The following is a 57,671-nucleotide window of genomic DNA, read 5'->3' on the forward strand; positions in this document are numbered from 1 at the left end:
GTTCAGCTCTCGCCTACCCGACAGCTTGACACCTGCAACGGGTGCCAGGACCACACGGTTTTGCCGTACGCTTATCCACGCCGTCGTCGAGGCGCAAACCAGCGTCCACCGCAACCCGTCCAACGTCCGTGACGACGGCCGACGCCCTCTGAGTGGGACGGGATGGGCAAAGATATGCACCTGATTTGTCTTCTGGTAAAAAGAAATATTTTTTATTCCGGGGCTTGACACGATTTCCGCAAATCGGAAGTGATTTGCCCGTCGGGTTGATTTGCCGCACGCGTCGCATCCAGTTTGCTATTGCGCGGGGGAATCTGGTCGAGCGATCGGTCTCACTTGCGTAATGGCGACGCCCGAGATGGCGAGTAGTGCCCCGATGGCCAATGTCGGGGTCACGCGGTCGCCAAGGAACAACACGCTCGAAAGCAGGGCGAAGACCGGAAGCAGCAGCGCGAATGGTGCCACGCGGGCCATGGTGCAACGGGCGATCAGCCAGAACCAAAGGCCAAACCCGACAATTCCTCCGATGAAAATAGTGTAGGCGAGCGCCATCCAGCCACGTTCGTCCGCCGTGACGAGGGTGGTCAGTTGCCCGTGTTCAAGGAACAGCGACATCAACATGACCTGCGGTACCGTGAAAAGTGACGACCACCCCGTCAACATCAAGGGATCGAACGGGCCGTGGCGCTTGGTCAGGACGTTGGCGACCGCGAACGCGAAGGCTGCCCCGACCACCAGCAGGATCGGTAACGCATTTGCGGACAGGCCCGGCCCGGCGGCCAGCACGACCACGCCGACGAAGGCAACCAACACACCAGCGGATGTCATCAGCGACGGCCGCTCCGCAAGCAGTGGCCAGGCCAACAGGACGGTGAAGGGCGTCGTGAGTTGATAGGCGACGGCAGACATGCTGCCGGAACCGAGCCCCAGGCCCACATAGAACAACCCGAAATTCAGTCCACCAAGGAAGACCGAGATGACGGCGATTGAGCCGAACTCTTGACGTGTCGGCCTTGCAACGAAGGGGATGAGCAGCAGCGCTATGGCAAGGAAGCGCAGTCCAAGGAAGAAAAGTGGCGGAAACTGCAGCACGCCTACTTTGATGGCGACGAACTGATAGCCCCAGATGAGAGGCACCAGCACCGCGCAGGCGATCTGAATGGCAGACATGGCATCCTCATTTTTAGACCAATCGGTTCAGATATAGGCACGCGTAGTACGGCGTGCGTCCATGGCTGAGCTAGCTGATGAAGCGGTCGAGAAGGGCGTCGGCAGTGGCTTGCGACGTGGTGCGCGTTGGTCCCGTTTTGCCGACTACCCGAAGTCCCTCGACGAAGCAGACCAGTATCCGCGCGGCACTTGCAGGCTCAACACCGGCGGCCAGTTCGCCCGCTGCCTTTGCGCGCGCGAGTGCGCTGGCGAGCCTGGCCTCCATGGCTTTGAAAAAACCGCCGATGCGACCTTCGACATCCCCGTCGTGGCCGGCCAATTCCATGGCTGTGGCCACCAGCAGGCATCCGCGCCGACCGCTGGCGCCGCTCGTGCGCTCGACGTAACCAGCAAGGAAGGTCCGCAGGCCATCAACCGGCGCGTGACGCGGACCGAGTTCGACGTCCATGCGCGCCAGAGCGTCGGCGATATAGCGATCGAGCGCACGCAGGAAGAGCGCGTGCTTATCCCCGAAGGCGGCATAAAGGCTGCCGCGCGAAAGCTTGGTCGCTCGCAGCAGGTCTGGAAGCGCCGTGCCGTGATAGCCGCGTGACCAGAACACTCCCATGGCGCGCTCGACAGCGGCTTCCGTGTCGAAACCACGCGGCCGGCCACGCGGCAACTGCATTGCGGATTGGCGTGTCATAGCCGTATATATAGACTGATCGGTCTTGAATTGCAAATGGCAGCTATGAGCCAATCGCGTCGGCCTGCGTCGCAGCCAGCCTGCGCGTTCCAGCGGCAATCGGAAATCACTTGCCGGCATTCTCGGCCGTGCCGTAGCTGCGGGCGATGATGCCGGCAGCAACCTGCAACGAAGAACCGGTCATCCAGCTGCCTCCGATCAAGGCCAGCGATCCGTCAGACACGGTCTCATCGAGGATGATGATGCCGACAGACGCAAACGTCGCAATCGCGGCAAGAAATATTCCGACCGCGCTCAGGATCTCAACCACAGTATCCGGGCTCCATCGTCGTTGGATCGAGGCTGATCTTCGGGCCGAACGGCGAGGCAGATCGATGCCGACATAGAAGCTGAAAGCCCCAAAGAGCATCATGAACAGGACGATCCCGACACTTAAGGGCAGTTCGTTTAGCCGGCGCAATAATGCTGCGGCGACGTACAAGCCGCAGGAGCCTCCAATCGCGGCGAGTCCTACTCGTTCAATGAGATGCGCCGATTTGATGAGAGCCGCAGGAGCGAACCCGGCCGTCTTGGTGCCGGATGACCTGTCGAAATTTGCATTGGCCATTTTCATGGGGCTGCCTTTCCTAAAAGTTGCCTGCCGGAACGACGCGATATGTTGGCCGCGCCTCATGCAGCCATCGTCCGGCGTGAGGAAATCTCGATCGGCCGCATCAACGCGTTTGACGGCGTCATGCGCCTATATCCCCGAACACACCGTATGCCCTGCAGTTTTGTTGAATGGGTTTGGCCTGGGCTCGCGCAGGTTGCCGCCACATTGCCGGGCGCGTATTTGCGCCGCTTCCACGCTGGCGCCATTGAGCGCCCTCGGGTCCCCGGAAAAATCTGGTGTCGCTCATGACAGCAGCCGTTGGGACCGATCGAGCTTCTAGCACTGCCTAACGCGCGTCGGTGTGAACCCCTTCACATCGCCACGGCATGCTCCCTTCGTCATGTTCCGGGAGACAAGGTTCAAACAAACGTGTTCGGAGTAACGTAGTACCTGACTATTCGTTGGCCGACGGTTGATGCAGCGCAGGTTTCGGCGGGTCAGATATCGCCGACTCATCGATCGGCTCAATCTGGCGCAGAGTGCATATCAGTTCGAATTCTTTCAACGTTGCGAGTGGGTTCGGTCTTGCCGTCGAGCGGGGCGTCCAGCAATCCTGCCGTTTTGCATCCAGCCATTGCTCTCTTGAGTAGCGGACATTTCGACCGCGCGGCCTCCGGAAAAATCGAAAGCCGGGCACTGCAGATATGCGGCAAACAGGGCGTGCGACGACCGGGAAAAATATGCAATAATTTTTTCGTTACCGTGGTTCCAATATTAGGCAGGCCGCCAACCAGAGCGTGGGTGGTGCCAATGCAGCAAATTGCGGACTGGCTCGAGAAGCTGGGGCTTGGGCAATACGCGCTGCGTTTTGCCGAGAACGGCATTGATCTCGGTGTGCTTCCCGACCTGACGGATCAGGACTACGACAGATTGGGAGTCCTGATCGGTCATCGTCGCAAAATGCTGCGCGCGATTGCCGAACTCAATCAAGCCGAACTGGTCGCCGAGCCGGCGATCCGGCGCAATGCCGAACGACGCCATCTCACCGTCATGTTCTGCGACCTGGTCGGTTCGACGGCGCTCTCCGCGCGCCTCGATCCCGAGGACATGTGGGAGGTGATCCGCACCTATCGGGCCGCCTGCGCGAGGGTCATTGCCACTTACGACGGCATTATCGCCAGGTTCGTCGGCGATGGAATACTTGCTTATTTTGGCTATCCCGTTGCACACGAGGATGACGCGGAGCGCGCCGTGCGGGCGGGGCTCGACATCACCGCCGCAATAGGGCCGCTGGAGACGCGCGCGATACAGCGGGTGGAGGTACGGATCGCGATCGCGACCGGACTTGTTGTGGTCGGCGACCTCATCAGCGGAGGCACGTCAGAGCAGCAAGCGATGGTCGGCGATACACCGAACGTCGCCGCCCGGCTGCAGGGCCTGGCGGAGCCGGGGGCCGTTGTCGTTGCGGATTCGACGCGCCAACTGCTTGGCGACCTGTTCACGTTTCGCAGCCTCGGCCGCCGCGAGGTCAAGGGCATCGACGAGCCCATCGCGGTCTGGGCGGTCGAAGGCGGAGCCGCATCGGAGAGTCGCTTCGAGGCGGTGCGAACCGTGCGCTCGATCGGCTTTGTCGGCCGCAAGGCAGAGATCGAATTCGCGCTCTCGCGCCAGCAGCTGGCGTGGCAGGGCCAGGGCCAGGTGGTCCTGATTTCCGGCGAGGCCGGGATCGGCAAGTCGCGCATTGTCGCGACGCTGTTGGAGAATCCTGCGTTGGGGGCGCACCGCCGGGTGCGCTATCAGTGCTCGCCCTACCATACCAACAGCGCGCTGCATCCCTTTGTCGCTCAACTCGAGCGCGCTGCCGGCATCAGGTCGCAGGACACGCAGGAGCAAAAGCTCGACAAGCTCGAGGCAATGCTCGCGCTCGGAACGCAGCAGGTGGCCAAGGCGACGCCGCTCATCGCCGCTCTGCTTTCGATCGCCACCGGCGAGCGCTATCCGCCGCTCGGCCTGAATCCAGTGCAGCAGCGGCGACAGACATTCGTCGCCTTGCTCGATCAGCTCGAGGGTTTGGCACGGCAGCAGCCTGTGCTGGTTGTCTGCGAGGACATGCACTGGGCCGACGCCACCACGCTTGAGCTGATCGATCTCACGGTCGACCGGATCAGGGCATTGCCGATACTCGTGCTGATGACCTTTCGGCCCGAGTTCGAGCCGCCCTGGGTGGGGCTTCCCAACGTCAGCCTGTCGCGGCTCGATCGGCTCGACCGGCGGGAAACGCGCGCGCTGGTCGAGCAGGTGACCGTCGGCCGGCAGCTGCCAGGCGAAATGATGACGCAGATCATCGAGAGGACGGATGGTATCCCGCTGTTCGTCGAGGAACTGACCAAGATGGTGCTGGAGTCCGGACTGCTGGTGGAAGATGCCGGGCGCTATCGGCTCGATAGTCCGCTCCCGCCGCTCGCCATTCCCGCGACGCTGCAGGACTCGCTGATGGCCCGGCTCGACCGGCTGGCGCCGGTCAAGGAGGTGGCGCAGATCGGCGCTGCCATTGGCCGCGACTTCTCGTATACGCTGCTGCGATGTGTGGCGGGGCGCGATGATCTGACATTGAGCGCCGCGCTGGCGCAGCTCGAGCAGGCCGAGCTGCTGATGCGGCGTGGCTCGCCGCCGGAAGCACGCTACAGCTTCAAGCATGCGCTGGTTCAGGAAGCGGCTTACGAGAGCCTGCTCAAGAGCCGGCGGCTGCAGCTCCACAAGCATATTGGCGATGTCCTGCGCGACAGCTTTCCGGTGATCGCCGAAACCGAGCCGGAAGTCTTGGCTTATCACTTCACTGAAGCGGGGCTCGGCGAGGTGGCCCTCGGGTGGTGGCGCAAGGCCGGCCAGCAGGCGCTGAAACGCTCGGCGTATTCCGAGGCGGTCGCCCATCTCGGCAAGGCCGTCGCGATCGCCGATGGGGTGCCCGACGCGCCGGGCCGCATCATGAGCCGGCTCGATCTCCAGATTGCCTATAGCCGCGCGCTGCGCGGAAGCCTTGGGCACAGCGCGCCCGAAACGGTGGCGGCATGGACGCGCGCCCGGCAGTTCGCAGCTGACATCAATGATCCGGTCGAACTGGCGCCGATCCATTCGGGCCTGTTCAATGCCTGCCTCACTCACGGCGAGATCGCGCCGATGCGGGAGTTGGTGGATGCAATCGTCAGCGCCGCCGACCGGCGACCGGAATCGCCGGTGGCGGCAGTCCTCGCCCATTGCACCAGCGGGGTGACTTGCTGGTTCGGCGGCGATTACCTCAATGCGAAAGTGCATCTTGAGCGGGCCCTGGCGATCTACGGCGCCGAGCCGAATCCCGAGACCTTCAGGGCGTCGACGCTGGACCTGCCGTTCGTCATCATGAGGTTTCTCGCCCTGGTGCTCTGGCCGATCGGAAAGATTGATCGAGCGCGCCGGCTCGCCGCGGCAGCGGTGAGTGTCCCGGGCGAAAAGCGGGCGCTGTCGCAGGCCAATGCGCTGGTTCACAAGGCCGTCTTCGACGGACTATGCCGGGGCATGTTGCAGCAGACGGAGACCATCCTTGCCCTCGCTCTCGCCCGCGAACATACGATGCCGTTGTATGTGGCCGCCGGGACCTACCTGAACGGCCTTGCAAAGTGGCGCGCCGGCGAGCAGGTGGAGGGACTGAGCGAAATGCGCCGCGGCTGGACCTTGCTGCATGAAAATGATTGCTACCTTTGTGAGCCGTTCTGGGGGATGCATGTTGCCCTGGCGAACGCAGAAGCCGGGCAGCTCGAAACCGGGCTGGAAATTGTGCGCGCGTTGATCGGCTGGACGGAACAATCCGGCCAGCATTGGCTCGATGCCGAACTGCATCGTGCCCGGGGAGAGCTGCTGCTCCGTTGCGACCCGCCGAACGCTTCCATGGTCGAAGATGCCTTCAACAGGGCCCTTGAAATCGCCCGCCGCCAGCAGACCAAGACTTTCGAATTGCGCAGCGCGCTTGGCCTGGCGCGCTTCTACATCAGGAATGGTCGAGCGGCGCCCGTATCCGAACTGCTCGGGCCACTCCTTGTTGACTTCGACACCGCGCAGGATCTCCCCGAAATCGAAGAGGCGGAGAAGCTGCTCCGGCGCAGCCGTTAGCCGGTGCAACTACATTCTTTCGAGGGCCGGAAGGGCGAACCGCGCCGAGCGAAGCGTCTTCACTTCTCCGTCAGGCAGGCTTCGCGATCGGTACGCCACCAGCTACAATCCGCAACGCAACCTTGCCGCGTGGTGCAGCCTGATCCGGGATATGCGCTAGCTGCTGTTCGAGCCGAGAAGCTGCATGTCCCACGCATCCGCGGAGGCGCCAACCGCGCCGGTTTCCTCGTTCGTCTCCGATCTCGATCGTCTCGCCGCCGAAGTGATGGCCGACTGGAAGGTGCCGGGGGTCGCGCTTGCCGTGGTGCAGGACGGCAAGGTGGCGCTGACGCGGGCCTATGGTCAGCGCGATGTCGAGGCAAATCTGCCCGTAACGCCGGCGACGCAGTTCGTGATCTGCTCGATCACCAAATCATTCACCGCGACCGCGATGGCGCTGTTGCACCATGAGGGGCGGCTCGACTGGACCAAGCCGGTGCGCGACTACATGCCCGAGTTTCGCCTGAGCGATCCGGTCGCGACCGAGCGGGTCACGGTGCGCGACCTGCTGAGCCATCAGTCGGGGCTGCCGCGCCATGACTGGGTGCACATGGCGGGCGACCGGGCGCCCGCCGAAATGCTAGGCTTGATGCGGCATCTCGAATTGAGCCGCGATATCCGCACCACCTGGCAATACAACAACCTCTGCTACAACGTTGCGGGTCTCTTGATCGAGCGTCTCAGCGGACAGAGTTTCGAGGCGTTCATCCGGACCCGGCTGACCGACCGGCTCGGCATGACCGTCAGCTTCAACCTCGACGACCTTGACGCCGCAGGTGAAGCGGCGCGGCCGTACATGATGCACGAGGATACACGGCTGCCGGCGATGCGCCTGCCGATCCGCACCATTGCGGCCGGTGCGATCAACACGTCGGTCACCGGTCTTGCGAACTGGATGCGGCTGCATCTGGAGAAAGGTGAATTCGACGGCGAACGGCTGCTGCCGGCAGCGCTGATCGGTGAACTGCATGCGTCGCGTGCCTTCATCTCGGCGCCCAACCTCGCCGAGTTCGGTCAGGCGCTCTATGGCCTTGGCTTCCAGACCAACTACTATCGCGGCGACCGGATGGTGTTTCACGGCGGCGGCTGGGTCGGCTGGGGATCGCTGATGACGCTGATGCCGGACCTGGGCATCGGAATTGCCGTCCTGACCAACCGCAGCCCGAGCGAAGTGCCGTCAACGCTGACCTGGTACATCCTCGACCGGCTGCGTGGCCGCGCGCCGGTCGAATGGCGTGCACGCTTCCTCAAGCAGCGCGATGAATTCATCGCCCACATGCAGGTCGACAAGGACGCGCGGGAAAAGGCGCGTCACAAGGATACGCAGCCAGCGCACGAGCTGGCGGCGTATGCCGGCGAGTACGCGCATCCGGCCTATGGCGTGATGTCGATGACTGCAAAGGACGGCGCACTGCATTGGGCGTGGCGCGGGATGTCCGCACCCCTGACGCACCGTCATTACGAGACGTTCGAATTGCCCGAGGAGCCGCACCGCCTGCAGCCGGACCGGCTTGCCATTACCTTCCTGACCGACCGCGACGGCAACATCGTCAGCCTGTCGGCGCCGCTGGAACCTGTCGTGAAGGATATCGTCTTTGCACGCCTTGCGGCCGGCGACTGCACCGATCCTGCGTTCCGCGCCCGATGCGTCGGCCACTTCAAGAGCGGTTCGATAACGCATCGCGTCACGCTGGATAGCGAAAATCGGCTCGTGCTGAAGCCCGACTACCAGCCGGCCTATCGCCTCGCGCCCGAGCAGGGCAGAAGGTTTCGCATCGTCGAACTGGAGGGTTTTGTCGTCGAATTCCGCGGCGAGGCTGTTATCGACGAGGTGGTCTTTCACCAGCCGAATGGCGTCTTCGTTGCGCAGCGGGTGGAGGAGTAAGGAAGTAACTTTCTACGTCATTGCCCGCGACAAACGCGAAGCGTTGCGCATGAAGCAATCCATCCATCCGCTATGCCGCGAGATGGATTGCTTCGCTTCGCTCGCAATGACGGGGCGAGAGCGGCGTGCTCACTTCCCCGTCAGATAGACCTCACCGAGCAGCGACGAGTTCGACCACGGCACCTGCCTGGATTTGGTCGCGGCGACGACTTCGGCGCGCACCCGCGTCAGCATCTGCTGCACCTCGAGCCCGGGCGTGCCGATGTGGCGCGACAGGGCTGCCGAGAACGGGCTGTTGACGCCTTCGCCGTCGAGCGCCACCTGTCCGGGCGCGGTCGCATAGGCGATCAGCGTTCCCGCGCCCAGCGTCGAGCCGGCGCCAAGGCTGGCCGGCGCGGCGAGACCGGGTCCGGCCTGGATGCCGCGATTGGCGCCCGCGGAAGCCACTTGCGTCGTCGCCACGGGGGGAGTCATGGGGTTGTTGCGGCAGGCGTCCATGATCAGGATGTTGGTGCGCACCTGATCGTCAAGACCGGCCATGATCGTATCCATTTCCACCATCGTATCAGTCATGCGGCCGCCGGCTTGCAGCGCCACGTCGATCGGCACCAGGTAGTTGCGGCCCTCGACCTGCACGCCATGACCGGCGTAGTAGACCACCGCGACCTGCGCCCGCGCCGCATCGCGCAGGAAGTCGCGGATCGTCGACTGCATCGCGACGCGATCGAGGTCGATGCCTTCGTTCACGACGAAACCGATGTCGCGCAGGCTTTTCGCGATCGAGCGGGCGTCGTTGACCGGGTTGGGCAGCGGCGTGACGTGGGCGTAGGCGCCGTTGCCGATCACGAGCGCGACACGCCGCGTGATGCTCTGGACCGCGGTGGGAAGCGGGGCAGGGCTTGCCGCGCCGGCCGGCGCCGATGTCGTGTTTGATGTCGCATCTCTCGGCGCCGGCGCCGTTGGGTCCGTGAGCAGCGAGAGCCGAACCTTCGCGGTGGCCTGATTGGATTTGCTGCCGGCGTCCGACGCCTTGCCTTCGAGGGTGGCGGCGTAGTCCTGCTTCGCGCTGGTGAAATCGCCCTTTGCTTCATAGGCGAGGCCGCGCTGGCTGTAGGCCGAAATCAGCACGCTGCCGGGCGGCGTCATGATGTTGACCGGCGCCTTCGCCTTGGCGAGGCGGATCGCCTCGGTGCCGTCGGCAATGGCGCGTTCGAAGTCGCCCTTGGCGCGCCAAAGCACGGCGCGGTGGATCAGCGGCTGCGGCAGCGCCGCATCGAGCCGGATCGCTTCGTTGATGTCGGCCATCGCGCCGTCGAGATCGCCGAGCGCCTGTTTCGAGATGCCGCGGTTCTGATAGGAGAACGGGGATTTCCGTCCGGCGTTGATCGACGAATCATAGTCCGCGATCGCCTTGGCGTACTCGCCCTTGCCGCGCCAGGCGTTGCCGCGGTTATGAAACAGGATGCCGCTCGGTGGTCCCAGCCGCAGCGCGTCGTTGAAGTCTGATATCGCGATGTCGTATTCGCCCTTGTCGTAATAGGCCGAGCCGCGCAGATTGTAGATCGCGATATCAGGCTTGAGCCTGAGCGCCTCGCTGGCGTCGGCGATGACCTTGACGTAGTCGCCCTTCTTGTTCCAGCCGACCGCGCGCCAGAAATAGATGCCCGCGAGTTTCTCGCCGGAAAACACCTTCAGCGCGATGATCTTGTTGCAGGCATCGATCATCTGATCGGCCGGCGTGGTGTCGGTGGTGCAAAGCGGCCCGAGTTGTTTGCGGGACTGGGCGAGGGAGGGCGCCGACCACAGGGCGGCTGCGAGCAAGCTCAGCGTCAGGATCGCGCGGCGCATCAATTGGTCCTTACCATCAAGGGGTTGCGTCCTTGTCTTGGTGGCGAAATCCGGGATGGCGGTTCATGCCGGCCGGGCCGGGAAACAGGCCTTTCCCCCAGTGGGCAGATGGTGGTAGGACGTCCCGGTCACCCGCCGTTGCCCACCGTTCCGTCCCAAAACCGCCACCCGATGAAAAACGACAAGATTCTCAGCCAGATATCGGATTTCTGCCGCCAGGCCGATATGGCGGAGACGACGTTTGGCCGCCGGGCCGTCAATGATGGCAAGCTGGTGCATCGCCTGCGCGAGGGCAAGCGCATTACCATCGACACGCTGGACCGGATCCAGGCCTATATCGCCGCCTCGACGCCGGGCGGGCTGCCGCCGCCGCGCGGGATCGAAGTGCCTCCCGAGAAGCGTGACCCCAGGGGCAATTTCCGCTTCTTCGAGAACCGGCAGAAATACCTGCTGTTCGTCCATACCTGCAGCGAAAAGCGGATAATCGCCGACCGGGTGGCGCTCGAGCTGTCGAGCCTGCATCCGCGGCCGCCGGCGCTACGCGTGTTCGATGCCGGCGTCGGCGACGGCACGGTGCTGGCGCGGGTGATGCGCTCGATGCACGGCCGCTTCCCCCATATGCCGTTCTATATCGCCGGCAAGGAGCTCAGCCTGGAGGACGTCCGCCTGACGCTCGACAAGGTTCCGGACCGGCTGTTCGAACATCCCGCGACCGTTTTTGTGCTCACCAACATGTACTACGCCGAGGCGCCCTGGCTGACGCCGGCTTCGCCCGCGGCGGCCGCAGGCATGATCTGGCATGAGGTGGCCTTGCAGGGGGCCTCGTCGGGCGAGTTCGAGACCCAGATCGCCGCACTGGGCCCATTTCTTGAGCAGAACTGGCGGGCCAATGTCAGCCCCACATCGGGCATGCCGATCTATGAACGGCCGGTGGCGCTGGTGGTTTACCGGGAGGACCACCGGTTCCTGCTTGATTCGATCATCCCCCGGGCGGGCCGAACCGAGGCCAATTTCGATCTCGTCATCGCATCCCAGCCATACCGGGCCAAATCCTCTGTGAATTTCCGCGCCAAGCGGATCATCGCGCCGCTGGCGCGGGCGCTGCGGGCCGGCGGCCGGTTGATTGGAATTCACTCCCATGGGCAGGATCCGGGGCTAGAAATCATCCAGGCGGTGTGGCCCGGAGAAAATCCTTTCGCGGTGAGCCGTCATGAGCTATTGCGCACGGTGAAATATGAGCTGGGGTCAGCCGGGCGCGACCTCAATTTTAATGCTTACGCCGATAACCGTTCCATCTTCCGTTATGATATGGAAGCGCTGCCCAACGAGGTCACCGGCTCGATCGGAACCTCGACGGCCTTTGCAGCGTGGAATGCGGCGGTGTATGTCGCCCAGATCGAAGACGAACGGTTGACGGAAATGACCGAAAACGGCCGAACCCTCGATGCCACCAGAGAGGTTCTGCGCAAGCATAATGGGCTTTGGTTTTACGACGAATCCTACGTCATTTCGCGCCGTCGCGACTGACATTCCGGGATAAATGACAAAGAGAGCCCGCCGACAGCAGGCGGAAACAAGGGGTTGTTGATGCGCGCGTCTTATCTTTTCACCAGCGAGTCGGTTTCCGAAGGCCATCCGGACAAGGTTTCGGATCAAATCTCCGACGCCATTCTCGATGCCTTCCTCGAGAAGGACGTCAAGCTCGGTATTGCCGACGACAGTGCGGTAAATACCCGTCTCGGCTGCGAGACACTCTGCACGACCAACAAGATCGTGATTGCGGGCGAGGGCCGTGGCCAGTTGTTCCGCGACATTCACGGCGTCTCGGTGGTAGATCGCGAACTGATCTCCGAGATCGCCCGCGGCGTAGTCAAGGACATCGGCTACGACCAGAACGGCTTCTCCTATCACGGCGCCGATATCGAAGTGCTGCTGCATGGCCAGTCGCCCGATATTGCGATGGGCGTCGATGCCAAGAAAAAGAAGAGCGGCGAAGAAGAAGGCGCCGGCGACCAGGGCATGATGTTCGGCTATGCCTGCAACGAGAGCGAAATCTACGAAAAGGGCAGCTTCATGCCCGCGCCGATTTTCTTCGCGCACCGCATCCTGAAAGTGCTGTCCGACAAGCGCCGCAGCGGTCAGCTGTTCGACCTGCAGCCCGACGCCAAGAGCCAGGTCACGGTGAAATATGTCGAAGGCAAAGCGGTCGGCTGCACCAAGGTCGTGGTGTCGACCCAGCACAACGAGAAGAGCCGCAACGGCAAGAAGTATTCGCCCGGCCTGATCAAGGACATGATCGCGCATGAAGTCGAGTCGGCACTGCCGAAGGGCTGGATGCCGCAAAAGTCCTCCGACTTCCTGGTCAATCCGACCGGCAATTTCGTGGTCGGCGGCCCCGACGGCGATTGCGGCCTGACTGGCCGCAAGATCATCGTCGACACCTATGGCGGCTACGCGCCGCATGGCGGCGGCGCCTTCTCCGGCAAGGATCCGACCAAGGTCGATCGTTCCGCTGCCTATGCCGCGCGCTACCTCGCCAAGAACGTTGTCGCGGCCGGCTTTGCCGATCGCTGCACCATCCAGGTCGCCTATGCGATCGGCGTCGCCGATCCGATGTCGCTGCTGGTGGAAACCCACGGCACCGGCAAGGTCGATGAAAAGAAGCTCGAAAAGGTGCTGCCGCAACTGTTCCGGCTGACCCCGACCAACATCCGCCGTACGCTGAAACTGAACCGGCCGATCTATCGCCGCACCGCGTCTTATGGCCATTTCGGCCGCGCGCCGGAAAAGGATGGCGGCTTCTCCTGGGAAAAAACCGATCTGGTGTCCGCGCTGAAGGGTGCGTTCTGATTTTCTCCGTAATCGTCCTGCTTATTCCGGAAAGCCTTTCGCGCTTTTCGGAATAAGCTTTTTCAAGGGATCAACACATGACCGCCGCCGCCAAGAAGCCCGCCTTTACCGACTACATCGTCAAGGACATCTCGCTCGCCGAATTCGGCCGCAAGGAACTCTCGCTGGCCGAGACCGAAATGCCCGGCCTGATGGCGACGCGCGAGGAATACGGCCCGAAGCAGCCACTGAAGGGCGCGCGCATCGCGGGCTCCCTGCACATGACGATCCAGACCGGCGTGCTGATCGAGACGCTGGCCGCACTCGGCGCCGACATCCGCTGGGTCTCCTGCAACATCTATTCGACGCAAGATCACGCGGCGGCGGCGATCGCAGCCGCCGGCATTCCGGTGTTTGCCGTCAAGGGCGAGAGCCTCACCGAATACTGGGATTACACCGCCAAGCTGTTCGACTGGCACGGTGGCGGTCACCCGAACATGATCCTTGACGACGGCGGCGACGCCACCATGTACGTCCATCTTGGTCTGCGCGCCGAGAACGGCGACACCAAGTTCCTGGACAAGCCGGGTTCGGAAGAAGAGGAAGTCTTCTTCGCGCTGCTGAAGAAGCAGCTCAAGGAAAAGCCGAAGGGCTATTTCGCCGAGATTGCCAAGAGCATCAAGGGCGTTTCCGAAGAGACCACCACGGGCGTGCATCGCCTCTATGACATGCAGAAGGCCGGTACGCTGTTGTGGCCGGCGATCAACGTCAACGACAGCGTGACCAAATCGAAGTTCGACAACCTCTATGGCTGCCGTGAATCGCTGGTCGACGGCATCCGCCGCGGCACCGACGTCATGATGTCGGGCAAGGTGGCGATGGTCGCGGGCTTCGGCGACGTCGGCAAGGGATCGGCCGCGTCATTGCGCCAGGCCGGCTGCCGCGTGATGGTGTCGGAAGTCGATCCGATCTGCGCGCTGCAAGCGGCGATGGAAGGCTACGAGGTCGTGACGATGGAAGACGCGGCACCCCGCGCCGACATCTTCGTCACCGCCACCGGCAACAAGGACATCATCACCATCGAGCACATGCGCGCGATGAAGGATCGCGCCATCGTCTGCAACATCGGCCACTTCGACAACGAGATCCAGATCGCGGGTCTGAAGAACCTGAAGTGGGACAACATCAAGCCGCAGGTCGACGAGATCACGTTCCCCGACAACCACCGCATCATCCTGCTGTCGGAAGGCCGCCTCGTAAACCTCGGCAACGCCATGGGCCATCCGAGCTTCGTGATGTCGGCCTCGTTCACCAACCAGACGCTGGCGCAGATCGAACTGTTCGCCAACAACAAGGACGGCAAGTACAAGAAGGAAGTCTACGTTCTGCCGAAGTCGCTGGACGAGAAGGTGGCGCGGCTGCATCTCGCCAAGATCGGCGTCAAGCTGACCGAACTGCGCCCCGACCAGGCCGAGTACATCGGCGTCAAGCCGGAAGGCCCGTTCAAGGCGGACCACTACCGGTATTGATCGATCCGCATGCGCGACAAAAAAGCCCCGGAGCGATCCGGGGCTTTTTTCATGGCAAAACCCTGATACGATCTGAGGTGGAAGAACGACAAGCCCGCCACTATTGAAGCGGGCGGCACACTTTCCAGACTTCACTTTCAGACGCGAAAACATTGCGGAGGGAAAGCCATGTCGAACGGAGCAGCAAATGTCGCAATCCTCAAAGAAGTCTATCACCAATGGCACGAAACGCGCGGTGGTAGCGTCGAGCAGTTCCTGAGCATCGCCGATCCAAAGATCAGCTGGGGGTCGGTGCCGCGGGGCGCGGCACCGCTTCAATTCGCGACGCATTACGATGGCCGCGAGGGGTTGCGGACTTACTTCGACGGGCTCCTGGCCGACTGGGCGATGATACACTACACAATCGACGAATACGTCGCACAGGGTGAGGCTGTTTGCGCCCGTGGCTCGACGGCGTGGACCAACAAGAAGACCGGCAAGGCCGTGGAGACACCGAAGGTGGATTTTTGGCGCTTCAAGGATGGCAAAGCGGTCGAGTTCTATGAGTATTTCGACTCTGCCGCCGTCGTCGTCGCGGCCACCTGAAGCCGGTTGCAATTGGGCGCGGCCCTGCCCATACCTGTGGGCAGGGAGAGCGCGATGACGGATACATCAGAGCATTTCGACGTCCTCATCGTCGGCGCCGGTCTGTCCGGCATCGGCGCCGGATATCACCTGCAGCAGAAATGCCCCGGCAAGAGCTACGCCATCATCGAGGGCCGCGACTGCATCGGCGGCACCTGGGATCTGTTTCGCTATCCCGGCGTCCGCTCCGACAGCGACATGTTCACGCTCGGCTATTCGTTCAAGCCGTGGACCGAGCCGAAGGCGATCGCCGACGGGCCGAACATTCTCAACTATGTGCGGCAGACCGCGTTCGAGAACGGTATCGACAGGAAGATCCGCTTCAACCACAGCGTCAAACGCGCGTCGTGGTCGTCGCAGGATGCGCGCTGGACCGTGGAGGCCGAACGCAAGGTGGGCGAGGGTGGACCCGAGACCGTGCGCTTCACCTGCAATTTCCTGTTCATGTGCTCGGGCTATTACAAATACGAGGAAGGCTACACGCCGGAGTTTGCAGGATCAGCGGATTTCGCCGGCCGCATCGTGCATCCGCAGAAATGGCCCGAAGACATCGACTATGCCGGCAAGCGCGTCGTGGTGATCGGCTCCGGCGCGACAGCGGTAACGCTGGTGCCGGAGATGGCCAAGACCGCTTCGCACGTCACCATGCTGCAGCGCTCGCCGACCTATGTGGTGGCGCGGCCCGCGGAAGACGCACTCGCCAACAAGCTGCGGCGCAATCTGTCCGCAAAACTCGCCTATCACATGATCCGCTGGCGCAACGTGCTGTTCGGGATGTATTTCTTTCAGCTCTGCCGGCGCAAACCCGACCGCGCCAAAGCGCTGATCCTCGGCGGCGTCAAAATGGCGCTCGGCCCCGACTACGACATCGGCACGCATTTCACGCCGCGCTACAATCCCTGGGAGCAGCGGCTGTGCCTGGTGCCGGACGGCGACCTCTTCAAGGCAATCAGGGACAAGCGCGCCTCCGTCGTCACCAATCACATCGACACCCTCACCAAAAGCGGCATCAAGCTGAAGGACGGCAGCGAACTCGAAGCCGATATCATCGTCACCGCGACCGGGCTTAACCTGCAGGTGCTCGGCGGTCTCGAAGTCAGCGTCGACGGCAGGAAAGTCGATTTCGCGCGGACGCTGAACTACAAGGGCATGATGTATTCGGACGTGCCGAACATGGCCTCGGCGTTCGGCTACACCAACGCGTCGTGGACGCTGAAATGCGATCTCACCTGCGAATATGTCTGCCGCCTGATCAACTACATGGACCGGCACGGCTACAAGCAATGCGTGCCGCATAACCTCGATCCGTCGGTATCGGAACTGCCGTCGCTGGATTTCTCCTCCGGCTACGTGCAGCGCGCGATCGCGCAGATGCCCAAGCAGGGCTCGAAGCGGCCGTGGCGGCTCTACCAGAACTACGCCCTCGACATCGTCACGCTGCGCTACGGCAAGATCGACGACGGGGTGATGCAGTATTCGTGACGACCTCGCCGCGGGCTGTCCGTGGCGCCAGCCGGAAAGCCTTCTGCGTAATTTCGCGTATACGCGGGCCTGTGCGAATCGTTCAGCCTGCCCAACGGTTAACACCGGATTAACCGGTGCCGCCTACGCTGTCTGGCCTGAGGCTAACTGACAGCACGAGGAAGCCCATGGATGCCCAGCGAATTGCCGTCGATGCCGTGGTTGCATTGACCGATTGCGACCGCGACGCGGTCGTTGCCTTTATCCGCAGGCTCTATCTGGCCGGCGTCACGGACCCCAAGCGCCTGACCTTCAAGGGCCTGCAGGCGATGGGGCGGAGCTGATCGCCATCCCTGCCGCACCAAGCCACCGCCCTCGGCAACGGAGCCTTGGCGTCACGACAAGTTGTCCGCAAAAATACGGGGTACCTCTTCCGATCCCGGATGTCGGACGTTCCCGCTAGGGAACTGACCCTGTGTTAATGTAGTATTGCCGCTCTCCAACAATTTTTCGCCAAAGGTTAAGGCAAGCGTATCGACTTGTGGTTTACGAATCGAAGCAGTCCCGAATCAGGTTTTGCGAAGTGCCTGGAGAGCTGCGTTGGCCACTGCGACAAATACGTCCCGAACGAACAATGCCGAGATCGATGGTCTGCTCAGCGGCACCAGATGGACCGGCACGATCACCTACAGCTTTCCGGATTCGCCCAGCGACTACCCGGCCAACTATTACGGCTACGGTGAGCCGACGGCGTCAGGGTTCGGCATCGCCCCCTCGGCGATGCAGCAAGCCATTGTCTACGCGTTTGCACTGATCTCGAGCTATACCAACATCACGGTCCAGTATGCCGGAAACGGCAGCGCCGACATCATGGTGGCGCAATCCCCGGAAGCCAATCCGACCTCCTACGCCTATTATCCGGCCAACGTGCCGGCCGGCGGCGACATCTGGTTCGGCACCGCTTACCCCTATGCGCAGGCCAAGCTGGGCAACTATTATTTCGCGACGGCACTGCACGAGCTGGGACACTCGCTCGGCCTCAAGCACAGCCAGGAGACCGGCGGCGTCGCCAATGTCGCGGTGCCGACCGCGCATGACTCTTCCGAGTTCACGGTTATGAGCTACCGCAGCTACGTCGGCGCGCCGCTGACGGGCTACACCGCCGAATCCTACGGCTACGCGCAAACCTACATGGCGAACGATATTCTCGCCCTGCAGACGATGTATGGCGCCAACTATTCGACCAATAGCGGAAACACCGTCTACTCCTGGAACGCGACGACCGGACAGCAGTACATCAATGGGGTCGCGCAGCTGGCGCCCGGCAATGGCGTCGGCGGCTCGGCCAATCGCGTGTTCGAGACGGTGTGGGACGGCAACGGCATCGATACCTACGACCTGTCAAACTACGGGACCGGGGTGACGATCAATCTCAATCCCGGCGCGTCCTCGATCACCTCATCGACGCAAATTGCCTATCTCGGAAACGGGCACTACGCGCAGGGCAATATCTTCAACGCCTATTTGTACAACAATGATGCGCGGTCCTATATCGACAACGCCATCGGCGGCTCGGGTAACGATTCTCTCACCGGCAATGTGATCGCGAATACCCTGACGGGTGGCGGTGGAAACGATACGCTGATTGGCGGCGGTGGAAACGACGCGCTGATCGGCGGGGCCGGGACTGACACGGCGATATTTTCAGGCAACTCAAGCGATTATCTGATCAGCTACAACGCTACGACGCAGGTTTATACATTGGCGGATCAGCGCAGTGGCACGCCGGATGGCACGGAGACCGCGAGTGGGATCGAATATTTCGGTTTTGCAGACGGCACGTTTGCAAGCTCGAATTTTCCTAATCAGGCGCCGGTGGCGACGATCAACGATCACAGTGTGTCCGTGAATGTGTGGGCGCAGGTATCGAGCTGGGTCAATTATTCCGATGCCGATGGCAATGCCGCAACCCGGTATCAGTTCTGGGATGGCGGCAGCGGTGCCAACAGCGCCTATATCTGGACGCCCAACAATTATCATAACAATGCAGAAACCGAAATTACCGTCGCTGCCTCCGATCTTGCAAACGTCTGGATAAGGGGCGGGACGGCCGGTGGCTCGGAAACCATGTTCGTCCGGGCCTTCGATGGCATCCGTTGGAGCGCCTGGGACAGCTTCGTATTCACCACAATCCCGAACACGACGCCGGTGGCGACGATCAACGATCACAGTGCGAACGCGAATACGTGGGCGCAGGTATCAAGCTGGGTCAATTATTCCGATGCCGATGGCAATGCCGCAACCCAGTATCAGTTCTGGGATGGCGGCAGCGGTGCCAACAGTGCCTATTTCTGGACGCCCAACAATTATCATCACGCTGCAGAAACCGAAATTACCGTCGCTGCCTCCGACCTTGCAAATGTCTGGATAAGGGGCGGGACGGCCGGTGGCTCGGAAACCATGTACGTCCGGGCCTTCGATGGCACCGGTTGGAGCGCCTGGGACAGCTTCGTATTCACCACAATCCCGAACACGGTGCCGGTGGCGACGATCAACGATCACAGTGTGAACGCGAATACGTGGGCGCAGGTATCGAGCTGGGTCAATTATTCCGATGCCGATGGCAATGCCGCAACCCAGTATCAGTTCTGGGATGGCGGCAGCGGTGCCAACAGTGCCTATATCTGGACGCCCAACAATTCTCATAACGCGGCAGGAACCGAAATTACCGTCGCTGCCTCCGACCTTGCAAATGTCTGGATAAGGGGCGGGACGGCCGGTGGCTCGGAAACCATGTACGTCCGGGCCTTCGATGGCACCGGTTGGAGCGCCTGGGATATGTTCGGCCTCACGACGGTCTAGTCGCGAGAGTGCTTCCGTATCCGACGCTTCGCGGCTTCATAAGACATCCCCGGAAAAAGCCCCGGATCAGATCCGGGGCTCTGCTTTTTGCAGTATGCGTTTCGCGACTGTCTATTCCGGATTGCCGATCGCAACCTTCAGCGTGCCGACGCCGTCGACGCCGCATTCGATCTTGTCGCCCGGCTTGAGCTGGGAGACGCCGGCCGGCGTACCCGTCATGATGATGTCGCCGGCGGCGAGCGCGACCTGCTGCGAAAGCTGCCAGATGATTTCAGGCACGTTCCAGATCAGCTCGGTGAGGTCGCCCTTCTGGGTTTCGGCGCCGTTGACGGTAAGCCAGATCTTGCCCTTGGCGGGATGGCCGATCTTCGAGGCCGGCTGCAGCGCCGAGCAGGGCGCGGAATAGTCGAACGACTTGCCGACTTCCCACGGGCGCTCCTTTTTGCGCGAGGCGATCTGCAGGTCGCGGCGGGTCAAGTCGATGCCGACGGCATAGCCGTAGACATGGTCGAGCGCCTTCTCGGCGGGAATATTGAGGCCGCCGCCCTTCATCGCGACGACCAGTTCGACCTCGTGATGCAGGTCCTTGGTCAGCGGCGGGTAGGGGATGGTGGCGCCATCGGCCACCAGCATGTCGGCGTGCTTGGCGAAGAAGAACGGCGGCGCGCGCTCGTCATTGCCCATCTCGCGGATGTGCTCGAGATAGTTGCGCCCGACGCACCAGATGCGGCGCACGGGATAGGATTTCGATTCACCGACGACGGGAAGCGAAGGCTGCGGGGGAGCGGGAATGACGTAGGATGCGGCGTTCATGAAATGGGTCTCTGGACGGGTTTTGGGGTGGAACGGCGGCGATAGCTTTACGCGGTTGCGCTGATCGGCGCCAGACTGGGATGGCTGCGCTGTTGCAGGCGGAAGAACGAGGCGTAGCGCCCGCCGCGCCGCAACAGGTCGTCATGCTGGCCGCGCTCGACGATCTCGCCGCCTTCGACCACCAGAATGGCGTCGGCGTGCATGATGGTGTGCAGGCGGTGGGCGATCACGATCGTGGTCCGGTTCCGGCACAGATGCTCGATGGCTTCCTGTACGGCTTTTTCGGATTCCGAATCCAGCGCGGCGGTGGCCTCGTCCAGCAGGATGATCGGCGCGTTCTTGATCAGCGCGCGGGCCACCGCGATGCGCTGGCGCTGGCCGCCGGAGAGTTGCGTACCGTGCTCGCCGACCGGGGTGTCGTAGCCGAGCGGAAAACCCATGATGAAGTCGTGGGCACAGGCGGCCTTGGCGGCGGCCTCGATTTCGTCCCTGGTGGCGCCGACCTTGCCGAAGGCGATGTTGGCGCCGATGGTGTCGCGGAACAAATAGACGTCCTGGCCGACATAGCCGGTTTGCTGGCGCAGCGAATGGCGCGACACGCCCGAGATCGCCTGCCCATCGATCAGGATGGCGCCGTCGCCCACCTCGTAGAGCCGCAGCAGCAGCGCCAGCACGGTGGATTTGCCGCCGCCGGACGGGCCGACCAAAGCGGTGGTCTTGCCGGGTTCGGCGATGAAGCTCATGCGGCGCAGCACCGGCTCGTTCGGCCGGTAACCGAAGGTCACGTCGCGAAACTCGACCCGCGCGTCCGAGAGCTTCAGGGCCGGCTTGTCGTCGTCGGCGGGCTCGGTCGGCGGGCTGTCGACGATTTCCAGCAGCTTGCGCGCGCCGATCAGGTTGCTGTTCAGCTCGATATTGAGCCGCGCCAGCCGCTTGGCCGGCTCATAGGCCAGGAGGAACGCGGTCAGGAACGAAAAGAACTGGCCGGGCGAGGCGCCCATCGCGACCACGCGATAGCCGCCATACATCAGCCCCGCGGCGATCGCGAAACCGCCCAGCGTTTCCATCAGCGGGCTCGATCGGCTGGAGACCCGCGCCATCTTGTTGGCATTACGTTCGACGGCGGTGATGCTGGCGTCGATGCGCTCGCGCATCGCCTGCTCGAGCGTGAACGCTTTCACGGTGCGGATGCCCTGCAGCGATTCCTGCATGGTTTCCATGATGTCGGCGGTGCCGGAGAACTGGTTATGCGCAAGGCCCTTGATGCGCTTGACGAGCTTGCGCAGCACCAGCATCGCTGGCGGGGCCACGCCGAAACCCAGCAGCGCCATGTACGGATCCGTCATCAGCATGACGACGACGAGCGCGATCAGCGACAGCAGATCGCGTCCGATGGCGTTGATCAGGAGATTGAGGACCTGCGTCACCGACGTGGCGCCGGCGGTCAGCCGCGCCAGAAATTCCGAGGAATGCCGTTCGGAAAAGAAGGCGATGTTTTCGCTCATCAGCTTGGCAAACAGCTGGCGCTGGTTGTTGGCGAGGATCGCGTTGCCGATCTGCGACAGGATCACGGTGTGGCCGTAGGTCGCCGCACCCTTGAGCGTGAAGATGACGATGGTGACCAGCGACAGGATCGCAATCCCGCGCACGTCCTTGTCGACATAGGCCTTGTTGATGACTTCGCCGAGCAGATAGGCGGAACCGGCCGTCGTCGCCGCCGCGACCCCCATCAGCGCGAACGCCAGCAGATAGCGCCGCCAGTAGGCGAGGCCCTGTTCGGCCACCAGGCGGCGAATCAGGATCGCCGCGCCATAGGGGTCGTCGGTGATTTTTCTCGGAATTTCTCTTGGAAGCTCGGTCATCCGCGTTCCATTGACGGCGCTGGGCATGAATTACCCGCGTGTCAGGGCTGCTACGGTGACTGCTTGCCCGCTAAATGACGGTTTTTCAAGCCAAATAACAGCTTGATTTTACGCCGATTCCGCTTGCCGGCCGAGGCCGCCGCGCTCGTGGAACAGCCGCTCTTCCCAGGCCAGCGCATGGGTGGCGATGGTCTCGAGATCATCATATTGCGGCGTCCAGTCCAGCGTGGCGCGGATGCGGCTGGTGTCGGCGACCATGGTCATGATGTCGCCGGGCCGGCGCGGCGCGTACTGGACCGCGAAATTGCGCATGGCGACGCGGCGCACCGCCTCGATGGTCTCCAGCACCGAATAGCCGCGGCCATAGCCGCAGTTCAGCGTGACCGAACTGCCGCCGCTGCGCAGATACGACAGCGCGGCGAGGTGCGCCTGCGCGAGGTCGCTGACATGGATGAAATCGCGGATGCAGCTGCCGTCCGGCGTCGGATAATCGGTCCCGAACACGTCGATCTTGGCGCGCTGTCCGGTGGCGGCTTCGACGGCGATCTTCAGAAGATGCGTTGCACCGACGGTGGCAAGGCCGACGCGTCCCTTCGGATCGGCGCCGGCGACATTGAAGTAACGCAGCGCGACATATTTCAGATCGTGCGCCGCGGCGACGTCGTGCAGCATCAGTTCGGTCATCAGCTTGGAAGAGCCGTAGGGCGACAGCGGCCGGGTCGGCGCATGCTCGGGCACCGGCACAGCATCCGGATTGCCATAGACGGCGGCGGTCGAGGAAAAGATGAAGCGGTTGACGCCGCCCTTGACGGCCGCGTTCAGCAGGCTGCGCGTCGTCATGGTGTTGTTGCGGTAATAAGCCAGGGGATCGCGCATAGAATCCGGCACCACCACGGAGCCGGCGAAATGGATGATGCTCTCGACGCCGTGCTGGGACAGCACGCCCTCGACGAGGTTTTCGTCGCCGGCGTCGCCGATGAACAGCGGCACGCCCTCGGGCAGGAAGGCGGAGAATCCGGTGGAGAGATTGTCGATCACCACGACGCTTTCGCCGGCGTCCGCCAGCGCGTGAACCATATGACTTCCGATATAGCCGGCGCCACCGGTGACAAGCACGGTCATGGGCTTACCCTCTCTCCCAGTTGTTGCCGCCGATGCTAGCCGGGGCGCGGTGAAGAGTGGGTTTCGTCATGAGCGAACTGGCCACTATGCTTAATGTTGCGTATAGGAACCCTCGTAAACGGAGCCGGACGTGCCGATCGAGAACAATTCAGCCGATGATCTGCAGCTGATCGTGCCGAATCTGCACAGGCGCTATTCCGGCGTCACCGCAACCAACCGGATGGTGGCGCCGAAACTCGCCCAAATGTTTCGCGCGGCATGGCTCGGTTCCCACGCCCCTGACGGCATTGCGCGGATGGGTTTCGGCGATTTGCCAAAACTCTGGCGCCGCCGCACACCGCTGATCTGGCACGCGCGGCGCAACGACGAAATGATTGCCGGCGTGTTGTTGCGCGCGCTCGGCTGGCCGCTGAAGCTCGTGTTCACGTCGGCGGCGCAGCGGCATCATAAATCGCTGACGCGCTGGCTGATCCGGCGCATGGACGCGATCATCGCCACCAGCGCGCTCTCGGCCTCTTTCCTTAAACGTGAAGCAACGGTCGTGATGCATGGCGTCGATACTATCAGCTATGCGCCGCCGGCCGATCGCGCGGCGGCGTTTGCGCAAAGCGGATTGCCGGGCCGTTATGCGATCGGCTGCTTCGGCCGTGTCCGCGCGCAAAAGGGCAGCGACGTCTTCGTGGAGGCGATGTGCCGGCTGCTGCCGCGCTATCGGGACTTCACGGCTGTCATCGTCGGCGCTGTTGTGCCCGAGCAGCAGGGCTTTGCGAATGGCCTGAAAAAGCAGATCGAGGCTGCCGGTTTGCAGTCACGAATTATCATTACCGGCGAGATCGAGATCGAGGAAGTGCAGCGCTGGTATCAGCGGCTGACGATCTACGCCTTCACCTCGCGCAACGAAGGCTTTGGATTGACGCTGATCGAGGCGATGTCGTCCGGCGCGGCGCTGGTGGCGTCGCGGGCGGGCGCGGCCGAATTCGTGGTCGAGGACGGCGTCACCGGCGTGTTGATGCCGCCCGGCGACGTTGATGCCTTGGTGGCGGCGCTGGAACCGCTGATGCGCGATCCTGCCTCGGCGGCAGCGATGGGGATGCGGGCGCGAGCGCGCGTGCTGGAGAAGTTTAGTCTCGAAGCTGAAGCCAATGCGATCGCCGAGGTTTATCGCGGTCTTTCTATTTCGTCTCCAAACGCGTGATGTCCGATTCATCCAGATGAGCTGTTTTCTCATCAAGAAGAGGACTTGAGTGCCAGTCGGCGCTATCGCCGGCCTCGCCGTGCTTGACGGTGTGAATGACCGAATGGCGATACATGTAAACGTTGTGCGAAACGTTCGGCTCGGTGGTGCATATCTCGTTCGGTCCGAATATGCGGATCGTCAAAGCGCCTTCGACCAGTTCGGCGAGAGCCATTCTGCCCCGCTGGACGATATAGGTTTCGCGAACGTTGCGGTGATAATGGCTCTTTTGCCAGCCGCCGCTGTCGGTCGCCTCGGTCCGGATATAGGCCGTTCCATCGTCGTGCTTCAGGCGAAATCGAAATTCGCCGTTTGGCATTTCGTTATGTTCGATCGAGATGCCTTTCGTCCGCGCTTCTTCCGGCCCAACGCCGCGTGGTTGATCGGCCATGTTCGATTCCTCTTCGGCTAGGCCGTGTAGCTGTAAATCCGTTGCGCGTGACGCGAGGCTAGTCCGCTTCGCCCCGTTAGCGACCAAGCTCGTGCGGAATATGCCGCGAAGGGCCATTCAGCGACAAGCGGCCGATACTTGCCTTCGTGATTTTACGCTCCGATTGCGCGGAGCGCCTTATAGCCCGCGGCAACTGAAGACATGGATTTTATTTCTCCGTCTTCGAGCGCCTTGATCACTTCCTGCAGCGACATTAATACAACTTCGACTCCTGACGCCGCTTCCAACTCGTCAAGGCGTTGCTTTCCTGTCAGCTCACATCCGCTCGCAAGGAAAATATGCACTAGATTCGAATTCTTGCTTGAATCGTCAAAGCAGGTTCCCAAGTCCATCATGCTGCTCGGCGAATAGCCGGTCTCTTCTTCGAGCTCCCGCGCTGCTGCCGTCACAGGTGATTCCGACCGAAAGGTGCCGGCCGGGAATTCCAGCGTGATTGCCTGCACGGCATGCTTATACTGCCGAACAAGGATAAGCTTGTTTTCTGTTGTGATCGGGACCGCAATAGCCACACTGGGCCGCTGCGAGACAAAGTAATCGTCAACAACGCGCCCGTCAGGCAATTTAACGGTGTCTCGCCGGAGCTTATACCAACGGTGGTCGAAGACCATTTCGCTCGACAGTAGTGTCCAAGGCAGAATCAAGAAACCCTCCTCACTTGGTGAGATGGTCGTTTGGGTTGACTGGCCAGTCGCCCGGAAGCGTTTGGACCCTATACCACTTGGTACTACCGTAGAAACGATCCGATGCTGAGGGGAGCCTCGGAAGGTAGCAAGTCACGCAGCGCACACCTGCCTTAGAATATCTGCGACATACGCATCGAGGTCGCCGCCTGCAAAAAGAAAACCCGGCAGGCCGACGGCTGCCCCAGCCTCGATATCGGTCGGGCGGTCGCCAATGACAAAGCTGCCCGCCTGACGCACCGGCCAGTGCGCCATCAGATCATGGATCATGCCGGGGCTTGGCTTGCGCCAATGATGATTTTCGAGATAGCCGGCGACGGTGCCTTCCGGGTGGTGCGGGCAGTACCTGATATCGTCGATGACGGCGCCTTGCGCCGCGAGCTCGGCGCGCATCCAGTCATGCAGCGTGTTGAGTTCGGCTTCGGTGAAATAACCGCGCGCGATACCGGCCTGGTTGGTGAAGAAGAACACGAAATAGCCGGCATCGTTCAGCCGCCGGATCGCCTTTGCCACATTCGGCATCCAGCGAATCCGTTCCCGCGTTCCAACATAGCCGTCGTCATGGTTGACGACCCCGTCGCGGTCGAGGAAGGCGGCGGGCTTCTGGATGGCGCGGGCGAGGTCGGCGCCGCTCATTTCGGAGAGGCCTCGCGCATCATGGCCTGCTCGATCTCGTCGCAGATGCCGTGACCCATCGCGAGATGGATCTGCTGCACCACCGGTGTGTCGTCGGTCGGCGCCACCAGCAGATGATCGCAATCCGCGCCCATGGCCGCGCCCTTGCGCCCGGTGAAGCCGACCGTGACAAGACCGCGCTCGCGCGCCTTGCGCAATGCCGTCAGGATGTTCGGCGAGCGGCCCGACGTGGTGAGCGCGAGCAGCACGTCGCCGCGCACGCCGAGGCCTTCAACCTGGCGGGCGAAAATCTGTTCATAGCCGTAATCATTGCCGATTGCCGTCAGCGCCGACGTGTCTGTCGTGAGCGCAATCGCCGCGTAGCCGGGCCGGTCCTGCTTGTAGCGGCCGACGATTTCGGCGGCGATGTGCTGGGCGTCGCCGGCGCTGCCGCCATTGCCGATGATCAGAAGCTTGTTGCCGGCGCGCAGCGCCGCAATGATCGCGGCTGCAATGGCGTGCGCGACGGCGAGCAGTGCCGCGTCGCTGTTGGCGCGTTCGAGCGCGACGAGCGACTCTTTCAGGTGGGCGGCGATCAGGTCTTTCGAATTCTGGCTCAAAATGCACCGTCAGGGTTGCAACGCGCAAGTTCTACCTTGGAAGTCTTGGTACTGATCGTGCGGTCCATGCGCAAGGTCACGGGGGGAGCTGCGCACGCGCGCGGGCTTCGCCGAGCACGCGCTGCACGATCTCGACCACGTCGGATGCCGGGATGTCGCGCATGCAGCGATGCTCGTTCATGGTGCAGACCGTGCGCTGGCAGGGCTGGCAGGCAAGCTGCGATCTGGTTTGCAGGACCGTCGCAGCCAGGCCGTTCAGCGGTGCCCAGAGATAGGGGCTGGTCGGCCCGAAAATGCCCATGGTCGGCGTGCCGATCGCGGCCGCAATGTGCATCAGGCCGGAATCATTTGAGATGGCGACGCTGGCTGCCGCCATCGCCAGGATTCCGTTGCGCAGGTCTGACCCGGTGAGGTCGCGGATTCGAGGTCCCCCGACGGCCACGATCTCCTGCGCCAGCGCCTTTTCGCCGGGACCGCCGACCACCCAGACCTCAAAGCCGCGTTCTGCCAGCAGCCGGGCCGCTTCCGGGAAATAGGTCCAGCGCTTGGACGCACCGACAGAGCCCGGCCCCAGCGCCACCGCAGGCCCCGTACCCAGCCCATTGGCCTGCCGCCAATGGCTGGAATCCTCCGGCGGCACGGCCAATTGCGGCACCGGCCATTCCGGCGGCAACGGCGCGCCATCGGGCAGCGCCAGCGCGGCATTCTTGTCGATAAAGCGGGGCAGGGCCTTCTCGCCCCAGCGCATCCGGTTGATCAGCCCGAACCGGGCTTCGCCGAAGAAGCCTACCCGTTCCGGGATACCGGCCAGCGCCGGCGCGATCGCCGCCTTCCAGGTCCGGGGCAGGACCAGGGCGGTCGCATAGCCCCGCGACCGCAATTCCCTGGCCAGACCCTGCTGCCTGGCCACCGCCAGCCTGCTGCGCGGCAGGTCCCAGACAATCCCGGCGCGGACCCCCGGCATGTAATCGACCAGGGGGGCGCAAAGGGAGGTCACCAGCAAATCGACCGGCCGGTTCGGCCAGCGCTGCTTGAGGACGCGCACCACCGTATGGCCTCGGACGAAGTCGCCGATCCACATATACGGGATGATCAGGATCGGCCTGGTGTCGGCCGAATCCTCGATCGCGATCCCATCTGATGAATCTGTATTCATGTCTTATGCGTCTGGCGCCCGGCCTTTTCCGGCTCCGGAGGTAACCGCTCCTAACCGGCAGGTAAAGCCGCACCCGGCGGTCTTCACCAAGGCCCACAACCAAAGTTGCCTGCCGGGCGCGTCTGAGGCAAAGCTGGCGCCGCACAATCACGGCAGGGGACGGCATGTTGCTGGTGACCGGTGGCGCCGGTTTTATCGGATCGAACGTCGTGGCCGCGTTGAACGACGCGGGCCGCACCGACGTGGCCGTGTGCGACATCCTCGGCCATGACGGCAAATGGCACAATCTCGCCAAGCGCCAGCTCGCCGACTTCGTTCCGCCGGCGGAACTGATGGACTGGCTGAAGGGCCGGCGGCTCGACGCCGTGATCCATCTCGGGGCCATTTCCGAGACGACCGCGACCGACGGCGATCTCGTCATCGAAACCAATTTCCGGCTGTCGATGCGGCTGCTCGACTGGTGCACCTCGAACGCGACGCCGCTGATCTATGCGTCCTCTGCGGCCACCTATGGCGATGGTGAGCGAGGCTTTCGCGATGACCAGTCCGTGGAAAACCTGAAAAAACTTCGGCCGATGAACCTGTACGGCTGGAGCAAGCATCTGTTCGACATGGCGGTTGCGGAACGCGCGGCGCGCGGCGAGAAATTGCCGCCGCAATGGGCCGGGCTAAAATTCTTCAACGTGTTCGGGCCCAATGAATATCATAAAGGTACGATGATGAGCGTGCTGGCGCGGCGCTTCGACGACGTCAAGGTCGGTCGCCCCGTGCAGCTGTTCAAGTCGCATCGCGAAGGGATTGCGGACGGCGATCAGCGCCGCGATTTCATCTATGTCGACGACGTCGTTCGCGTGACGATGTGGCTCTTGGCGGCGCCTCATGTCAGCGGTCTGTTCAACGTCGGAACCGGCACCGCGCGCAGCTTTCGCGACCTGATGCTAGCGGCCTACGCCGCGCTCGGCACCAAACCGAACATTGAGTATATCGACATGCCCGAACAGATTCGCGGCAGCTATCAATATTTCACCCAGAGCGAAGTCGATCGGCTGCAGCACGCCGGATATAACGGCGGCTTCACGGCGCTGGAAGACGCGGTCGCCGCCTACGTGAAGGGTTTCCTTGACCGCGCCGATCGCTTCCGCTGACGGGCCACAGGTAAGACCATATGTTTGATTTTGACGCCCTGTCGCATGCCATTGCCAGCCGTACCGTGCTGTGCGTCGGCGATCTCATGCTGGACGAGTTCATCTATGGCGAGGTCTCACGGATTTCGCCAGAGGCGCCAGCGCCTGTCATTGCGGTCCAGCGCAGCGAGACCAATGTCGGCGGCGCCGGCAATGTCGCGCGCAATATCGCCTCGCTCGGCGCGCGCTGCATCTTTGCAGGATTGATCGGCGAAGACGAAGCGGGCGCGAAACTGCGGGCAGAGCTTTCGCGTGAAACCCGGATCGAGGCCGTGCTGGTGTCCGATCCCAACCGGCCGACAACGCGAAAAGTGCGTTTCGTCTCCGAGCATTTTTCCACCCATATGCTGCGCGCAGACTGGGAACTGGCGCAGCCGGCAGCGCCCGACATCGAGCAAAAGCTGATCGACGCCATCCTGCCGCAACTCGCCCGCGCCGACATCGTACTGCTGTCCGATTACGCCAAGGGCGTGCTGACGGCGCGGGTAATCCGTAACGTCATCGACGCCGCCAAGAAGCTCGGCAAGCGCGTGATCGTCGATCCCAAGAGCGCCAATCTGGCGATCTATCGCGGTGCGACACTGCTGACGCCCAACCGCAAGGAGTTCGCCGAAGCGACCCGCAGCCGCGCCGACAGCGAACAGGGCATCGCCGATGCGGCCCAGGATGCGATGTACCTGGCCGATTGCGAAGCCATGCTGGTGACGCAAAGCGAACACGGCATGACGCTGGTCGTTCGCGGCGGAGACGCGATCCATGTACCGGCGCTTCCGGTGAAGGTGCGCGACGTCTCCGGCGCCGGCGACACGGTCGCGGCCGTATTGGCGCTGACGCTCGCCGCCAACGCCGATTGGGAAACCGCGCTGCGGATGGCGAATGCCGCGGCCGCCGTTGCTGTCGGCAAGAAGGGCACCGCCACCGTCACGCCGGCCGAACTGCGGCGAAAAATCCTGCCGCATGCGTCGCTGGCGGCCGAAGAAAAAATCGTGGCGGCCGGCGGCGACCTCGACGTTCATCTTGCTGAGTGGCGCAAACAGGGCCTGCGCGTCGGTTTCACCAATGGCTGTTTCGACATCCTGCATCCCGGCCACGTGAAAGTGCTGACCGCGGCGCGCGGCGCCTGCGACCGCCTGATCGTCGGATTGAACAGCGATGCCTCGGTCAAGCGGCTGAAGGGCGAGGGGCGCCCGGTGCAGGACGAGCGCGCGCGCGCCGAAGTGCTGGCGGCGCTGGAGGCGGTCGACCTCGTCGCGATCTTCGAAGAGGACACGCCGATCGACCTGATCACGCGCGTGAAGCCGAGCGTGCTGGTCAAGGGCGGCGACTATACCCGCGAGCAGGTCGTCGGCTATGAGGTCGTCGAAGCCTGCGGCGGCGAGGTGCTGCTGATCGATATCCTGCCGGGACACTCTACGACCTCGCTGGTCGACCGCGCCCGCGGGGGCGCAGCGTGAACGCCAGGACGGCCACTTCGCCGGCAGGCCAGGCGCTACCGGTCTGGCGCGATCCCGCCAAGTGGGCGAAAGCTGCCGATATTTTCGCGGTGCTGATCGCGTTCTCGCTGCCCTGGTCAACCTCGCTGGTCGGCATCTTTGCTGTGATCTGGCTGCTGGCGCTCGCGCCGACGCTCGATTTGAGACTTTTTCTGCAATCGCTGAAGCGGCCGATCTGCGCGTTGCCGATCGCGCTGTTTCTGCTGGCGCTGGTCGGGACGCTTTGGTCCGACGCGCCGTGGGACGTGCGCAGGTACGCCCTCAGTCCCGCAACGAAGCTCCTTGTACTGCCGCTGCTGTTCTATCATTTCGAACGCTCGGCGCGCGGCATGTGGGTGTTGGTCGCCTTTCTGGTCTCCTGCGCGCTGCTGATGGTGATGTCCTGGCTGGTCCTGATATATCCCGGCCTGTCGCTCAAACCGGAGGGGGCCGACCGTGGTATTTTCGTCAAGAACTACATCGACCAGAGCCAGGAATTTGCACTGTGCGCGGTCGTACTCGCTTATCCCGTCATCACACTGTTGCGGGACAAGAAGTTCTGGCAGGCATTGCTGCTGATCTTGATTGCGGCAAGCCTGCTCGCCAACATGGCGTTCGTCATCGTGTCGCGCACAGCGCTCGTCACCATGCCGGTCATGCTCGCGGTATTCGCGCTGATGCACCTGAAATGGCGGACCAACGTCATCCTGTTCCTGACCGCGATCGTGCTGGGCGGGCTGGCGTGGATCGCGTCGCCCCAGTTGCAGGCGACGACGGACAGGTTCGCGCGAGATTACCGGTTGTACAAGGAACTCAACCAGCCGACGTCGCTCGGCTTGCGGCTGGTATTCTGGGAGAAGTCGCTGCGGTTTTTTGCCGAGGCGCCGATCATCGGACACGGGACCGGATCGACGCGGAGGCTGTTCGAGGCCGCCGCCACCGGTCCCGCGGGACTTGCCCAGGGCGAGGTAATCGGGAATCCGCATAACCAGACGCTTAACGTCGCGGTCCAATGGGGTTCCGTCGGGGTCGTCCTCTTGTATGCGATGTGGCTGGTGCACCTGCTGTTGTTTCGTGGCGAAGGCCTGGTGGCCTGGATCGGCCTCATGGTCGTCCTGCAGAACTTCTTCAGCTCATTGTTCAACTCGCATCTGTTCGATTTCCACGAGGGCTGGATGTACGTGCTGGGTGTCGGAGTGGCCGGCGGCATGATACTGAGGGCCAAGGATACTTAGGCCAAGGATACCAGGGGCGGAAGCGCGATGCCGGCGTCCACAGGCTGAGCGAATCCCGGATCAGCAACACCGGCCGTAAACGCTGGTTTGGGTGATCGAGATGAGCTATCAGCGAGGTTTGACGTTGCGGGACAGGTTTAGTTGATCAAGAGCATGATGCGTCTTTCCCAATTAACGCTGCGGAACCTGCTGATCGCAACGCATGATGCGCTTGCGACCGGCGCAGCGTTGTTTGCCAGCTTCTATCTCCGGTTCGAAGGCGACATGTTCTACGATCGCCTGCCGTTGCTGCTGCGCATACTGCCTTTTTTCGTCGTATTCAGCGTTGTCGTTTGCTACTTCTCCCATCTCACCACGACGAAATGGCGGTTCATTTCGCTGCCGGATGCGTTGAACATCCTGCGCGCGGCGACGATCCTGACGCTCGCGCTCGTGGTGCTCGACTACGTGTTCGTTGCGCCGAACGTCCTTGGCATGCCGGTCGCGCCGAACGTGCCGGGTGCGTTCTTTATCGGCAAGATCACCATCATCCTCTACTGGTTTCTCGAGGTGTTCTTCCTGAGCGGATTGCGGTTCGCCTATCGGTATTTTCGTTACACGCGCGCGCGACTTCATGCGAAGGCCGAGAACGCTTCGCCGGCACTTCTGGTCGGCCGCGCTGCGGACGCCGAGATTCTGCTGCGCGCTATCGAGAGTGGCGCCGTCAAACGCATCTGGCCGGTCGGCGTGTTGTCGCCGTCGCCGGCTGATCGCGGGCAGTTGATCCGCAACATTCCCGTGCTCGGCGGCATCGACGACATCGAGGATGTGATTCGCGATTTCGAGGCGCGCGGCAAGCCGATCGCGCGCCTCGTGATGGCCCCATCGGCGTTCGAGCCGGAAGCGAGGCCCGAGGCGGTACTGATGCGCGCCCGCCGACTCGGCATGATCGTCAGCCGGCTGCCGTCGCTGGAAAGCGGAGAAACGCCGCGGCTGACCACGGTTGCCGTCGAGGACCTGCTGCTGCGTCCGAGCGAGACCATCGACTACGCGCGTCTCGAAACCCTGGTGAAGGGCAAATCCGTCATCGTGACCGGTGGCGGCGGGTCGATCGGTTCGGAAATTTGCGAACGCGTGACGACGTTCGGCGCCGCGCGGCTGCTGGTGATCGAGCATTCGGAACCGGCGCTCTATGCGATCACCGAATCGCTGGTCGAGAGCGGGACCGCTGCGCAGATCGACGGCCGGATCGCCGATATCCGGGATCGCGAGCGGATCATGCGCCTGATGAGCGAGTTCAAGCCGGATATCGTGTTCCACGCCGCCGCGCTCAAGCATGTGCCGATCCTCGAACGCGACTGGAGCGAGGGGGTCAAGACCAACATCTTCGGCTCGGTCAATGTTGCCGACGCAGCGCTGGCCGCCGGCGCCAAGGCGATGGTGATGATTTCGACCGACAAGGCGATCGAGCCGGTCTCGATGCTGGGCCTGACCAAGCGCTTTGCCGAAATGTACTGCCAGGCGCTGGACCATGACCTGGCGACGCAGTTGGACGGCAAGCCGCGGATGCGGCTGATTTCCGTGCGGTTCGGCAACGTGCTGGCGTCGAACGGATCTGTCGTGCCGAAGTTCAAGGCGCAGATCGAGGCGGGCGGTCCGGTCACGGTCACCCATCCCGACATGGTCAGGTACTTCATGACCATCCGCGAGGCCTGCGATCTGGTGCTCACGGCCGCGACGCATGCGATGACGCCGGCACGTCCCGATGTTTCGGTCTATGTGCTCAACATGGGACAACCGGTGAAGATCGTCGATCTCGCCGAGCGCATGATAAGGCTGTCCGGCCTGCAGCCCGGTTACGACATCGAAATCGTCTTTAGCGGAATGCGGCCGGGAGAACGGCTGAACGAAATCCTGTTCGCCAGCGAGGAGCCGACCATCGAGATCGGCGTGGCCGGCATCATGGCCGCCAAGCCCAACGAGCCGCCGATGCAGGTGCTTCGCAAGTGGCTCGCGATACTGGAGGAGGCGATTGCAAGAGACGATCGTGCCACCATCAGGGCGGTGCTCAAGGACGCGGTTCCCGAATTCGGATCGACCGCGGCTTGACCGCTAGCGCTGGTCTGTCTGCGCAACGCGCGCCTGCGAAAACTGAAACAAGACGGCCGCAACACCGAAAGCTCCAAGCGCCAGCATCGTCAGATCGATGCTTCTTGAGGAAGCGGCGATCGTCGTCATCGCCAGGCCAGCCAAGGCGAGGTTGAGCAGGAACACGCGGGCGACGACTTGCGTGACGCTGAACCCGTTATCCGTCGCGCGCTGATAGAAGTGCGATCGATGAGCGTCCCAGAACCGTTCGCCTTTGGCCAGCCGCCAAAATAAGGTGATGGTCGCATCGGACAGATAATACAGTGGGAGCAAAATGGCTGCGGCGAGGTGTTGACGGGATGCCAGTTCAAGCAGGCACCAGCCGGTGAGCAGGCCGATCGGCAGGCTGCCAACGTCGCCGAGGAACAGTTTGGCCACGGGCCGGTTGAACGGCGCGAATCCCAACAGGGCGCCGGCAAGCCCCAGCGCGATCGGCAGGATGTCCGCAGGAGCCTCACCCAGCAGCGCGATCACACCGAGCGCGACAGTCAACGGAACCATCTCGGCAACCGTCATCCAGTCAAGACCGTCCATGAAATTGACGAGATTGATGAACCAGAGCATCCCCAGCACGATGAATGCCCGCTCGATCGCAACGGGGATGATCTCGAAGATTCGGATTTGTGGCGGAAGGGCCGTGAACAGCACCACGACCACGGCCAGTTGAAGCGTCAGGCGGGGAATCACCGGGATCGGGCGAAGATCGTCGACCATGCCTACGGCAGCGAGGCAGAAAGCTGCAGCAAGCACGATCAGAATGGCCGTTCCTGAAGCGGTCGAGCCGGACAAAACTGTCAATGCCGCGCCGATGGCGGTCGCGGCAATGACGGCCAATCCCCCGCCCTGGGGCGTCGGCGTCACATGCGACGATCGTGCATTCGGCCTTGCGAGCGCATAGCGCTGCAGCAGGGGACGCAGCGCCACAATCAGCATCGCACATATCACCGCGGCCGTGGCCGCGATTGCCAGCGATGTGGTTAGTGCAAGGACGGTCATAGGAGCATAACTGGCGATTGTCCGATTTTCGGTATCGATGACCTAGCAGGTGAGCCGAGCCAGGAGAATATGAATTTCAAGGGGGTATCGGATAGAAGGCGACGCGACAAATTCAGGCGATTTTCGATGACGCAAGCGTCGCTGGTCGAACCACCGAGACCACGCATGCGTTCAGAGTGCCGAGATATGGGCCTGCTGCCGGGGAGGCGGCCGATCTGAAACCGAGGCCATATCCATGCGTTTCAGGGCGATAATTCCCACCACCAGTGCGAAGAAAAACTGGAAAGCGTAGGAGAACGCGAAGGCGCCGGAAAGTTCGGAGCTTACCAGGCTGAATACGTACAACAACACAGCGCACTTTTCCGGAACCGACAACGTGCGCCAGAAATTCAGGGAAATGCCGATTGGCAACAGGGTGAGAATGGTGATGAGCAGCAGGCCGGCAATCCCCGTTTCATAGAGCATTTCGAGGTACACATTGTGGGGGTAATGCTTGGATCCTTCAGCCTTGCGCAGCAGCCAATCGGGTGCGCCCATTCCTTCATTCACCGGGAACATGCCGATCCCGCGACCGAACAGCAGCCGATCAGGCTCCGCAATTATGCTGTTCGCCGTCCGCGCCCAGATCTGCGTGCGGAAGCCCGGATTCGGATCCTGAATTTCCCGAATGGTGCGAGAAATCGCGTCGCCGGCCTTGGGGTCGACGGTCTGGCCCTGAAATGCCCGCTGATACAACCAACCCGATGCCGCCGCAACGGTGATCACCGCCAGCGTCAAGCCGACCAGAGCCTGCTTTCTTGAACGAACCCACAACTCCGCGGCGGCGAAAAAAGCGAGACTGCAAATCAGCGCAACGAGCGCGCCTCTGGCGGCGATGTGAAACAGGAAAGCCAAGGCAAACGGCAACGCCACCACGGCGGCAATTCGCATCGTTCGATGACGGCTCAGTCCGAGCGCGGCAATCGCGGCCGCCCCGAGTACTTGTCCAATGTTCTGGTGCAAGGCGAGATAAATATCCGCGCTGCCGACACCAAATACGTCATGAATGACGCCGCCCTGCATGAGGTCGCCGGATCGGACGGCGTATTGGGCGATCACTATCAAATATATCGCCGCGGCGCCAAGCAGCACCAAAAGAACTGTGTTCAGGGCGCGCGCGGCTGCGAAGCCAAAAATCAGGAATAGTCCATGGAAACTCAGGATCCCGATCAGGTGCGTTATCGGAACGGCCGACCGGGATTGAACCAGGAAATTGATGCTCACCAGACCATAGAAGGTTATCAGAATCAGAAGAAGGTCACGGACCGAACCTGCCATGTCGCCCAGTGCGCGCCAGTGGACGGCGACGAGCGCCGCACCGATCGCGCATGTTGCGGCAAAAATGGGTGTCGAGCCGACCAGATAAAACGGAATGAACGTTTTTGCGAATGCCGCCGTCGTAACAATTGCCGCCGTCACTTCCGTAAACCGGCGTGTAGTGTAGTTAACCAACATGGGGAGCGGTCTCAGTAATTATTTGAGATACGAAAACTCAAGTGTTGTTCGGCCCTTCTTGCGCTTTCGGCAAGTTCGATGATGACGTCATGTCCTGGCGCCAACGAGATCATCCTGGCGGTCGCATCCGGGATGCGCCGTTCCCCGGCTACGGTTTTACCCCGCAATGCCGGGCAAGGCTGGCAACCACGCGCGACGCGGTATGGCCATCCCAAAGCGGGATATTGGAGGGACGCCGTGGCCCCGCGCCCATCGCAGCTGTTGCTGCGCCCAGCAGGGTCTCGGGAGTCACAAGCTGATTGGTGCCGTGGGTGATCGTGACAGGGCGTTCGGTGTTGCTCCTCAGCGTCAGGCAGGGAATACCGATGAATGACGTCTCTTCCTGGATGCCGCCGGAATCCGTGATCACCAGTGCCGAACTGAAGACGAGACTCATAAAGTCGACATAACCCATGGGTTCGATCAGGCGAATGTTGGAGTGTTGCAGTCGCCCGATCAGATCTGCCGCTTCCAGTTTCGCGCGGGTGCGCGGATGCACCGGAAACACAATATTGGTCGATGCTGCGAGTTGTTGAAGCGCATCAGCTATCCGCGTCAGCATAGCGGTGTCATCGACGTTGGCGGGGCGATGCAGCGTGACGACCACGTATTTCTCTTCGGTAACGCCGATACGCCGGGCGGTAGACGCCCGCGATATCGTGTCTTTCAGCATGAGATAGCTGTCGATCATGATATTGCCGACGAGGTCGATCTTGGAGGGGTCGATGCCCTCCCGCTTGAGATTGTCGCTGGCATCCTCGGACGGGGCCCACAACAGGTCGCTGATGCTGTCGGTGACGATACGGTTGATCTCTTCCGGAAGCGTGCGGTCGAAATTGCGCAACCCGGCTTCCAGATGCGCGACCGGAAGATTCAGCTTCTTTGCAGCAAGCGCGGCTGCCAGGGTCGAATTGACGTCGCCCACGACGATCACCCAGTCCGGTTTGCCGGCGAGGAGCAGGTCTTCATAGGCAACCATGATCGCGGCAGTCGACCGCGCATGGGTTTCGCCGCGTGCACCGAGATTGAAGGCGGGCGGCGGCAGGCCAAGGTCGGAAAAAAAGGCGTCCGACATGTTCTCGGAGTAGTGTTGACCGGTGTGGATGAGCGCCGGCTTGATCCAGTTCTCGTGCGACATCGCGCGAAAAAGCGGCGCGACTTTCATGAAATTGGGCCTCGCCCCGACGACGATATGGGCATTTATCATCGTTGTTTGCTCACAGCCATTGCGTCGCGAAGGGCTTTGTCAAACAGCCGTGTCGTCTGTTTGATATCGAAAGCATCGACGTCGTCCTTGAGTGCTGCCAACGGCCGGCCCTGCCCATGTCTGGCAATGATACCTGTCAGCGTGTCAATCATTGCAGATTTGTCGGTCGGTGCAACGACAAAGTGTCCAAGCGGCGAAAGCACATCTCTTGACGCGCCCTCGGACGGCGTGAGCGCGAGAATGGGCTTTTTCAGCATGAGATAGTCGACGATCTTGCTGGGCAGAAAGACGCTCAAATCGGATGGTGCGTCGATCAACAGCAGGAGGTCAGCTTCGGCTGCGTAGCGCAAACTGTCTAGATATCCAACCGTTCCGTGAAAAGTGACGATGGATCCGATACCCAATTCCGTCACCTTGGCGGCGACCTCAGGCGGACAGTGTCCGTAGAAATCCAGACGCAGGCGCCCGGCCAGCGGTGACCTGGCGTTCATTTCCGCCACGGCCTCGAACAGGTAGACCGGGTGGCGCGTACCCGCATAGATATTGCCGGTGTACATGACGCGCAGTTCGGCCGAGCTGTTGACAACAGCAGGAGACGTCAACGTGTCGCGGTCGAATCCATGCGGAACGACGCGTACCTTGCGGCTCAGGAGCGGTGGATATTTCCGCATCACAAGATCGGCAGTTTGCTGCGTGACGAACACCACGATGTCAGCCGTCTCGATGATCTTGCGTTCCTGTTCTCTCCATACCTCCAGTTTGCTGGCAATTTCGGCCACGCTGGAATCGTAGTACAGGCTGTCGACCCAGGGGTCGCTGAAATGCGCGAGCCAGGGCACATGGCGGCGCCGCCGCACCTCCAGCCCGATCGAGTGATCGATCCAGGGCTGGGCGAAGGTGACGAGGATATCGCATTTCTGCTGCTTGAGTTGCCGGATGATGTATCTCGTCGATCGCTCGATCCAGTTCGCTTCGTCCAAATTGGCGGGTGGACGATAGCGCCTTTGGAGCCGGCGCCAGGCTGAACTGGCGGCCACACTCTCGCGGTGCTCGATATAATGTTGGCGATAGGCGCCGAGGTAGAGCTTGGCAAATTCCTCGTCGATGTTCGCGCCGACGTTGGAGGCCACGGTCGTGCTGATCACTTCCGATTGCCAGCCGAGAGGGCCAAGCGCCTTTAGCGTGCGCGCGATCTGTATGGATCGGGGCAGCACGATCGGTGGCATCGTCCAGGAGACTGCAAGGAGCGAGTTCATGCCTTCCACCGCCTGAACCATAGCTCGAGTATCATGGCGTTCCACAATCTGTGACGATCATCGTTTGCCGCATCGATGGCGGTGCCACGCGCTACCAGCCCGGCAAGGGCATCGGCCTTGAACCATGTGCGTAACTTCGCGCTCTCCGAGCAGAGGCAGTCATGCGCGAGAGGCTTGAGCTCGTTACTCAGCCAATCGTAGACCGGGACTGGAAAGCCCATCTTGGGACGGGTGATGATCTCGGAAGGCACAAGTTTCGCCGCCGCGTGCCGCAAGATGCGCTTGGTCGAATAGCGTCCGTCGGATTCGCGACCGACGCGCCAATGGTCGGGCAGGCGGGAGGCCATTTCCACCACGCGATAATCCAGGAAGGGCGTCCGCAATTCGAGCGAATTCGCCATCGACATCTTGTCGGCCTTCATCAGGAGGTCTTCCACGAGCCAGTCCTGGCAATAGGTGAACAAGGCCTGCGAAAGCGGCGAGGCCTGGCCGAAATCGCGCAGCATCGCCCGCGTTCCGTCCAGGCTATCCTGCATGTCGCCTTGATCAAGCAAAAGCTGACGCTTTGCTTCGCTGGTCATGTATGACGTCATGGTCAATGGCTGCAGTGCTTGTCGCAGATCGAGCAGGCCCTGATCGAATGTGGGATTGGACCGGGCGCCGACGGCTCTCAGTGCGCGCTGATAAAGATTGTTGGCGCTGGCGGCTTCGTCCCAACGCTGCGCCCAGACATCGAAGCTGTAGCCACCCAGAACCTCGTCACTTCCTTCACCCGACAGCACGACCTTGACGTTTCCGCGCGCCAGCTTGCAAACGTAATACAGCGGTATCGAAGCGAGATCGGCGAGAGGCTCGTCGGTGTAATACACGAAGTCGGGCAGGAAGTCGGTGAACTCCTTTTTGCCGATGACGATATCCTGATGGTCGGTTTGAAGCTGGGTGGCGACGAGATGGGCCCACTTGCGTTCGTCGATGTGGTCTGCGCCTTCAAAGGCGACGGAGAACGTCGACAGCTTTGGATGCGACGGCGCAGCCATTGCGGCGATGACGCTTGAATCGAGGCCGCCGCTCAGGAGAATGCCGACCGGCACATCGGCTCGCATGCGGATATCCACGGCATTCTGCAGCAGCGAGGCGAAACGTTCCACGGTCGTTGCGTCGTCCGCCGCGGACCTGGCCGGACGCGGCACCGACCACCACCGTTCGATCGATGGTCGCGGCGCGCCCCGGCTTATCTTCAGGCGGTGGGCGGGCAGCAATTTGCTGATGCCGCTCCAGATGGTGTGCGGAGCCGGCACGTAGCGGAAAGTGAGGTAGTCCCAGACTGCCCGAGGGTTGACGGTCGGCGGCTTTTCAAGCGCGGCGATGATCGCCTTGATTTCGGACGCAAAGATCAATTGCTGTCCGTCCCAGGAATAGTACAGCGGCTTGACGCCGAGGCGATCTCGCACGAGCAGCAGCGAATGGTCGCGCGCGTCGAAAATGGCTACGGCGAACATTCCGTTCAGCTCGTCGAAGGCTTTCATTCCGCGCTCTTCATAGAGCCTGAGAATGACCTCGGTATCGCTGCTGGTGTGGAATCGAACGCCGCGCGCCTGCAGGGAAAGGCGAAGCTGCGCGTGGTTGAAAATCTCGCCGTTGAAGACGAGCTGAATCGCGCCATCGGCGCTCGTCATCGGCTGGTGTCCGCCCTGCAGATCGACGATCGAGAGCCGCCGCATACCGAGCGCGATGTGGTCCTCGACGAAATAGCCGTCGTCATCGGGTCCGCGATGCGCGATGGCGTCGCACATCGCCTTCAGACGTGTCTGACTTTCAGGCTCGGGCAATGCAGTGGTGCTGAACCAGCCGGCGATTCCACACATCAGCGGGTCATTCTCGTTTGCTGGTCATCAGCCGACGCGGCCGAGTGCAGCTGCCTCGCTGCCAGAAAGACTTCGAATGCCATGCGAGGCGAGGTGCTTCATCGCCCGTTCGAACGGCTCCTGTCCGGCTACGTGCGCCGGATCCGCATACCAGGTCAGCAACGCAGGCATTTTTTCGGCGAGTAATTTGTCGACCGTTTCAACCATGAACTCGGCGTAGGTTGGCGCCAGAGCATAATCCTTGCGGTCGGAAAGATGCGTCCATGAGTCCAGGATGGAGGTCGGCGCCCTGACGGATCCGAATGCCGGCAGCTCGACGACCTGATCGACGAGCGGTGCGGGGCCGTGGATCAACGCATATTCGGGCAGTGTCGTCGAGCAATAGCGATACTCCAGCTCATGCGCCAGCCGATGAACCAGCGCAAGTTGATCTGGTTGCTTGAAATGACCGAAATGCGGAGCCCTGAATCCCTGCGGCGGCCGACCGGTCAGGCGCGTCACTGTTTCGTGGCCCTTGCGAATGTCGGCTTCGACCGCGCTGATCGGCATGTTCTCGTAGAACGTGATGCCGACATAGCGGTCATCCCGCCACTCCGCGTGCGGAAGGTGTCCGTGGTTCATGAATTCGCAACCGCGTTGCGCGACATCGCGATAGATGTCGATGCCACGTTCGAGCTGCACGCCGGGAACCGCGAACGTTGCCTTGATCCCAAGGCTGTCCAGAAGTTTCATGACCTCGATGGTTGCCGGAGGATCGAGATCGGTGTCGCAATCGAAGGACAGAAACAGCAGCGGCCTGGTTAATCCGAGGGACGCGGCATGGCTCGCATATCGTTCAAAGACCGCAAGGTCGTTTGGCGTTGAGGCGAGATCATTTGGCGTTGAAGTACGACCGTTGCCAACGATCTGTTTCAATCGCGCGACCGCAGATGAAGGCTGCGTGGCTGCGAGCCGCACCCGCCGCATGAGACGCCCGATGGCAGATGCGCCTGTGCTGCTCACGACGGTTTGTCTCCCGTGATCCAAAGGCTCCATCCCTTGCGAGAAGCAAGCGCGTCCAGCTTCTCTTGATCCATCCGCGAAGCGAAGTTCGGCCGCCACGTGTTCAAGATCGGAGGAACGTCGGCGCCGAGAACGGCTATGTTGACGTTCTGGTACGGCGCGAACAGGTCGCCTCGGACCTCAGCTTCGGTGACGGGCCATGTATGTGGATTGCCTTCCTCGCGGCCGCCGTCGCCATACCGGCTCGCGAGCTCCGTCTCGTCGAGAAACTCGTTCTCCATGTTGATGTAGCCTTCGACCCAGCGCACCGTGTAGTCGAACAGGATCGAATTGCGGTGGTACAGCATGACGCCGGCCTGTCCGCCGGGCTTCAGAACGCGATGCAGTTCGGCAATCGATTTCCTGGTGTTGGGCGAGTGATGCAACACACCCCATGAGTAGACGTAGTCGAATGTCGCGTCTTCAAATGGAAGCAGTTCTCCATCGGCCTCGTTGATGGCTCCCTTGAGGCCAAAAAGCTCGAACCGCTGCCGCGTCTGCTGGATTGCCACCGGATTGAGGTCGACGGCGGTCATGTCCGCGCCGTTCCTGGCCCAGTTCATTGCCATGCACCCCATGCCGCATCCAACTTCCAGCACGCGTTTGCCGCGATAGCGGTCGTAGGGAAACATCCGGCCAAAGGGCTGATCCGGCAAATGAAGCTGCGTATTCCAGGAGTAGAAGCGCTCATCGGCCACTTCGTAAAATCGCCGGCTGCCGAGTGCGACTTTTTCCTTGGTGCCGTCCGGCCGGGTGTACTCAACGTCGCCATGCCGCTCGGCATAGGTCATCGGCGCGTTTGCCCACCAGTCGCGAATTCTGCCCTTGATGCCGGTTTGTTCCATGATACCGCGGATATGGATGGGTTCTAGGTCACTGGGTTTCTGCGCGAGATTGGGCTCTCGCGCAATGGCGGTGACCGTCCCTACGACTTTCGTGGCTGATTGCTCCATTTCAAAAAAAATGTCAATAAATCAATGTGATAGCTCATCAGGAGTTCGGCTAAACGAGTCTGCGCCAGGAAGCGGCGGAGCTTATGGGCCTGCTGTGCCGGCTGGTCGAGCCGATAGACCCGTCGTCGCCCGTTGATGACGAACACGTCCTTGAATTGGGCCAGCAGCGCCCTTTCGAGTGCGTAGAGTCCAAGTCCCAGCGCATCATGATGGGCGAGGATCGCGGCATCGAACGTCACCCCGGTTCCAAGTGATTTGACCACGTCGCTGTAATCCGATCGTGCGGCGGGGAGGGGGAGCCGCCGGGCTGCCCAGGACGAGGGGCAGTCGTCTTGCGCAGGGCAAGCCAGAACCACCTGCGCGTCCGGCAGCCCCTTGCCGATCAGTTCACCGATGGCCCCGGCCATATAGGCGCTTGAGCGCGGGTTCGCATAGTAATCGCGGTACTGCTGTACGAACGACTTGTAATTCCCAGTGGTCAAGACGCGCCAGAGCCAGCCGACTGCCGAGAGCAACGTGCTTCCCTCGCCAATGCGGCTGGTCGCTGCGGCATAACCGGGTATGATCACCAGGACGTTCTTGACCGGTTGATCGAGGCCGAGATTAGCCGGCGTTTCTTGCGCATTCTTGTAGGCTTGCACGTGTATGGTCCCGGCGTTTCGAAATAGATTGAACTCTAGCTAGCCGCGCCCTTTGGCGCAATCACGCGACTGACGCAGGGCGGGCTGCGACGTAGAGTGACGATGCCTGCCTTGGCAGCAGCGCGCGCCCAAACCATTCGAAAGCGTCGTCGACGATCTTGTATTTGCGAATCCGCCCGTCGAGCCGCCAATCCGGCGGACCCCATCCCATGTGGTGGACTTCTTCGATCACAAGTCCGGTCGCGCGCATCCGCTCCGTCAACGTCTCTGCCGTGTAAAAGTGTACGTGATCGGTCGTTTCCATCGATTGGGGGTCCCGCCTGTAGGCGAGTTGCCACCACCACGCGCCTTCGTTTGGTGTTCCGAGAACGAGGAGGCCGCCGGGCGCAAGCAGCCGCTTCACCGTTTGCAAGGCCCGTATGTCGTCCCTGATGTGCTCGATGACATGGTTGAAGAAGATGATATCGAACGAGCCGTCGAACGCGGGGAAGTCCAGAATATCGGCAAGAAAGATCGTTGCCTGCGGATTTTGCGCGCGGGCGCGGGCAAGCCGCACCATATTGTAGTCACAGCCGTAGCTGGCTTCGGCGTAGGGCGAAAGCCATTTGAGATGATTGCCGTCGCCACAACCCAGATCGAGCAGGGCGGGTACTTTGTCCGTCCCGCGCCGCTTCAGCTCGTTGCTGAGCAGTTTCTGGACGTAGAGCCGACGCTTCTTCAAATGGTGACGCCACGGGCTGGTGGCTTCGGGCAGCTGCTCTTCGACATACCAGAGCGGGTTTATGGTTCGCGCGCGCTCGAGTTCGGCCGCGTGTGTGCCGAAATCGGCAACCAGCGCGGCAACACCGTTCTCGAGGGCGGAAATTTTCGTGCACGCGACGCACCGCAGCGCGCCCTCGGTGGGAACGAGCTTGCCTTCGCGGCAGTGAGGACAGCGCAAACGCTGGAGCGGATCATTCATGTGCGTTCAAGGATCGATTTGTAGATGCCAACGACTTTCCGCTCGGTTACCGCGGGCGCGTATTCTTCCTGTGCCTTGCGATACGCCCCGCGCCCAAGCGCGGCCCTGCGATCTTCGCTTGCCAGAAACTCCCGGATAGCCTTGCCGTAGTCCTCTACCGTGTTGGCAACGAGTTTTACAATGCCGTTCTGGAGTTCCGGCACCGGTTGACCCTGTCTTGCGTTCATCACGACCGGGAGACCCGCGAGCAAGCCCTCGAGCAGGGATTTGCCAATCTCGAAATACTCCGTATGGATCACAAACAGATCGTATTCGGGAAGCATACGGCAAAGCTCGGCGTTGAAGACGACCGGCCGGAATGTGACGCGATCGCCGACGCCCAGTTGGCGGACCAGCTCTTCCAGCTTTGGCCGCAGCGGACCGTCGCCGACAATCGTGTAGTGCACGTCAGGCATCGCGGCGACGGCACGAATGATGTTGGAGGGATCCTTCTCGGCAAACAAGCGCCCGACATAGATCAGCCGCGCCGGGCCGTTGATCCGGTAGTCGGTTTTCTCCTTCAGGTTCGCGCCATCGAGAATGTTGTAGCAAACCTCGACCCGTGAGATTCCCTTGCGGGCGAGATAGGGCAGGATCGGCTTGTAGACCGGCATGACCAGATGGGCCCGCTTCAGCGCCTCGCTCTCCAGATATTCATAGAACGCGTTCTGTTGTTCCTGTGCCGGCGTGAGATTGCCGCCCTTGAAGCGACGATTGGGGTTTTCGTCCAGGTTGATGTGAATGGAGGTGACGTAGGGGATTCCGAGCGCCTGGTTGATGCGGCTCGCAAGATACGTGTTCCAGTCGACGCCATGACACCGGATCATGCTTGGTGCGATGCGGCGCGCGATCTCTATGCCGCCCTTGGCCCATTTCTTCAGCCGGAAGGGCGTCAGCAGGCGATGGTGTTTCGCGACCAGATTGAGGTCGTCCGGGTAGTTGTGAATGTACAGTTTGGCGCGGCCGACAGTGTGCTGAATACTGGCGATATCAGGCTGATCGTCGTTGGTCAGAAGCAGGTGGACTTCGTCGAAGAGATCGCCGGGGTTATAGTAATTCGGTTGATACTCTCCCTTCTCGACGACGCCGGTGATGCGATCGGGAATGATGACAAGCAACTTGTTCATGCGAAGGCCTTTACCGCGGCAACCTCAACGGAATGCTTGAAGTCGCTGCGGGCGTTCTGCACCGCTTTCCATTGACGAAGGATCGATACCAAATGCCGCAGACGATAGGAAATCGGCCGCCGCGGCGAGAGTTCGAAGAGGGTGTATCCAAGTTTCTCGAGGATACCAATAACCTCGCGGTTGGTCCGGCAATAGATCGAAGTCTCGAAAAAGGCCGGATCGCGGCCGAGCGAGCGCAGATAGTCGACAGCCTTGCCGCGATTCCGCGAGAGATCGGCATTCCAGGGCACATGATAGTGCGCCTCGTCACGGGTTGCCTGGTAGTTGGGACAAACGATGAAAACCTGTCCCCCGGGCTTTAAGAGCCGATCGACGGAACGCAGGATGGCGGCGGCGTCCTCGATATGCTCCAGCACGTTCCAGAGCGTCACGGCATCGAATGCACCCCCGGCCGGCTCAATTCGGGTGGCGTCTGCGACCTTGAAAATCTCGTCGGCGTTGTCCGCCGGGCGCAGACGTTGCAGCCGCCGTTTGGCGAACTCGATCTCGAATGCGGAAAGTTCGACGCCGACCGCGTCGAGTCCCGCTTCGCGCGCCCGGATCACATAGCTGCCGAATCCGCAGCCGAGATCGAGAACCTTGGCCTGTTGCGGAAGGTGAGGCGCGGTCACCGCCAGGGCATAGTCGGCGAAGTCGTAACCCACGTGACTGGCAAGATGGGTGCGGATCGCTTCAGGTGTGAACACACCGCGATAGAGCGTCGTCAAATAGTCGACGATGGCGTTTTCTTCTTCGGGATGGAAAGAAGTCTGGGACTGAATCACGGTACTCTCATACGAACGCGGTGCGCCTAGGAGCGTTTTTTGGCGACGATTAGGTGGCGGAACGCGAAATTTTTCAGCCCCGGCAGATTGCTGATCCATTCATCGATCATGCGATCACGTACACGATGGCTCATCAGTGATTTCCATTTCGGATGGAGGAGCGGCCAAAGCCAGCCGGGTCGGTCTGCCCAAAGCGGCAAGAGTTGAAAGGCACGATGTTCGACGACAGACAGACCATTGTCGGAAAGCACTTTCAGAATTGTCGGCAACGGCAAATGAAAGGACGGCGGCAGCTCGGTGTACTTGCTGACGCAGTAGGTGTTCAGGGAGCGCGAGTTACCTAAATCCAGAACACAGCGACCCGAGGGTTCAAGTACACGGGCGACTTCCGAGATCACCTTGTTCAGGTCGGGAATAACGTAGAGGGCGGAGAACGAATACAGTGTGCTGACGGTGCCGCCATCGAGCGGAATTGCCTTGGCGTCGCCTTCCATGAACCGGAGGTGACGGAGACCTGCGGCAATGGCATCTGCTTTCGCCTTCTCGATAAAGGGAGCCGAAAAATCGATGCCAACGGCATCTTCCGACAAATCGGCAAGTTCGATCAAGTGAACGCCCGTCGCACAGCACAGGTCAACCAGACGGCCCGGTCGGGCATGTTTGCGCACCAGCTCGATCTTTTCCCATAATAGCCGGTGCGCATATTCGGGCGAGTTACGGTCCGCATGCGCGCAAATCGTGCTGGTTTTATAGATCTTGCCAGCTTCGTAAGCTTCCTTGATCGCTTTTTCCGTCGACGAAGTCGTCATGGTCCAGTTCTCCACCGTAGCCGTGCAACCCAGGAGCCGAGGCGCCGGATATGACTTGGCGGTGCGGAATCGGGCTGGACGGCGCTGCTGTGCTGGGCGAACGACAATTCGGCCCGGAACGATTGGCGCGGTTCACCGCCAAAGCGGGTCTTGAACAAGGTCAAGCCTTTTTGTTTTCCCTCGCCGGCCTCGGGAAAGATCCAGCCGCAGTCGTATCTCGAGACACCGGCTGACCGAGCCGCGTTGATCGCGCCAAACATCAGCAGATAGCCGGCACCGTCGCTCTCCGCGATCTCGCGCGAGCATCCCGTGTGATAAAAGGCGCCCGGGCCGAGCACCGCCATATTGTGAAATGCAATGGGCTCACCGGCGGGCGTCAATATCGCAACCAGCCGAGCCGCGCCTGATGACGCGATATGCTTTGCTATGCCTTCGAAATACGACCTTGGGTGCGGTGTCGTGCCAGTCCGTATGTAGGTTTCGGTGTGCATGTCGTAGTAGGCATCAAGATTGGCCTCCCACTCGACCTGTTCGACGCGATAACCTGCCTTTTCTGCCCCACGGACGAGATTGCGCGCGGTTTTCGACAGGCCCATCCATATATCCTGCTCGCTACGGTCGAGCGCAATAATCTGCGATCTCAGTGACCGGTCGACAAATCCCGAGGCGACATATGGCCCGGCCTCTCCGTCTCCCGAGATGGCTCGGCGTGTGACGGGAGACGATGCGATGCCGAGGCGGACCGCGCCGTTGGCCGTCGCGCGCTTGATCGCCTCGCCAAGAGCTTCACCGACGATGGATGCGTACCTTTCCGGCGCGATGCCGTCGGCGACGATCGGGCCCGCGCCCCCCCAGCCGCCCGATGCTGCGACCCGACTTGATGGCTGGAAGTGCAGCGGCATGACGGCGACCAACTCGTTCCCGTCCACCAGACCAAATCCGAGTTCCTGAAATCCCCAGGGTTCGACTTCGGTGACAAGCTGCTGCCAGCCATGCAAGCCGAAAACCCAACCGTCCGGCGAACTGCGCACAAGGTTGTCCCAGTCGCCGGGCTTGATCTCCGAGATTGAAACGACGGTAAGGGGCACGTGTCCTTTGCGACCTCTTGAAGTTCTGGCTAGCCGGACGCGTTCCACCGACTGCGCAAAGCAAATAAACCCTGGTTCTTCAGATTCGGCCTGGTGCTCAAGTAATTCCCCTGTTCGACGGCGAACGTGGTAGCGCGATTGATGTAGTCCAGATACCGCAGGCCGCCCAGAGTCTGAACTGCGCCAAAATCGAGATCAATATGAAAGATGCCATCGAGCAGGGGCAACGCATCGATGCGGCACTCGATCACGCCCCTCTGAGGAAATTCAGTTTTTTCCTGATCATGATAGCTGTAACTGACGAACATGCGCTCGCCGACGTCGTTTACGACAAAAACAGTGAAGTAGCACGGTGCGATCAGTTTCGGCATCTCGTAGCGGATGCGGATCAACATCGTTTCGCCAGTTTGGAAAGTGCGCGTCGGTCCAGATGGCGTAGCCGTCTCAATTGATTTGATCGTCTTGAAGGGGCGTGGCCAATCCTCGGACTCGACCGCCGTCAGATCGACCAGCGGCGACAAATTTCGCAGGTCAGCTCCCTCGTCGGGATGCAGCGAGCGAAGGTACTGACTTACCGCTTCATCGGCTGGTTGATCTACGACGAGCCGTCCTTTGTCCAGAACGATGGCGCGCTCGCACATGTGACGAATGGCCTGCATACTATGACTGACGAGCAGCACCGTTCGCCCGTCGTTGGCGATCTTGTTGATGTTGTTTTCACTTTTTTCCTTGAAGGCGCTGTCACCGACGGCCAGCACTTCGTCGAGAATCAGGATGTCCGAACGCAGCAGCGAGGCCACCGAAAATGCGAGACGCACGTACATCCCGCTCGAATATCTCTTCACCGGAGCGTCGATGAACCGGTCGATGCCGGCGAAATCAATGATCTCGTCAAGCTGCTTGGCGATTTCGGATCGGTTTAGGCCAAGCAGGGCGCCCGCCATGAAGATATTTTCGCGTCCGGTCAGGTCGGGATGAAAACCGGTACCAACCTCGAGCAGCGATCCCACGCGACCACGTAATTCTGCGCTGCCTTCAGTCGGATCAGTCACGCCCGATAGAATTTTCAGCAGCGTGCTTTTGCCGGACCCGTTACGGCCGATAACGCCCAGAATCTCGCCAGCTTTTACCTCGAAACCAACGTCGTGAAGAGCCCAGAAATAGTCCGCCTCGTCGCGCCCGACCAGTGAGGTGTATTCCTTGAAATGCCCGACGAGATTTTCGATCGTGCTTCCGCGTCGACGTGCGGGGACAAGATAGCGCTTGCCGAGCCCCTGACACCGAATTGCGATTTCAGAGGACATCTACGGTCGTTCTCTCGTTGACGGAGAATATGACGATGCCGAGTGCGGTCATGATCGCGGTCAGCGTCAGCGAGACGGGAAGCGTCCAGTCCCAGACGAGGGGTTGATCGATCAACAGCCAGCGGAATGTCTCCACACCCCAGTACATCGGATTTAGCTGGTACAGAAAGCGCAGGTTCTGCGGCACCACGCTTGCAGCATAGAGAATCGGCGTGAGATAGAGCCCGCCCTGCAGCGCGATTGACAAAGCCGGGCGAACGTCCCGGAAGCGAACCACGATTGCGGCAGCCCATAAACCCAGGCCAGCGCCGGCAAACGAGATCAGGATCAGCACCACGGGCGCCAGGAGCACCAGCTTGAGCGATGGATAATAACCGTAGAAGGCCGCCAGGATAAGCAGGATCGCGAGCTGAATCGCGGTGTCGAACATTTCGCGGGCCATGGCCGCGATTGGAAGAATAATCCGCGGAAAATAGACCTTCGAAATCAGAGACAGGTTATCCTGCAGCGACCCGGTCACCGACATCGCCGTTCGCGTGAAGTGCTGCCAGGGAATCAACGCGGCGAAGACATACACAGGGTAGGGATAGCCGTTCGTGTTTACGCGCAGCAGGAAGCCGAAAACAACCGACATCAGCAGGAGCTGAAACAGCGGCTCCAATAATGCCCAGGCTATGCCAAGGGCCATCTGGCGATAGCGGCTCTTGATATGGCGATCGACGAAAAGGACGATCAGTTCTCGGTGGTCGTACACCTCGGAGAACGAGGGCAGCAAAGACCGTCGCCCGGCATTGATGACTTTAACTCTCATGCTCTTGGTCGTGTCCCGGTCAAGTAACGAGCCAACCATGCAAAAGCATCAAGGATGTCCCTGCAGGGCTAGTTCCCCTTTGCTGCAGGGAGGGTCGCTATCATACGCGGTCACAGGTGTCGAGGGCGGATCAAGCCCCGCTCCGGCACGCCGATGACGATGGTGTCGAATGACGCTTTCCGCAGCGAAAACCAGGATCTGCGCTCCGCTGAGTGGGGTGTTCCGATTGACCGATATTGAAGACTTCGCTATCTGTCCGCAACATCTGCTCAATTCCGAGGGGCATGATTGCGATTTCGTTCCAGGCGGCAGGAACGCCCAATCCTATATACGTCGGATCGCCCAAAATAGGTGGCTAAAGCACGCTTCGTTTTGATGCGACGTTTCGCCGATGTCGCGTGGTCGTTGGGGGGAGACATGTGTGGCATCACTGGATTCGTCGATGTCTCGCGGTCGCGGGGCGCTGACGAACTGGGACGGATCGCAGGCTTGATGGCCGATCAGATGGTCCACCGTGGACCAGACGATGACGGTTGTTTTGCCGATCCGGAGAGCGGCATTGCCCTCGGTTTTCGACGGCTCGCAATCATCGATCTGACGCCGGCCGGTCATCAGCCGATGCAATCGGCTTGCGGGCGTTGGGTGATCGTCTTCAACGGTGAAATCTACAATGCCGAGGACATGCGGCGGGACGTAGCTCGGCCCGGGCTGAATTTCCGCGGCCATTCCGATACCGAAGTGCTGATCGAGAGTATCGCCAGAATTGGCGTCGAGCCCACGCTTTCGCTGGCAATCGGCATGTTTGCGCTTGTCGTCCATGATCGACAAACCCGCATGACGTGGTTCGCGCGCGACCGGCTTGGAAAAAAGCCGCTCTATATCGGACAGTTCGGACGAACTTGCATGTTCGGTTCCGAGTTGCGATCGCTGCGCGTCCATCCCGACTTCGAAGCTGAGCTCAATCCACAGGCGATCGCCGCATTCACCCGCTTCGGATACATTCCGCATCCGCTGTCGATATACCGCAAGGTCCGTCAACTGGAGCCGGGCGGCTGGGCGCGACTTGATGCCGAAGGCGAGTTGACGACCGGCTTCTACTGGCGCGTCGAGGACGTTGCCGCCGACGCCATGCGGAGCGGAAACTCCGCCACGGAAGAGGAATCGATCGACGCGCTCGAGCGGTTGCTGGCCGACGCGGTCAAGCGGCGCATGGTTTCGGACGTTCCGCTTGGTGCGTTCCTCTCGGGTGGGATCGATTCCTCGCTCGTCGTCGCGCTGATGCAGGCGCAGTCATCCAAGCCGGTCAACACGTTCTCGATTGGCTTTGATGTCGACGGCTACGACGAGGCGCCGCACGCCCGGGCCGTGGCCGCACACCTTGGTACGCGACATCGCGAATTCTACGTCTCTCCCGAAGAGGCGCTCGAGGTCGTGCCAAAACTGCCAGAGATCTACGACGAGCCTTTCGCCGACAGCTCGCAGATCCCGACATACATCGTGTCGAAACTTGCGCGCCAGCACGTTACCGTGGCGCTATCCGGCGATGGTGGCGACGAGAGCTTCGCCGGCTACGGCCGGTACGCACAGGCGCAGGCCATGACGACGGCGCGTCCGATGCCGCCGCTCCTGGGGACAGCCGCCTCCTATGGTTTGAGGACGCTGCAATCAGGCGCATTCGCGCTACTGCGAAGGGCGGGGGTTGGAAATTGGGCCGCGCGAGGCGAGACCTGGCTGGCGCGCCAGGGCGCCATGACTTTCGAGCATCGTTACCTGCCGCTGGCGTCTCAAGGCAGGCCGCCTTCGGAGTTCCTGGTCAGCCCGGAGGAGCAGCTCGCGCCGATCTGGGGTGGGTCGCTGGCGCCGCAATATGCGGATCCCGTACAACGCGCCCAGATGATCGACTTCATGACTTATCTGCCCGACGACATCTTGACCAAGGTCGACCGTGCCAGCATGGCCGTCAGTCTCGAAATCCGTGCGCCGCTGCTTGACCATCGCGTCGTCGAAATGGCCTGGAGGCTGCCGCAGCACATGAAGGTCCGAGGCGCCGACGCAAAATGGGCGCTGCGCCAGGTGCTTTACAAACATGTCCCGCGCGGGATCATCGACCGGCCGAAGATGGGATTTGGCATTCCCATCGACCACTGGCTGCGCGGGCCATTGCGCGACTGGGCGGAGGCGCTGATCGATGAAAGGCGGCTCGAGCAAGAGGGTATCTTCGCGGCCAAGGCAGTGCGCGCCATGTGGAACCGCCATCTGTCGGGGGAAACCTGGGCATATCCGATCTGGTGCATTCTGATGTTCCAGGCCTGGCGCGAGCGATGGCTCTGACCGGATGCTGGGGACCGTACGTTTCATGCTGGCCGCTTTGGTCGTTCTCAATCACCTGTGGCTGCCCACGGCCAACCGAGTCGGCGCGCACATTGGCTGAGCAAGTTACTTTCGTTATCCTCGCATGATAGTCTCGGTCGCGTGAGTGACGAGCGGATCGCCTGCGGCGATCGTAACAACTAAGGTGACTGGTACGGTTATGGGTATAGGCCGACGGGTAATAACGCTTCTCCAGGGCGTCAAGGACAATGCAGCTCCTGCGGCTCCTGCACAAGTTCCGGATACCGTCCGGTCTGAAATAGATTATTTGCAGTTCGAGGTAAGCCGGTTGCGCTCGATCGTGCGTCACCTGGCGGCTGATCGCATCAACACATTTCCGATCGAACGCGACACAAGGGACAGCTTCGATTATCAATGGTCCGATACGCCTGACGGCGACTGGACCAAGAGCCGGCCCGAACTGAAGGAGCGCGAGCGGAATTCGGTTCGCTCGTTCAGCCGGTTGCCGGACGAATGGTTCCAGGGAAAACAAGCCCTCGATGCGGGTTGCGGATCCGGCCGGTGGTCCTGGGCTCTGGCATCACTCGGATGCGCGGTTACCGCCGTCGATCAATCAATGGCAGGCGTGCAACACACAAAGACCGCGTGTTCCGAGTTCGCGAACAAGGTAACGGTATTCCAGCACGATCTGACCAAACCTCTTCCCCTCGCTGATCGAAGCTTCGACCTGGTTTGGTCGTTCGGCGTTCTGCACCATACCGGTGATACCTATGGATCATTCCGCAACATTGCCCGGCTGGTCAAACCGGGCGGATACATCTTCCTGATGCTGTACGCGGAACCGAACTCGAACGATCCAGGTGGATTTGACTATTATGTCGAAGTCGAACGGCTGCGTCGCGCCACCGCCGGCATGGATCTGAAAGAGCGGTACGATTACATTGAAAAGGTCAAGGGCGCCGACGCCGGAGGCTGGTTCGATGCCGCTTCTCCGGGGATCAACGACACCTATCCGCTGCACGAAATCGAGACCTGGCTCTGGCAAGAGGGCTTTCGCGAGTTCGGGCGCGCTGATCATCCGAACCACCACATCGTTGCAAGGCTGTTGCAGCCAAAGTGAAGTCGTCACGCAGAGGTTGAACCTGTCAAAAGGCTCCGGCACGGAATTGCGGCCGGACATCGGGGGCTATCAGGCGTTTTTCGACGCGGTGCGACGTCCATGAAGTCGATGTGGCAATCGCCGTTGACCTCGATGGGGCCTCGGCGGCTGACCTTTCCTCCTGACAGATGAGATGGTATTGAGCGGAACGCTCGGGAATTCCGTCCTGACGCGTTCATTGTTCCCGAACGTTTCACCAGACATCAGCCTGAAGATGGCACAGCCAGTCACACGACCTGACAAAGCGCGCGAGGCGCCCGCCCTGATCGCGGAGGAGCAGGCAATCCTCGATCGTATGTCGGAAGAGATCAGCCGGTTGCGAAGTGGGGCCGTGGTATTGGTGCTGACCGGTTCGGTCTCGGACGCTCTCTTCCAGCGCTTGCAGCAAGAGCCCCGTGTCACTCAGGTGATTTCGCAGACATCGCCGGGTATAAAAGACATCCGAAGACTAGGAGGCTCTGCGTTTCGGCTCCGAACAGCACTGATCTTCTGGTCCGAGGATTTCGCGGGATTGCGCTGGGCCGTCGCAGTATTGCGAAGCGGCGCGCTTCGGATCGTCAAGGTTTCTCGCCATCCACCGAAGTCGGAGTCAATATCCACGCTCCAGTTCATCGGTCGGGACGTTCGCGGTCGTCTCCGTCTTACGGACCGATTGTTGCAGCTGTTGGCGAAGAGCGGAAATGCCGGTGTTAGAAGGCTTGCTGAAAGAATCGTCGGCGCCCCGATTTCCCGACTGCAACTGTCGAGCTTTCCGGTCAATCGCATCCAGGCCGATGGTCCGATCGTCTATGCCTCCGGCTCACTTGGAGCGGGCGGCTCGGAACGGCAGCTTTCGCTGACTGCCAAGGGAATATCTTCCCGCACTCGCCGTCATGTCTCGATTGTTTGCCAGTCGCCGCTGACCGGCGGAAACCGATTCTTTGCAAGCGAACTCGAAGCCGCAGGCATCGTTGTCGAGGATCGGGTCAGCGTTCAGCAAAGGCTGAATCAGGGTGAATCCCTTGCAGGCTACGATCAGTCGATACGGTCCGCGTTTCGTCGAAATCCGCAGTTGGTGGATCTCATCCTGTTTTTCGCGAACAAGTTTTTGACAGAGCGTCCCGCGATCGTTCATGCGTGGCTGGACGAGCCGAATATCGCAGCTGGAATAGGGGCGGTGATAGCAGGTGTTCCGAAAATCGTGCTGGGCTGCAGGTCGCTGTCGCCGCTCCATTTCCAGTTCTTTCAACCGTATATGTGGCAGGCCTATCGCGAACTGGCGAAGCTTCCCCAGGTCACTATTCTCAACAACAGTGTCGCAGGCGCTCGCGACTACGCCAATTGGCTCCAGCTGCCGATTGCGCGCATCAAGGTGATACCGAACGGGCTGGATTTTTCGTCAGATGGCAAGTCTGCAGTGCCGGACGCCGGAAGTCGCCATTTGCGAGAGGGCAAAATTGTTGTCGGCACCGTGGGCCGCATTGCGGAGGAAAAGCGTCCATATCTCTGGCTTGAGATTGCAAGCCACATCCTGAAGAAGCGCCCGGATGTCCATTTCGTGTGGGCGGGCGATGGTCCGATGCGCAAAGACGTCGAGCGCCGCGCCGAGCAATTGGGGATCAGCGCGCATCTGTCGCTTCTGGGCCTTGTCAGCGACATCAGCACGGTATGGCCGTCGATGACGGTGTTTCTGTTGACGTCGCGCGTCGAAGGATTGCCCAACGTATCGATCGAGGCGCAGCATTTCGGCGTACCCGCTGTTGTCGCCGCGGTGGGAGGCTGTGCGGAAACCATCAATGAGGGCGTTACAGGAGCTTCCGTTGCGGGAGAGGACCCGCAGGCATTTGCCGAGGCCGTGCTGCGGTTTCTCGATAGCCCCGAAGCGCTCGCTCGAATCAAGTCTCTCGGCCCGGCCCTCGTTCAGGAAAAGTTCTCCGTCGAGCGAATGGTCGCGGCAACCATGGGCGTCTATGAGCTCGAAGCTGGCACATCATGACTTCGAGCGTGGCCAATAGAACAAATCAGCCGCTATGTACGGAAGTGCACGGCGGCGGCATGCGCGGCTGCGGCGTGCGCTGAATTTCAGGAAATCACCCCTATGACAGCTCCTACCCTCTTGAGAATGCCCTTTCTGTTGTTGCGGGCGGCGATGTGGCTCGGCCTGGCAATGTCACTGGCTTACGTGCTCGCCAGCCTTGCGGCTCTTCTCAACGGCTACGCGCTTCCGACCGCAGCCATCTTTCATTGGGCAGATTGGCTCCGCGCCGCGGGCGAGCATGATCATTACGCGGCGCACTTCCTGCTGGTGATAACCAGCCTGTGCGCCGTTGCAATCTGGCTATCCGTATTGATGGGGTCTCACTCGTACGAGCCGGAACTGCAATCCCTCGACAAATTCCTGAAGACCTGGGGATTGCCTCTTACGCTGTGTCTGTTTGTATTCTCGATGAGCGGAACATGGGCGGGTTTGCCGCGTCCCGGCGATTTCAACAGCGCAAGCATTGGCGGCCTCATTCCGTTCTCGGATGCGCACGGCTATTTCGCCGCGGCTCAGGATCAGGCAAGGGACGGTTATTGGAACGGCATGGCCCTGCGCAGGCCGTTTGCTGCGGCGTTCAGATCCGTGTTGATGACGGCGGCCGGGTTCTCCTATGCCCAGATGCTGATCATCCAGGTTGTCCTGGTCTCGGTCTCGGTCTGGATCGCAGCGCGATCCATTCTTGTCTGGCGCGGCCCGCTGGCATGTCTGGCCTTTGTCGCTCTCTCCTTGATGTTCAGCCGCTCGTTTCTGGCGACCACTCTCACCGAACCGCTTGGATTTGTCTGGAGTTTCCTCTCTGTCGCCTGTTTTGTGGAGTCGTTCGGACGTCGGTCACTGCAATTCGCGCTGCTGGGTTTGGCGTTGACGTTCATGGCTCTGATGACCCGAATGGGTGCGATGTTTCTGCTGCCCGCCGTGATGCTGTGGATCGTATGTTGCTTTGGCGATAGTTGGCGCAAGAAAGTCTATATTTTCGTGGCCGTGATCGGCATCGTTGGTGTCGGCCTGTCGGCCAATTTCGCCCTGCAAAAGCTTTATGGAAGGGGCGCCGATCTTTCGGGCAGCAACTTTGCCTATACGCTCTGCGGGCTTTCGATCGGACAGGACTGGTCGTCATGTCCCGTGCGCTATGCGGATGAAATGAAGCGGATAGACAATACCGAGAAAGCCCAAACCGATTTCCTGTATTCAAAAGGCATCGAAAATATTGCAAAGGACCCAGCAACGATTATTCGCCGACTGGCTGTAAGCGCTGAATTGTTTGCCCGCGCCGTTCCCCCGACGATCACTTACGGTTACCTGCGTGCGCCGGCGTCAAAATGGTTGCCGACCTCGATCTTCTTCGTGGTTTCCATAATCGGCCTGATCATTCTCGCCATCAATCGTCCCAGCGGCACGGAGGTGTTGTTCTGGGTTATGACCATGCTGGCGATTTTGGTATCCTCGGCATTCGTGTATTACGACGACG

At 61.3% G+C, this 57,671-nt stretch carries 45 protein-coding genes (1 of these 45 running past the window's edge); 18 read left to right on the top strand and 27 right to left on the bottom strand.

The window, feature by feature from the left end:
- Positions 1-297 precede the first annotated feature (297 nt).
- From JQ597_RS29090 to JQ597_RS29100, 3 genes are all read right to left on the bottom strand, one after another.
- Positions 298-1,170, bottom strand: coding sequence for a DMT family transporter (locus JQ597_RS29090; RefSeq protein WP_212268920.1), 873 nt, complete (start codon positions 1,168-1,170; stop codon positions 298-300).
- A gap of 70 nt (positions 1,171-1,240) precedes the next feature.
- Positions 1,241-1,954, bottom strand: a complete 714-nt coding sequence (locus JQ597_RS29095; RefSeq protein WP_502754684.1) for a TetR/AcrR family transcriptional regulator — start codon at positions 1,952-1,954, stop codon at positions 1,241-1,243.
- Between the two features lie 7 nt (positions 1,955-1,961).
- Positions 1,962-2,528 (bottom strand): hypothetical protein, encoded by a 567-nt coding sequence (locus JQ597_RS29100; RefSeq protein WP_249148296.1) that lies wholly within the window; start codon positions 2,526-2,528, stop codon positions 1,962-1,964.
- A gap of 729 nt (positions 2,529-3,257) precedes the next feature.
- Here JQ597_RS29100 and JQ597_RS29105 point away from each other — a divergent pair.
- Positions 3,258-6,590, top strand: coding sequence for an adenylate/guanylate cyclase domain-containing protein (locus JQ597_RS29105; RefSeq protein WP_212268921.1), 3,333 nt, complete (start codon positions 3,258-3,260; stop codon positions 6,588-6,590).
- A gap of 184 nt (positions 6,591-6,774) precedes the next feature.
- Complete coding sequence (locus JQ597_RS29110; RefSeq protein ID WP_212268922.1) at positions 6,775-8,514, top strand: serine hydrolase; 1,740 nt, start codon at positions 6,775-6,777, stop codon at positions 8,512-8,514.
- A gap of 129 nt (positions 8,515-8,643) precedes the next feature.
- Here JQ597_RS29110 and JQ597_RS29115 read toward each other — a convergent pair whose 3' ends face one another.
- Positions 8,644-10,362 (bottom strand): caspase family protein, encoded by a 1,719-nt coding sequence (locus JQ597_RS29115; protein WP_212268923.1) that lies wholly within the window; start codon positions 10,360-10,362, stop codon positions 8,644-8,646.
- A gap of 171 nt (positions 10,363-10,533) precedes the next feature.
- Here JQ597_RS29115 and JQ597_RS29120 point away from each other — a divergent pair, with 171 nt between their 5' ends.
- The 7 genes from JQ597_RS29120 to JQ597_RS37835 all read left to right on the top strand — a co-directional run bounded on the left by JQ597_RS29120 (position 10,534) and on the right by JQ597_RS37835 (position 19,667).
- Complete coding sequence (locus JQ597_RS29120; protein ID WP_212268924.1) at positions 10,534-11,889, top strand: hypothetical protein; 1,356 nt, start codon at positions 10,534-10,536, stop codon at positions 11,887-11,889.
- 60 nt (positions 11,890-11,949) lie between these two features.
- A complete protein-coding gene (metK, locus tag JQ597_RS29125; RefSeq protein WP_212210133.1) occupies positions 11,950-13,212 on the top strand; it encodes a methionine adenosyltransferase in 1,263 nt (420 codons plus the stop codon).
- A gap of 77 nt (positions 13,213-13,289) precedes the next feature.
- A complete protein-coding gene (ahcY, locus tag JQ597_RS29130; protein WP_212268925.1) occupies positions 13,290-14,720 on the top strand; it encodes an adenosylhomocysteinase in 1,431 nt (476 codons plus the stop codon).
- 168 nt (positions 14,721-14,888) lie between these two features.
- A complete protein-coding gene (locus JQ597_RS29135) occupies positions 14,889-15,305 on the top strand; it encodes a nuclear transport factor 2 family protein (protein WP_212268926.1) in 417 nt (138 codons plus the stop codon).
- A 54-nt stretch (positions 15,306-15,359) separates the two neighbouring features.
- A complete protein-coding gene (locus JQ597_RS29140; protein ID WP_212268927.1) occupies positions 15,360-16,826 on the top strand; it encodes a flavin-containing monooxygenase in 1,467 nt (488 codons plus the stop codon).
- A gap of 167 nt (positions 16,827-16,993) precedes the next feature.
- Positions 16,994-17,149, top strand: coding sequence for a hypothetical protein (locus tag JQ597_RS29145; RefSeq protein WP_211999004.1), 156 nt, complete (start codon positions 16,994-16,996; stop codon positions 17,147-17,149).
- Positions 17,150-17,405: 256 nt separating this feature from the next.
- A complete protein-coding gene (locus JQ597_RS37835; protein WP_249148301.1) occupies positions 17,406-19,667 on the top strand; it encodes a M10 family metallopeptidase in 2,262 nt (753 codons plus the stop codon).
- Between the two features lie 111 nt (positions 19,668-19,778).
- Here the strand turns inward: JQ597_RS37835 and JQ597_RS29155 are convergent, their stop codons facing one another.
- The 3 genes from JQ597_RS29155 to galE form a co-directional block, all read right to left on the bottom strand.
- The gene (locus JQ597_RS29155) at positions 19,779-20,480 is read right to left on the bottom strand and encodes a fumarylacetoacetate hydrolase family protein (protein ID WP_212268928.1); all 702 of its coding nucleotides are present in this window, start codon (positions 20,478-20,480) and stop codon (positions 19,779-19,781) included.
- Between the two features lie 47 nt (positions 20,481-20,527).
- The gene (locus JQ597_RS29160; protein WP_212268929.1) at positions 20,528-22,342 is read right to left on the bottom strand and encodes an ABC transporter ATP-binding protein; all 1,815 of its coding nucleotides are present in this window, start codon (positions 22,340-22,342) and stop codon (positions 20,528-20,530) included.
- A 108-nt stretch (positions 22,343-22,450) separates the two neighbouring features.
- Complete coding sequence (gene galE / locus JQ597_RS29165; RefSeq protein ID WP_212268930.1) at positions 22,451-23,464, bottom strand: UDP-glucose 4-epimerase GalE; 1,014 nt, start codon at positions 23,462-23,464, stop codon at positions 22,451-22,453.
- Positions 23,465-23,594: 130 nt separating this feature from the next.
- On the opposite strand from galE, the gene JQ597_RS29170 reads away from it, so the two are divergent.
- Positions 23,595-24,659, top strand: a complete 1,065-nt coding sequence (locus JQ597_RS29170) for a glycosyltransferase family 4 protein (RefSeq protein ID WP_212268931.1) — start codon at positions 23,595-23,597, stop codon at positions 24,657-24,659.
- Here the strand turns inward: JQ597_RS29170 and JQ597_RS29175 are convergent.
- From JQ597_RS29175 to waaF, 5 genes are all read right to left on the bottom strand, one after another.
- Positions 24,637-25,089: a hypothetical protein gene (locus JQ597_RS29175; protein ID WP_212268932.1), complete on the bottom strand. Its 453-nt coding sequence runs from the start codon at positions 25,087-25,089 to the stop codon at positions 24,637-24,639. The genes JQ597_RS29170 and JQ597_RS29175 overlap by 23 nt on opposite strands.
- Positions 25,090-25,241: 152 nt before the next feature.
- The gene (locus JQ597_RS29180; RefSeq protein WP_212268933.1) at positions 25,242-25,790 is read right to left on the bottom strand and encodes an NUDIX hydrolase; all 549 of its coding nucleotides are present in this window, start codon (positions 25,788-25,790) and stop codon (positions 25,242-25,244) included.
- Between the two features lie 132 nt (positions 25,791-25,922).
- Positions 25,923-26,465 (bottom strand): HAD family hydrolase, encoded by a 543-nt coding sequence (locus JQ597_RS29185; protein WP_212268934.1) that lies wholly within the window; start codon positions 26,463-26,465, stop codon positions 25,923-25,925.
- On the bottom strand, positions 26,462-27,064 hold the full coding sequence (locus JQ597_RS29190; RefSeq protein WP_212268935.1) for a D-sedoheptulose 7-phosphate isomerase: 603 nt from the start codon (positions 27,062-27,064) through the stop codon (positions 26,462-26,464). The genes JQ597_RS29185 and JQ597_RS29190 overlap by 4 nt, the downstream gene beginning before the upstream one ends.
- A gap of 76 nt (positions 27,065-27,140) precedes the next feature.
- Entirely contained in the window at positions 27,141-28,220 is a 1,080-nt protein-coding gene (gene waaF, locus JQ597_RS29195) for a lipopolysaccharide heptosyltransferase II (protein WP_212268936.1), read from the bottom strand.
- A 164-nt stretch (positions 28,221-28,384) separates the two neighbouring features.
- Here waaF and rfaD point away from each other — a divergent pair, with 164 nt between their 5' ends.
- From rfaD to JQ597_RS29215, 4 genes are all read left to right on the top strand, one after another.
- On the top strand, positions 28,385-29,365 hold the full coding sequence (rfaD, locus tag JQ597_RS29200) for an ADP-glyceromanno-heptose 6-epimerase (RefSeq protein ID WP_212268937.1): 981 nt from the start codon (positions 28,385-28,387) through the stop codon (positions 29,363-29,365).
- A 20-nt stretch (positions 29,366-29,385) separates the two neighbouring features.
- Positions 29,386-30,858: a D-glycero-beta-D-manno-heptose-7-phosphate kinase gene (gene rfaE1, locus JQ597_RS29205; RefSeq protein WP_212268938.1), complete on the top strand. Its 1,473-nt coding sequence runs from the start codon at positions 29,386-29,388 to the stop codon at positions 30,856-30,858.
- A complete protein-coding gene (locus JQ597_RS29210; protein ID WP_212268939.1) occupies positions 30,855-32,111 on the top strand; it encodes an O-antigen ligase family protein in 1,257 nt (418 codons plus the stop codon). Before rfaE1 ends, JQ597_RS29210 begins: the two co-directional genes overlap by 4 nt.
- A 153-nt stretch (positions 32,112-32,264) precedes the next feature.
- The gene (locus JQ597_RS29215) at positions 32,265-34,199 is read left to right on the top strand and encodes an SDR family NAD(P)-dependent oxidoreductase (RefSeq protein ID WP_212268940.1); all 1,935 of its coding nucleotides are present in this window, start codon (positions 32,265-32,267) and stop codon (positions 34,197-34,199) included.
- Positions 34,200-34,202: 3 nt separating this feature from the next.
- Here JQ597_RS29215 and JQ597_RS29220 read toward each other — a convergent pair whose 3' ends face one another.
- The 15 genes from JQ597_RS29220 to JQ597_RS29290 form a co-directional block, all read right to left on the bottom strand.
- Positions 34,203-35,234 (bottom strand): MraY family glycosyltransferase, encoded by a 1,032-nt coding sequence (locus JQ597_RS29220; RefSeq protein WP_212268941.1) that lies wholly within the window; start codon positions 35,232-35,234, stop codon positions 34,203-34,205.
- Positions 35,235-35,405: 171 nt separating this feature from the next.
- Positions 35,406-36,728 (bottom strand): O-antigen ligase family protein, encoded by a 1,323-nt coding sequence (locus JQ597_RS29225; protein WP_212268942.1) that lies wholly within the window; start codon positions 36,726-36,728, stop codon positions 35,406-35,408.
- 148 nt (positions 36,729-36,876) lie between these two features.
- Positions 36,877-37,974, bottom strand: coding sequence for a non-hydrolyzing UDP-N-acetylglucosamine 2-epimerase (gene wecB, locus JQ597_RS29230; RefSeq protein ID WP_212268943.1), 1,098 nt, complete (start codon positions 37,972-37,974; stop codon positions 36,877-36,879).
- Positions 37,971-39,251: a glycosyltransferase gene (locus tag JQ597_RS29235; RefSeq protein WP_212268944.1), complete on the bottom strand. Its 1,281-nt coding sequence runs from the start codon at positions 39,249-39,251 to the stop codon at positions 37,971-37,973. The genes wecB and JQ597_RS29235 overlap by 4 nt, the downstream gene beginning before the upstream one ends.
- Positions 39,227-41,095 carry an asparagine synthase (glutamine-hydrolyzing) gene (gene asnB, locus JQ597_RS29240; RefSeq protein ID WP_212268945.1) on the bottom strand — a complete coding sequence of 623 codons (1,869 nt, stop codon included), beginning with the start codon at positions 41,093-41,095 and terminating at the stop codon, positions 39,227-39,229. The genes JQ597_RS29235 and asnB (JQ597_RS29240) overlap by 25 nt, the downstream gene beginning before the upstream one ends.
- Before the next feature lie 27 nt (positions 41,096-41,122).
- Positions 41,123-42,196, bottom strand: a complete 1,074-nt coding sequence (locus tag JQ597_RS29245) for a polysaccharide deacetylase family protein (RefSeq protein WP_212268946.1) — start codon at positions 42,194-42,196, stop codon at positions 41,123-41,125.
- Positions 42,094-42,981, bottom strand: a complete 888-nt coding sequence (locus JQ597_RS29250; RefSeq protein WP_212268947.1) for a class I SAM-dependent methyltransferase — start codon at positions 42,979-42,981, stop codon at positions 42,094-42,096. Before JQ597_RS29250 ends, JQ597_RS29245 begins: the two co-directional genes overlap by 103 nt.
- 80 nt (positions 42,982-43,061) lie before the next feature.
- Positions 43,062-43,730 (bottom strand): hypothetical protein, encoded by a 669-nt coding sequence (locus JQ597_RS29255; RefSeq protein WP_212268948.1) that lies wholly within the window; start codon positions 43,728-43,730, stop codon positions 43,062-43,064.
- A gap of 61 nt (positions 43,731-43,791) precedes the next feature.
- Positions 43,792-44,691 (bottom strand): class I SAM-dependent methyltransferase, encoded by a 900-nt coding sequence (locus JQ597_RS29260; RefSeq protein WP_212268949.1) that lies wholly within the window; start codon positions 44,689-44,691, stop codon positions 43,792-43,794.
- The gene (locus JQ597_RS29265; RefSeq protein WP_212268950.1) at positions 44,688-45,857 is read right to left on the bottom strand and encodes a glycosyltransferase; all 1,170 of its coding nucleotides are present in this window, start codon (positions 45,855-45,857) and stop codon (positions 44,688-44,690) included. The genes JQ597_RS29260 and JQ597_RS29265 overlap by 4 nt, the downstream gene beginning before the upstream one ends.
- Positions 45,854-46,780 (bottom strand): class I SAM-dependent methyltransferase, encoded by a 927-nt coding sequence (locus tag JQ597_RS29270; RefSeq protein ID WP_212268951.1) that lies wholly within the window; start codon positions 46,778-46,780, stop codon positions 45,854-45,856. The genes JQ597_RS29265 and JQ597_RS29270 overlap by 4 nt, the downstream gene beginning before the upstream one ends.
- On the bottom strand, positions 46,708-47,490 hold the full coding sequence (locus JQ597_RS29275; RefSeq protein ID WP_212268952.1) for a class I SAM-dependent methyltransferase: 783 nt from the start codon (positions 47,488-47,490) through the stop codon (positions 46,708-46,710). The genes JQ597_RS29270 and JQ597_RS29275 overlap by 73 nt, the downstream gene beginning before the upstream one ends.
- Positions 47,487-48,626, bottom strand: a complete 1,140-nt coding sequence (locus JQ597_RS38355; protein ID WP_212268953.1) for a lipid II:glycine glycyltransferase FemX — start codon at positions 48,624-48,626, stop codon at positions 47,487-47,489. Before JQ597_RS38355 ends, JQ597_RS29275 begins: the two co-directional genes overlap by 4 nt.
- Complete coding sequence (locus JQ597_RS29285; protein ID WP_212268954.1) at positions 48,608-49,882, bottom strand: ABC transporter ATP-binding protein; 1,275 nt, start codon at positions 49,880-49,882, stop codon at positions 48,608-48,610. Before JQ597_RS29285 ends, JQ597_RS38355 begins: the two co-directional genes overlap by 19 nt.
- The gene (locus tag JQ597_RS29290) at positions 49,872-50,693 is read right to left on the bottom strand and encodes an ABC transporter permease (protein ID WP_212268955.1); all 822 of its coding nucleotides are present in this window, start codon (positions 50,691-50,693) and stop codon (positions 49,872-49,874) included. The genes JQ597_RS29285 and JQ597_RS29290 overlap by 11 nt, the downstream gene beginning before the upstream one ends.
- Before the next feature lie 417 nt (positions 50,694-51,110).
- Here JQ597_RS29290 and asnB (JQ597_RS29295) point away from each other — a divergent pair, with 417 nt between their 5' ends.
- From asnB (JQ597_RS29295) to JQ597_RS29310, 4 genes are all read left to right on the top strand, one after another.
- Positions 51,111-53,024, top strand: coding sequence for an asparagine synthase (glutamine-hydrolyzing) (gene asnB / locus JQ597_RS29295; protein WP_212268956.1), 1,914 nt, complete (start codon positions 51,111-51,113; stop codon positions 53,022-53,024).
- 145 nt (positions 53,025-53,169) lie between these two features.
- Positions 53,170-54,144, top strand: coding sequence for a class I SAM-dependent methyltransferase (locus JQ597_RS29300; RefSeq protein ID WP_212268957.1), 975 nt, complete (start codon positions 53,170-53,172; stop codon positions 54,142-54,144).
- A gap of 178 nt (positions 54,145-54,322) precedes the next feature.
- The gene (locus JQ597_RS29305) at positions 54,323-56,158 is read left to right on the top strand and encodes a glycosyltransferase (protein WP_212268958.1); all 1,836 of its coding nucleotides are present in this window, start codon (positions 54,323-54,325) and stop codon (positions 56,156-56,158) included.
- A 102-nt stretch (positions 56,159-56,260) separates the two neighbouring features.
- A protein-coding gene (locus JQ597_RS29310; protein WP_212268959.1) for a hypothetical protein crosses the window boundary here: on the top strand, positions 56,261-57,671 show its 5' portion. The gene runs 584 nt beyond the window's last position; only the first 1,411 of its 1,995 coding nucleotides appear in the window; it begins with the start codon at positions 56,261-56,263; its stop codon lies off the right edge, out of view.

Origin of the sequence: Bradyrhizobium sp. AUGA SZCCT0177 (assembly GCF_018130125.1) — a bacterium.
Taxonomy (GTDB): Bacteria; Pseudomonadota; Alphaproteobacteria; order Rhizobiales; family Xanthobacteraceae; genus Bradyrhizobium.

What these genes read in the sequence shown, in the direction of transcription:
- JQ597_RS29090 (WP_212268920.1), bottom strand. Translation starts at nt 1,170, where the DNA reads ATGTCTGCCATTCAGATCGCCTGCGCGGTGCTGGTGCCTCTCATCTGG.
- JQ597_RS29100 (WP_249148296.1), bottom strand. Translation starts at nt 2,528, where the DNA reads ATGAGGCGCGGCCAACATATCGCGTCGTTCCGGCAGGCAACTTTTAGG.
- JQ597_RS29105 (WP_212268921.1), top strand. Translation starts at nt 3,258, where the DNA reads ATGCAGCAAATTGCGGACTGGCTCGAGAAGCTGGGGCTTGGGCAATAC.
- JQ597_RS29110 (WP_212268922.1), top strand. Translation starts at nt 6,775, where the DNA reads ATGTCCCACGCATCCGCGGAGGCGCCAACCGCGCCGGTTTCCTCGTTC.
- JQ597_RS29115 (WP_212268923.1), bottom strand. Translation starts at nt 10,362, where the DNA reads ATGCGCCGCGCGATCCTGACGCTGAGCTTGCTCGCAGCCGCCCTGTGG.
- JQ597_RS29120 (WP_212268924.1), top strand. Translation starts at nt 10,534, where the DNA reads ATGAAAAACGACAAGATTCTCAGCCAGATATCGGATTTCTGCCGCCAG.
- metK (WP_212210133.1), top strand. Translation starts at nt 11,950, where the DNA reads ATGCGCGCGTCTTATCTTTTCACCAGCGAGTCGGTTTCCGAAGGCCAT.
- ahcY (WP_212268925.1), top strand. Translation starts at nt 13,290, where the DNA reads ATGACCGCCGCCGCCAAGAAGCCCGCCTTTACCGACTACATCGTCAAG.
- JQ597_RS29135 (WP_212268926.1), top strand. Translation starts at nt 14,889, where the DNA reads ATGTCGAACGGAGCAGCAAATGTCGCAATCCTCAAAGAAGTCTATCAC.
- JQ597_RS29140 (WP_212268927.1), top strand. Translation starts at nt 15,360, where the DNA reads ATGACGGATACATCAGAGCATTTCGACGTCCTCATCGTCGGCGCCGGT.
- JQ597_RS29145 (WP_211999004.1), top strand. Translation starts at nt 16,994, where the DNA reads ATGGATGCCCAGCGAATTGCCGTCGATGCCGTGGTTGCATTGACCGAT.
- JQ597_RS29155 (WP_212268928.1), bottom strand. Translation starts at nt 20,480, where the DNA reads ATGAACGCCGCATCCTACGTCATTCCCGCTCCCCCGCAGCCTTCGCTT.
- JQ597_RS29160 (WP_212268929.1), bottom strand. Translation starts at nt 22,342, where the DNA reads ATGACCGAGCTTCCAAGAGAAATTCCGAGAAAAATCACCGACGACCCC.
- galE (WP_212268930.1), bottom strand. Translation starts at nt 23,464, where the DNA reads ATGACCGTGCTTGTCACCGGTGGCGCCGGCTATATCGGAAGTCATATG.
- JQ597_RS29175 (WP_212268932.1), bottom strand. Translation starts at nt 25,089, where the DNA reads ATGGCCGATCAACCACGCGGCGTTGGGCCGGAAGAAGCGCGGACGAAA.
- JQ597_RS29185 (WP_212268934.1), bottom strand. Translation starts at nt 26,465, where the DNA reads ATGAGCGGCGCCGACCTCGCCCGCGCCATCCAGAAGCCCGCCGCCTTC.
- waaF (WP_212268936.1), bottom strand. Translation starts at nt 28,220, where the DNA reads ATGAATACAGATTCATCAGATGGGATCGCGATCGAGGATTCGGCCGAC.
- rfaD (WP_212268937.1), top strand. Translation starts at nt 28,385, where the DNA reads ATGTTGCTGGTGACCGGTGGCGCCGGTTTTATCGGATCGAACGTCGTG.
- rfaE1 (WP_212268938.1), top strand. Translation starts at nt 29,386, where the DNA reads ATGTTTGATTTTGACGCCCTGTCGCATGCCATTGCCAGCCGTACCGTG.
- JQ597_RS29215 (WP_212268940.1), top strand. Translation starts at nt 32,265, where the DNA reads ATGATGCGTCTTTCCCAATTAACGCTGCGGAACCTGCTGATCGCAACG.
- JQ597_RS29220 (WP_212268941.1), bottom strand. Translation starts at nt 35,234, where the DNA reads ATGACCGTCCTTGCACTAACCACATCGCTGGCAATCGCGGCCACGGCC.
- JQ597_RS29225 (WP_212268942.1), bottom strand. Translation starts at nt 36,728, where the DNA reads ATGTTGGTTAACTACACTACACGCCGGTTTACGGAAGTGACGGCGGCA.
- wecB (WP_212268943.1), bottom strand. Translation starts at nt 37,974, where the DNA reads ATGATAAATGCCCATATCGTCGTCGGGGCGAGGCCCAATTTCATGAAA.
- JQ597_RS29235 (WP_212268944.1), bottom strand. Translation starts at nt 39,251, where the DNA reads ATGGTTCAGGCGGTGGAAGGCATGAACTCGCTCCTTGCAGTCTCCTGG.
- asnB (WP_212268945.1), bottom strand. Translation starts at nt 41,095, where the DNA reads ATGTGTGGAATCGCCGGCTGGTTCAGCACCACTGCATTGCCCGAGCCT.
- JQ597_RS29250 (WP_212268947.1), bottom strand. Translation starts at nt 42,981, where the DNA reads ATGGAACAAACCGGCATCAAGGGCAGAATTCGCGACTGGTGGGCAAAC.
- JQ597_RS29260 (WP_212268949.1), bottom strand. Translation starts at nt 44,691, where the DNA reads ATGAATGATCCGCTCCAGCGTTTGCGCTGTCCTCACTGCCGCGAAGGC.
- JQ597_RS29265 (WP_212268950.1), bottom strand. Translation starts at nt 45,857, where the DNA reads ATGAACAAGTTGCTTGTCATCATTCCCGATCGCATCACCGGCGTCGTC.
- JQ597_RS29270 (WP_212268951.1), bottom strand. Translation starts at nt 46,780, where the DNA reads ATGGATCAGCAATCTGCCGGGGCTGAAAAATTTCGCGTTCCGCCACCT.
- JQ597_RS29275 (WP_212268952.1), bottom strand. Translation starts at nt 47,490, where the DNA reads ATGACGACTTCGTCGACGGAAAAAGCGATCAAGGAAGCTTACGAAGCT.
- JQ597_RS29285 (WP_212268954.1), bottom strand. Translation starts at nt 49,882, where the DNA reads ATGTCCTCTGAAATCGCAATTCGGTGTCAGGGGCTCGGCAAGCGCTAT.
- JQ597_RS29290 (WP_212268955.1), bottom strand. Translation starts at nt 50,693, where the DNA reads ATGAGAGTTAAAGTCATCAATGCCGGGCGACGGTCTTTGCTGCCCTCG.
- asnB (WP_212268956.1), top strand. Translation starts at nt 51,111, where the DNA reads ATGTGTGGCATCACTGGATTCGTCGATGTCTCGCGGTCGCGGGGCGCT.